The 55,702-nt window shown below is 55.2% G+C and carries 39 protein-coding genes and 1 tRNA gene; all 40 read right to left on the reverse strand.

The genetic code is table 11. From position 1 onward, the window contains the following. Positions 1 to 51: 51 nt before the first annotated feature. A complete protein-coding gene (locus tag JNK54_08515; GenBank protein MBL8024305.1) occupies positions 52 to 1,479 on the reverse strand; it encodes a hypothetical protein in 1,428 nt (475 codons plus the stop codon). A gap of 473 nt (positions 1,480 to 1,952) precedes the next feature. Next, positions 1,953 to 19,352, reverse strand: coding sequence for a hypothetical protein (locus JNK54_08520; protein ID MBL8024306.1), 17,400 nt, complete (start codon positions 19,350 to 19,352; stop codon positions 1,953 to 1,955). 251 nt (positions 19,353 to 19,603) lie between these two features. After that, positions 19,604 to 21,493 carry an AAA family ATPase gene (locus JNK54_08525; GenBank protein ID MBL8024307.1) on the reverse strand — a complete coding sequence of 630 codons (1,890 nt, stop codon included), beginning with the start codon at positions 21,491 to 21,493 and terminating at the stop codon, positions 19,604 to 19,606. Positions 21,494 to 21,524: 31 nt separating this feature from the next. Then, positions 21,525 to 21,836 carry a type II toxin-antitoxin system PemK/MazF family toxin gene (locus JNK54_08530; GenBank protein MBL8024308.1) on the reverse strand — a complete coding sequence of 104 codons (312 nt, stop codon included), beginning with the start codon at positions 21,834 to 21,836 and terminating at the stop codon, positions 21,525 to 21,527. A 13-nt stretch (positions 21,837 to 21,849) separates the two neighbouring features. Beyond that, on the reverse strand, positions 21,850 to 22,104 hold the full coding sequence (locus JNK54_08535; protein ID MBL8024309.1) for a hypothetical protein: 255 nt from the start codon (positions 22,102 to 22,104) through the stop codon (positions 21,850 to 21,852). A gap of 59 nt (positions 22,105 to 22,163) precedes the next feature. Next, on the reverse strand, positions 22,164 to 22,508 hold the full coding sequence (locus JNK54_08540) for a dihydroneopterin aldolase (protein ID MBL8024310.1): 345 nt from the start codon (positions 22,506 to 22,508) through the stop codon (positions 22,164 to 22,166). 14 nt (positions 22,509 to 22,522) lie between these two features. Then, positions 22,523 to 23,401: a hypothetical protein gene (locus JNK54_08545; GenBank protein ID MBL8024311.1), complete on the reverse strand. Its 879-nt coding sequence runs from the start codon at positions 23,399 to 23,401 to the stop codon at positions 22,523 to 22,525. Positions 23,402 to 23,756: 355 nt separating this feature from the next. Then, complete coding sequence (locus JNK54_08550) at positions 23,757 to 24,125, reverse strand: CoA-binding protein (GenBank protein MBL8024312.1); 369 nt, start codon at positions 24,123 to 24,125, stop codon at positions 23,757 to 23,759. A 3-nt stretch (positions 24,126 to 24,128) separates the two neighbouring features. Next, complete coding sequence (locus JNK54_08555) at positions 24,129 to 24,719, reverse strand: arylesterase (protein ID MBL8024313.1); 591 nt, start codon at positions 24,717 to 24,719, stop codon at positions 24,129 to 24,131. Between the two features lie 61 nt (positions 24,720 to 24,780). Then, positions 24,781 to 27,282: an ABC transporter permease gene (locus JNK54_08560; GenBank protein MBL8024314.1), complete on the reverse strand. Its 2,502-nt coding sequence runs from the start codon at positions 27,280 to 27,282 to the stop codon at positions 24,781 to 24,783. Positions 27,283 to 27,368: 86 nt separating this feature from the next. Then, entirely contained in the window at positions 27,369 to 28,067 is a 699-nt protein-coding gene (locus JNK54_08565; protein ID MBL8024315.1) for an ABC transporter ATP-binding protein, read from the reverse strand. Next, the gene (gene ettA, locus JNK54_08570) at positions 28,064 to 29,737 is read right to left on the reverse strand and encodes an energy-dependent translational throttle protein EttA (GenBank protein ID MBL8024316.1); all 1,674 of its coding nucleotides are present in this window, start codon (positions 29,735 to 29,737) and stop codon (positions 28,064 to 28,066) included. Before ettA ends, JNK54_08565 begins: the two co-directional genes overlap by 4 nt. Positions 29,738 to 29,764: 27 nt before the next feature. Next, complete coding sequence (locus JNK54_08575) at positions 29,765 to 30,352, reverse strand: M15 family metallopeptidase (GenBank protein MBL8024317.1); 588 nt, start codon at positions 30,350 to 30,352, stop codon at positions 29,765 to 29,767. 9 nt (positions 30,353 to 30,361) lie between these two features. After that, positions 30,362 to 31,510 (reverse strand): sn-glycerol-3-phosphate ABC transporter ATP-binding protein UgpC, encoded by a 1,149-nt coding sequence (gene ugpC / locus JNK54_08580; GenBank protein ID MBL8024318.1) that lies wholly within the window; start codon positions 31,508 to 31,510, stop codon positions 30,362 to 30,364. A 78-nt stretch (positions 31,511 to 31,588) separates the two neighbouring features. After that, positions 31,589 to 31,662: transfer RNA gene (locus JNK54_08585), tRNA-Glu, on the reverse strand. 111 nt (positions 31,663 to 31,773) lie between these two features. Continuing rightward, complete coding sequence (locus JNK54_08590) at positions 31,774 to 31,965, reverse strand: hypothetical protein (GenBank protein ID MBL8024319.1); 192 nt, start codon at positions 31,963 to 31,965, stop codon at positions 31,774 to 31,776. Next, the gene (locus tag JNK54_08595; protein MBL8024320.1) at positions 31,949 to 32,602 is read right to left on the reverse strand and encodes a 1-acyl-sn-glycerol-3-phosphate acyltransferase; all 654 of its coding nucleotides are present in this window, start codon (positions 32,600 to 32,602) and stop codon (positions 31,949 to 31,951) included. The genes JNK54_08590 and JNK54_08595 overlap by 17 nt, the downstream gene beginning before the upstream one ends. Then, positions 32,592 to 33,275 carry a (d)CMP kinase gene (locus JNK54_08600; GenBank protein ID MBL8024321.1) on the reverse strand — a complete coding sequence of 228 codons (684 nt, stop codon included), beginning with the start codon at positions 33,273 to 33,275 and terminating at the stop codon, positions 32,592 to 32,594. The genes JNK54_08595 and JNK54_08600 overlap by 11 nt, the downstream gene beginning before the upstream one ends. Beyond that, entirely contained in the window at positions 33,272 to 34,585 is a 1,314-nt protein-coding gene (aroA, locus tag JNK54_08605; protein MBL8024322.1) for a 3-phosphoshikimate 1-carboxyvinyltransferase, read from the reverse strand. The genes JNK54_08600 and aroA overlap by 4 nt, the downstream gene beginning before the upstream one ends. After that, positions 34,582 to 35,454: a prephenate dehydrogenase gene (locus JNK54_08610; GenBank protein MBL8024323.1), complete on the reverse strand. Its 873-nt coding sequence runs from the start codon at positions 35,452 to 35,454 to the stop codon at positions 34,582 to 34,584. Before JNK54_08610 ends, aroA begins: the two co-directional genes overlap by 4 nt. A 13-nt stretch (positions 35,455 to 35,467) precedes the next feature. Then, positions 35,468 to 36,487 (reverse strand): 3-deoxy-7-phosphoheptulonate synthase, encoded by a 1,020-nt coding sequence (gene aroF, locus JNK54_08615; GenBank protein ID MBL8024324.1) that lies wholly within the window; start codon positions 36,485 to 36,487, stop codon positions 35,468 to 35,470. After that, entirely contained in the window at positions 36,484 to 37,608 is a 1,125-nt protein-coding gene (locus tag JNK54_08620) for a histidinol-phosphate transaminase (GenBank protein MBL8024325.1), read from the reverse strand. The genes aroF and JNK54_08620 overlap by 4 nt, the downstream gene beginning before the upstream one ends. After that, on the reverse strand, positions 37,608 to 38,687 hold the full coding sequence (gene pheA / locus JNK54_08625; GenBank protein MBL8024326.1) for a prephenate dehydratase: 1,080 nt from the start codon (positions 38,685 to 38,687) through the stop codon (positions 37,608 to 37,610). Before pheA ends, JNK54_08620 begins: the two co-directional genes overlap by 1 nt. Further along, a complete protein-coding gene (locus tag JNK54_08630; protein ID MBL8024327.1) occupies positions 38,684 to 39,421 on the reverse strand; it encodes a laccase domain-containing protein in 738 nt (245 codons plus the stop codon). Before JNK54_08630 ends, pheA begins: the two co-directional genes overlap by 4 nt. Continuing rightward, positions 39,418 to 40,527: a type IV pilus twitching motility protein PilT gene (locus tag JNK54_08635; GenBank protein ID MBL8024328.1), complete on the reverse strand. Its 1,110-nt coding sequence runs from the start codon at positions 40,525 to 40,527 to the stop codon at positions 39,418 to 39,420. The genes JNK54_08630 and JNK54_08635 overlap by 4 nt, the downstream gene beginning before the upstream one ends. 10 nt (positions 40,528 to 40,537) lie before the next feature. Further along, positions 40,538 to 41,680 (reverse strand): cell division protein FtsZ, encoded by a 1,143-nt coding sequence (ftsZ, locus tag JNK54_08640; GenBank protein ID MBL8024329.1) that lies wholly within the window; start codon positions 41,678 to 41,680, stop codon positions 40,538 to 40,540. Continuing rightward, entirely contained in the window at positions 41,680 to 42,921 is a 1,242-nt protein-coding gene (ftsA, locus tag JNK54_08645) for a cell division protein FtsA (GenBank protein ID MBL8024330.1), read from the reverse strand. Before ftsA ends, ftsZ begins: the two co-directional genes overlap by 1 nt. After that, positions 42,914 to 43,642 (reverse strand): FtsQ-type POTRA domain-containing protein, encoded by a 729-nt coding sequence (locus JNK54_08650; GenBank protein MBL8024331.1) that lies wholly within the window; start codon positions 43,640 to 43,642, stop codon positions 42,914 to 42,916. The genes ftsA and JNK54_08650 overlap by 8 nt, the downstream gene beginning before the upstream one ends. 83 nt (positions 43,643 to 43,725) lie before the next feature. Beyond that, positions 43,726 to 44,658 carry a D-alanine--D-alanine ligase gene (locus JNK54_08655; GenBank protein ID MBL8024332.1) on the reverse strand — a complete coding sequence of 311 codons (933 nt, stop codon included), beginning with the start codon at positions 44,656 to 44,658 and terminating at the stop codon, positions 43,726 to 43,728. Further along, a complete protein-coding gene (gene murB / locus JNK54_08660; protein MBL8024333.1) occupies positions 44,648 to 45,556 on the reverse strand; it encodes a UDP-N-acetylmuramate dehydrogenase in 909 nt (302 codons plus the stop codon). Before murB ends, JNK54_08655 begins: the two co-directional genes overlap by 11 nt. Continuing rightward, the gene (locus tag JNK54_08665) at positions 45,553 to 46,932 is read right to left on the reverse strand and encodes a UDP-N-acetylmuramate--L-alanine ligase (protein ID MBL8024334.1); all 1,380 of its coding nucleotides are present in this window, start codon (positions 46,930 to 46,932) and stop codon (positions 45,553 to 45,555) included. The genes murB and JNK54_08665 overlap by 4 nt, the downstream gene beginning before the upstream one ends. Positions 46,933 to 47,197: 265 nt before the next feature. Further along, positions 47,198 to 48,439 carry a class I SAM-dependent rRNA methyltransferase gene (locus JNK54_08670; GenBank protein ID MBL8024335.1) on the reverse strand — a complete coding sequence of 414 codons (1,242 nt, stop codon included), beginning with the start codon at positions 48,437 to 48,439 and terminating at the stop codon, positions 47,198 to 47,200. Further along, a complete protein-coding gene (locus JNK54_08675) occupies positions 48,436 to 49,212 on the reverse strand; it encodes a 7-carboxy-7-deazaguanine synthase QueE (protein MBL8024336.1) in 777 nt (258 codons plus the stop codon). Before JNK54_08675 ends, JNK54_08670 begins: the two co-directional genes overlap by 4 nt. 23 nt (positions 49,213 to 49,235) lie before the next feature. Beyond that, entirely contained in the window at positions 49,236 to 49,931 is a 696-nt protein-coding gene (gene queC, locus JNK54_08680) for a 7-cyano-7-deazaguanine synthase QueC (protein ID MBL8024337.1), read from the reverse strand. After that, positions 49,928 to 50,743: a glutamate racemase gene (locus JNK54_08685; GenBank protein ID MBL8024338.1), complete on the reverse strand. Its 816-nt coding sequence runs from the start codon at positions 50,741 to 50,743 to the stop codon at positions 49,928 to 49,930. Before JNK54_08685 ends, queC begins: the two co-directional genes overlap by 4 nt. Before the next feature lie 107 nt (positions 50,744 to 50,850). After that, positions 50,851 to 51,861 carry a zinc-binding alcohol dehydrogenase family protein gene (locus tag JNK54_08690; protein MBL8024339.1) on the reverse strand — a complete coding sequence of 337 codons (1,011 nt, stop codon included), beginning with the start codon at positions 51,859 to 51,861 and terminating at the stop codon, positions 50,851 to 50,853. A gap of 29 nt (positions 51,862 to 51,890) precedes the next feature. Then, the gene (locus JNK54_08695) at positions 51,891 to 52,181 is read right to left on the reverse strand and encodes an antibiotic biosynthesis monooxygenase (GenBank protein ID MBL8024340.1); all 291 of its coding nucleotides are present in this window, start codon (positions 52,179 to 52,181) and stop codon (positions 51,891 to 51,893) included. Between the two features lie 74 nt (positions 52,182 to 52,255). Continuing rightward, positions 52,256 to 53,269, reverse strand: a complete 1,014-nt coding sequence (locus tag JNK54_08700; protein MBL8024341.1) for a transposase — start codon at positions 53,267 to 53,269, stop codon at positions 52,256 to 52,258. A gap of 161 nt (positions 53,270 to 53,430) precedes the next feature. Further along, positions 53,431 to 54,036 (reverse strand): hypothetical protein, encoded by a 606-nt coding sequence (locus JNK54_08705; protein ID MBL8024342.1) that lies wholly within the window; start codon positions 54,034 to 54,036, stop codon positions 53,431 to 53,433. Between the two features lie 1,350 nt (positions 54,037 to 55,386). Continuing rightward, positions 55,387 to 55,702, reverse strand: a 316-nt coding sequence (locus JNK54_08710) for a hypothetical protein (protein ID MBL8024343.1), incomplete at its 5' end; no start/stop codon positions are given.

The following is a 55,702-nucleotide window of genomic DNA, read 5'->3' on the forward strand; positions in this document are numbered from 1 at the left end:
ACGCTGCGATCCGGTAAAACTGTTACCCATGTACCCGGTCTAAAGTGTTACCTATCCCCCGGGTTGCACAGAGAGGGTGGGGGTGAGGTTCGAGTTTGAATTTAAGCGGGCCGATAGATCTTGGGTTAAGAAACCCAACCGCGTTTCCTGTTCCATCACATATTTTTCAATTTCCACCCAATCCAGAGGCCCCTCTTGCTTGAATGCGGCGTATTGGTCCGGCGTCATTTCCTGTTTCCACAGCAACCGCTCCAACGCCACACGACGGTCGGTGGTGACCAGGCGCCACACGTGATCGTTTCGGGAAAACTTTTCCAGCAGACGGCTCCGCAGTTGTTCCGCCTCCGCCAGGAGCTGGTCGTGCTGAAGCGAATCCGCCAGGTTTAAATAGCCCACATAATTTCGAAGTTCTCGGGTGGGCAAGTCCTGGCCCTGACGTTTCAGTTTGTCCGCCACACCCAATAGCGCCTGATAGAAATCTCCCTGCTTCAATCGACCTTCCCGAACGTCGATCGCTTTGGCGACCAGATCTTTTCCCGCTTCCAGAGAAAGGGTTCCCACCATTTTGCGCACCAGCAGATCCCGCTCCTCGGCCAGTCGCCGCGGGTCCATCTCCGTCTCCCGTTTCGTGAGCAGGAGCAGCGCGTCTAAATTGGGGTAATCCCCCGCCCGAAAACTACCCGGGGCCAACGTGGCCAGATCTTGAACATACTCGACGAAAGAAAGGGTTTGGTTGGTGTAAGCCTGAAAGGGTTTGTCGAGGGACAAAAGGGCGGGAGGGTAAATCTTTGCCTTGATTCGGGCCAATCGATTTTGGATTTTACCGATGTGAACAGCGGCGGCGGCTCGCGCCTGGGCGGTTTCGTGCCGAGCCGCCAGGTTCTTCTTGAAAAGGTCAACGGTTTCCACCCCATAAAGTCGGAAGGTCCCGGACGAGGCAACGATCGTGCGGTACTCCTCCCCCGTCAGGTCCCCCCGGCGAAGATGCGCGTGGGCCACGCGCTCTTTAATATCGTCGAAGGGAAAGGCGGACAGCCAATCGATGTTCGCGGGCCCCGCGCCACCTTCTTGGTATACGGGGACCGCCTCGGTGCCGGACCACCCCGCTTGGAAAAGTCCTTCCAAAACTATGGAGGCGTTGTATTGGGCCCCGTAAACACCGTGGGCGTCTTGAAGATGGAGGAGAACCGGGGCCCCCGGCTGGGCCGTGTGGGTTTCCACAACCGTGCCCAACCTCGACGGAAGGCGATAGGCCCCCAGAACGGGGTTAAGGGATTCCTTGGGCCAAGAAATGGTGGAGAGAAGATGGCGGACATCGTCTGGCCCGGGGGTGGGAAGGGTTTTGACCCGGGCCGCGTGTCGCTCGGCCCAGAAATTGGCCTCCGCAAACGGCGAGCCCACCGTGGAGAAAAAGAAGGCCGCCGTCATGGAACCCGCGACGAGTTTTTTCAGCGTTTGTATCGACAGCCGAATGTGCATTGCTCCCCTTGACTTCGGATCCAACGTATCCTGCCGTTCAAGAGCCCACGCCTACCCTTAAATCTACTATAGAGACCCGGCTTTTTGCCTTAAGAACTTGTAAATCAATTGTAACCTGCATTTTCGAGTCTAATGTTATAGTGCAATGCTCTGGTCAAAATGGGGAAAACAGGATGGGGAAAAAGGCTCGTCAGAAAAACAAGCAGGCCCGATAAGGCTCCGCAATTCCGGGGCCAAAGATTTTTATTCGTTCTATATTTGATTTTCATCGTGATCTTGCCGGGGTGGGTTGGCTAAAGAATGTGTTTGGTCCATGTCGGGAGCGGCACCGGACCAGAACTGCCTGTTTATGCCTTCGGGCACAATATTCCTGACAAATCCCGAGGGCGAGAACAGATAAAAACAGCTGTTTACCCCACATGGGCTCCCCCTTCTAGACATCACCCGCCCTCCCGCGAGGAAAATCTGTCGACTTAGGCCTGTTGGTTGAAGACCTGAATTTTTTGTTTCTCTTCTTCGATCATTTCCAGCGGAGTCGAAAGGGCCCTCAACCGAACCTGCCCCTTTTCCATTTTCAGCTGGCCATTCGACAGCTCCACCGCGGCCTGGGCGGCCGCACCGGTGTACACAATATCCACTTCAACACGGGTTAAGTCGGTTAATAGTTTTGCGGCAAAGACCACCAACGGCATTCCCAAACCCGCCCAAAATTCCACCGCGCTCGCCGGGGCCACCACGTTAATGTGAGAAGAAGAAAGTTCCTTCAACCGTGCCGTAAGAACCGCGGGGGCCGCTCCGACCACGCCCACCGTGATTTGATCGATGGCCACCTGATCAAGATTCGATTGGGCCGCCAGTTCCCGGAACGCCTTTGTGACGCGGGCCACATCCGCCGCGGATGGATTTCCGTTCACCACAAATTCCACGTGGAGGTGCGCTTCCTCCCCGGCCCCAACCCCATGAGAGAGAGAGATCAATCGATCCAATAGAATTTTTCCTTCCGCCAATCCCAATTCTTTCCGCATATCCACCACCAACGCGTTCCCCGTGGCCTGCACCCCAGGCACAGCCAAGAAACCAGATCCCCTCTCGAAAGACGGCAGATAAGGGGGTATGTTATATCGGAAAGGAGTGATTGCCACTCCAGCCCGAATGGGCACAGCGGCCAACGTCATGGCCAACAGCACCGGTACTCCCACAGAGGAGAGGGAACCGCTCGTCCCCACGCCCACGGACCCCACGACCCCGGCCCCTACCACTCCCGCTGCCCCCGCCACTCCCACCACACCAAGCACTATAGCCACCAGGAGCGCTGGTGTTTTCAAAATTTGCTCCGCCGCCCAAGACCCAAAATTGATCCCACTTTGAGTGAGCCTCATAAATCCGGTCTTCATTCCTTGGAGCTCTCTCCCCAGCACAACCCCAGGACGAAAGGGCCCAACGGAGAAAACCCTTATTCCAAAAAACATTGCGGCAAAACTCAACCCATAGAGGACTAAACTTCCAAACGGGAGCCCCACTCCCGCCGCCAGATGCGCAAACAGAAACAACACCAGGGAAGTGCCCAAGATGGATTGGGCCTGGGGAGGAATGTTTCGGGTGGCTTCATAGAGTTTTAACTCATCAGATAATTTTTGTCGCGCCATCTCTAGTTGAGATTCCAAAATACGTTCTTCCGATGTCAACGGTCGATTAAGAGCGGTTTTCCATCCGATTCCCTCATTCCACTGCTCCCCCGCTCTTCCTTTAATAAGGGGAAGGAGTTCCTCGTCCGTCATCGAATCCAGATCTTGGGGGCCCACATCCATGACCACAGGCCCATAGGGCAAATTCAATTTCGTCTTCAGCCCAGCGACCACAGCCCCCACACGCAACCGCATGGGAGCACCCGTCACCACACCCACCCGGGGCGTGCCAATCCCTAACCCGAGGAGGGCAAGTTGACCTGACGTGTTATCAAAATTTTCTTCGAGATTCGACGAGGCCTTGGATTCTTGGCGAATGACGTCATCCGGAATCCCTTCTTTTTGAAGAACGAAACGCAGAAGATCGGCTTCGGTCAAGGATTCAGCGTCGATTGGGTTTGCCTTTCTAACCGAGTCCCTCAACGTTTGTGTGAGCTGAAGGGCAATCTGATTTTCATCAACAGAATAGTGCTTCGTAATGGCGGCCAAGAGTCCCGCCGTCCCCGCTCCCCGCCCCCCCGCGAGGACAATGGGAATTCCTTGAAACTCTTCTTTCCAGCGGGCGGCGAAATCCCGAACAGCCTGGGGGAAGGGATTCCCCAAAACAAGAAATGCCGTTGGCGGCTGACCGGCCATGTCACTCCCCCGATTCAATTGATCAAAAAATGCGGAGGCGGCCTCGTTCAATCGATTTCGATCCTCCACTGATTTCCCATGACCCGGCACCCCAGAACCCCGCCTCTTCGAGGAAAACCCAAACCACTTCAATAACCGTCGAATAAATCCAGGGTCTTTTTTCACAGGCGCCTTGGGCGTCGGAGCGATGGGGCGGTCGGTCTTTATTCCAAGAATTTTAGGACCATCCGGGCCAAACATTTTAATCGGAGTCGCCCCCAGGGTATATTCAAATCGACCAATCACCTGACCCGGCGTGTAGGTTTCCGGCTGAACATTAGCGGAGATCCAAACGTTGGCATTTTTAATTTTGGGGTTCCGAGAGCGCTGAACAAACCCCTGGGGAACAAAATCGTTAGGATTCATATTATTAGACAGAAATATGAACGTGGTGGGATTGTAACGCTTTACTTCGGGTCGATCGATTTCAAGAGACAGAAGGCGCCCAGGCCCCAGAGGTCTGGGATTTTCAAACAACATTCGCTCCTGAACACCCAAGTCACCCTTGATTAAGGTGGATGGGGAGCCTGCATACAAAACCACATCGCCTTGGGAATCGCCTCGGATATTCATCGAAACGAATTGACCCGCTTTAAATGCTTCGTGATTCTTGATCCGAACCGGATCAAATTTGAAGGGTTTGCGAGCGATGGCCGTAAACGCCACGTCCATCAAGGGGGCTCCTTCTCGCGCATAAAACTGAATCCTGAAATCATCCGCCGTCCAATTGCCAACGCCGTCCGTCAACACGCCCGTCAATGTCAACCCCCCTTGCCCGTTCAGCGAAATCTCTTTGATTTCTGAAATGGGGGTTCCATGGTGGTAACGTCCTTCGGACCAATAACCTGGGGTGACCCATTCTGTTCCGGGATCCATTCCGGGAGGGATCGATTGAAGAAAACCATTCCCCCTCACGTTGAACGTATATTCGGCGTTAAGAGAGATGAGCAACTCGGAAAAGGATCCCCAGGGGGTCTGCATGGGGGGAATTTCAGTATGGGAATCGGAAATTCCCCTCACACGCCACCCCTCTTCATTAAGGAGAACAGTTTCCCGAGGAGCCACCTCAGTCGTCTTTGCGGCAACAGAGACCGAATCGCTTCTGGAACTCAGCGCCAGAGCCCCGGGAACATTCCCGAAGGTCAAGAGACCTCCCAGGACAAAACTCAAGAGGAGTCCGGGAAGAATCTTCCCTGGGGTATTGTTTTGCTTATTTTTCCGTTTGAAGATGTTCCACCGCCACGCCATCAACCCCGCCACCCCCAATCCCAAAAGCACCGATTGCCAGAAGAATGAGGTCTGGGGAGCGGACACCGGGGGGGAGACCACGTCCGCTGTTGGTTGTGTTTGAGTAATACCAGGAGGCAGAGGCCCATCGGGAGAAACGGAACTTACAGAATAATTGACGTGGACGCTCGAACCTTTTGGGAGGGCAAAATTTGTTTTGCCATCACTTTCCAGTAACGGCGCGACCGCCACATTGGGGCTTTGGGGGAACAGTAAGGGTTCCAATGTGTAAGTGGCTCCCATACGCGCGGGATAAACCGCTCCTTCGGCGGAAGAGACTTCCACCCCGTTCACCGTGATCGTCACCGCCGGGGAGTTGTGGCGGCGGGATCCACTCAATGTCACCTCCCCTAAGGGGCTTTCAAGGAGGTTGGTCGAGGTCCCAAGAACCCCGGGGGGTAAATCCGAAAGGGAAAGATCGCGAACCACATCCCCCCGGGCGGAGGTGATTTGAAGGGACTCAGAAACATAGGGCCGAATTTCGGCTTCGGCCACACTCCGTGTTGTAGAAATAGAACTGACTTGTCCCATGGGTTTCATGTAATCCAAATCAAGATTTTGGGAGGCAACCCAAGTTCCTCCCACATTTGCCACGGTGCGACCGTCCTCATATGCAAATGTCATCGTGTAATCTTTCATGGTGAGGAGACCCTTAGGATCCTGAACCGTTGCCTGAAGAAGCAATTTACCACTGGCATCGATAGAGTAACGAATGTCGCTCAAGCGCCCCCCATGCACGTATTCGGATGCTTTTCCGGGAACCTCATGAAAATAGCCCCCAAGTAAGATCGGAGGCCCTTCAGAAAGGGGGTATTGCACGCCCGCCCCACCAGGAACCGGTGGAGGGAACAACGTATATGATCCTTTCTCCAAATCCATTTGGGAAATAACATATCCGTTGTAGAGGATCTGATGCACAGGTCTTTCATCCGATCCTTTGACGTAGACCTGATACCCCCCAGCGTCAAAAAGGACATGGGGAGCCGTGAAGGGTTTAAAAGCGTAGGGAACCTCGGACACCACGGAACGCCAATCCGCCAACAACTTGGGGTTCGTCACATCGGCCACCAAGACGTTGGGGTTCACAATATAAAATGCCACTAACCCCGACGCTAACGCCACCGACGCGGGGAACAAGACTTTTCCCTCGCCACGTCGGAAGGCACGCAGACCGAATCCCATACCGAGGAGTGCCGCGAGAAGTAAAATTTCCCGGTAACCATCATTCCTTTCATCGATCCCGGATACGTAAGATTTTTCCAAACTTTTCGCCACAAGCAAGAGGTAATCCTTCTTTTCATTTAAGCTGGCAAGATTTTTTTTAAGCTGATCAATTTGGATCGTATAGCCTTCGACCTGGGTAATCCGCCCCTCCCTGTCGGCCGCCGTGCGCTCTTTTATTAAAAGTGCGATGGCTTCTTCCACCTGTCGAATTTCATCCTTATAGGGGTTGACCTCCCCTCGGATAGTGGGCGCAGCTAACAGATCCTCAACAATTTGGCTAAAAGACATGCTCCGCGCCTTTTTTTCCCACTGATCCAAAACATCTTTATCGGCGGGGACACGCTCATCCAGGTAGATCCCAAAAAGGGACCCATACACCGCTTTGACAATTGTTCGAGACATCCAAGGGGAATTAACACGTTTTTGTTTGACTTCGATGCGGTCACCCAAATCCCCCAGGGGCCGCCCCACCAACCGGGTTTCGGCCATCTCCCGGGCCAAGGCTTCGTAAAGAACAACGGCCGAATCAATCCTAAACTTTAAGGCAGACCCCCCTTCACGGGTCAAATAATCCGAGTAATCCCGCAGAATATTGGGAATGTGTTTTGAGAATCGCTCCATAAATTCCGGACTGATCTTGTCATTTAGCGTAAGCATCATGGCATAGCTGAATTCAACACCTTCGGCCGAATACTCGTTAGCGGTGCGCAGTTCGTCTAAGGCCTTGGACAACTCAGGGATATTGCGAATGAACTGAAGATTTTTATAGAAACGATCGATAAACTGCTCAATGGAATGAACATCATGTTCGGCCAAGAAACGGGCAATCTCCGGATTCCCATCGCTGGAAAAAACGAAGTAGTCAATAATAGCGAACTTGAGGGCGTAGTTATTGATCAGCCCATTGAGCTGGCCAATCTCCATGGCGTCATTCAGGCTCTGCACACGGATGAGAGCGTCCTTGTAATGCTTTGTTTTGAGGTGCGTTTGTGTTTTGGCATAAAGGGACAAGAGTCCCTGCGTGGTCAGTCCTTTGAAAACGGGTTCTCCCCCCTCATCAATCCGCTCAACCATCTGTTTCAGAATATGAGCCGTGATGAACCCCGTGTCTAATATATATTGGCTGGCATCAATTTCCGGTCGGACAAAGATCAGTCGTGCTTCAGGACCTCCATCCCCCTCATCATTTTCCGGATTCACAACGGAATCGGTATTTTTGGGTTTTCGAACGACCAAACGAGACTCAATAATCGACGCATCTTTCCGAAGATTTTCCCGCAGGGTCTTTAAATAATTCCCCAACTCTCCCGCATAGCGGGCCCCATGGGTCAGCTCCTCCGGAGAAAGGAAAGTTCCCTTGAGCTCGTCATACGAGGCTTCGAGCACATCGATATAACCCGAAAACAACTCGTAAAAACGCCCTTCCTCCATGATCCCCAGTTCGTGCATGCGCCCCACCCACTTCTCATTTTCCCCCAAGATTTCGAAAATGGGCCTTAATTTCGGATAAACGTCGACGCCCGCTTCAGTTTTCCGACGGATTTCGGAATGGACATATACCAAAGCCTTCATGGCTTGTTCAATCTGGGGAAGATCCGCCTTCAGGTTCAATGTGGGCTGATTAGAATCCGCCTCCGGGAGCCCGGTCAGCATGGAGTAGGTCTGGGCGATGCCCGCTATTTTCTGAAAGATAAAGAAATTGAGAACTTCGACGGGCACTCCCACAGGGACTACCGATTCTTGTTTAATAATGGTTTCAAGTTGCTCGCGAAGGGGCTTTCCTTGGAATTTCGTTTCGGGGGCTAACAGTTTTGTTCCCATCAAACCATTCACATCCTTTAAACGCATGATGCGGATCTCATCCTTAAACTGCCCTCCCTGGGACCCAAAAACATAGCCCCCGGTCACTAAACTTTCAATAAAACCTTCTTTATCGAAAGGAAGGTTTTGGAATTTCTTTTCAACGTAAAAAAGATGGTGGTAAGCTAGATAACGTTCCGCGATGGTCTTATATTGGACGGGATAGCCGGGAAATTTCTTTAGGGCATCCAACATCATTTCCGAAATCCCCATGACGCCATTAAAGGTGTGAATGGGATGACCCGCCTGAAAAAAGATTCCGGATTTGGACCTGATGTCTTCATTGATGATCTCAAGGAAACGGGGCCCTTCTCCCCCGGGAGACTTAATATAGGATTGAAAATCTTTTTGGTCCATGAGAAATTCCACTTGTCTCAGACGGGGATAGAAATACTCTTTCCAAAATTCGGCATATCCCCACTTTTGCTTAAAGAGCGCCACCATATCCACAAATCCTTCCTCCCGATAGGGAACAAACCGATAGGTTTGGCCGCCATCGGCGCTGTATTTGGCGCCCTGGGCAAAATGGTCCCAGGTGTCCACAAACTGGGCCATCCACCCCTGGGGGGATAACGATCGATCGGCAAGAGGCCCGTCTTTCCGCATGTCGTTGAATTCAGCGTTAACGATAAGGTTGGCCAGGGACCGCAAAGCCAAGAAATCTTTTCCCCGTTCTGTCATGCGTTCCCGCGAACTTTCGCTAAGCAATTCAACTCGGATGGCACGATAATGGGAAAATTCGGGTGTTTTCGTGATACCGGCTTCCGATTGTAAAATCTGTTCGAGTTTTTTAAATACCACACGCGAATGACCCATGTAACTACCCACATCGAATTTGTTCGCCTCGGTCGATTTTTTTTCCAAGAGGAAGATCTGAATCGCTTCATTTTCAAGGATGCCAGACTCTTTCTCGATGTAGTCGCGTACGCCCGGAAGGTCCTCCGCCTGTTGATAAATCGCCGCGATGTGCCCCATTAAGATTTTCCCCGCCTCTCTAATTTGTCTCAGGTGGGAAGGACCGTAGGCCCCCAGGGGCTTGGGGGCCTGGACATTATAAAGAGCCGCATCGGCCAATTCGTAGTAGGCTCGAAGAGATTGAAATTTAAGATCTTCAGGTTTAATGGTCACCCGAGTAGCTCCCGCAGCCCTTTGGCTCGCCGCCATACGGATTCGAAGCGTGTTCACGAAGGCCGGGGGAAGCGTTTCATAGAGGCCCGCATTCCACAAGTCATTAATAGGCTGCAAAACGAACCCCTTCACTTCCCGGGCAAATCCGGATCCCGGATCAAATGTCCCATTCATTCCATTGACTTCATATCCGGCCACCACAAAAAATTCCTTGAATCCCACCGCTGAGGAGGGCAGCTGTGGGAGCGTCGCAAAATAGGTGTCGTAGGCAATGGACCGCTGGGCCATGGCCAGGATCAGTTTGGCGGCGAAAGCAGGATCCTTGGAATATCTCTTTTGGAGATGGGGAAACGCTCGGAGCGTGGCATCCACCAACTGGGCCACACTTTTTATCGCATTGAACTGACGAACGTCGGCATCTCTAATGGTGATCCCCATGGCCTTTTCAATTTCGCCGTTCACTTTATTACTAAACACCGCCCAGGAAGGATCGGCCTGAAGGGTTTTGAGAAGGGCAGGGGAAGCGCTCCATTTTGCCCAATCGGCAAGAATCGGCAGTTGGTTTTCATCCCAATATTGTTTCTCAGTAACTTCCGGATGGTCCGACTTCGTTTTAAGCCAGTGCAGGAGGTGGGACGCCAAGATGCCGGGTTTGTCAGGCAAGCGATAGTCCGCCACCCGTTTTTTTACAAGGAGAAGTTCCCTCATTATTTCTTGGGGTGTGTAGGGCTGGCCGTCAGGTGTCAGCACATGATTGATCCCTAAGTTAAGGGAAAGCATGGCCAAATCCCGCAGGGCATTGTATTCCTTGGCCGCATCGGTCATTCCACGGGTCGTTTCAGCGGGGAACAAGGACATGACATAGTCTATATAGGCCGGTGAAAGCCGTCCCCCGTCCCGATCCAACCCACGCCGTATGGATTCAGCGGTGCGAAGCCCATCCAGAAAGATCCGGTTGTACTCTCTACTTTTGGCCGAATCATTTTCCAAAAGGTACCGGAGGATGCCTTCCACCTCCAGGATTCCCGGCTCGAACTTCATGTAGCGCGCGTATACGACCGGCGCCTCCATTTGAGCAATGGACTGAACGTCGGTCAAGTGGGCCGCCACCTTTAGAGCGGCTTGCCGGATGCGCGCCGGATCCGTGGCCTCCACCCCGTTTCGGTTAAAGAGGGCGATACGGCCTAAGTTGTATTCCGTTTGAAGGTAAGCCAAGCGGATGTCTTTGTCCGAGGGGGTTTTATGAAGTTTGGCCATATCCCGTACCATCCGTTCCCGCACCAACGTTTCCAGGGCTGGGTAGGGTTTCGATTCCAAATGAACCCGGATATAATCGGCCCCCACACGCTTTAAAAATTCCGCAACATAGTTCTCTCCCGAAGAAGCGCGGAGATCGGCCTCATTTTTCTTTAACAACTGCGTAAAGAACTCCCGCATCCCACCGGGCTCTTGGTAAAAAGCCCCAATCATCGGGATCATTTCCAACCGCAGATCAGATAACACTGGAATCTGAATGGGGAGGAAAAAGGTAATATTCCCCACCACCCGCATCAGTTTAGACACGGGGCGAGGAAGGAATTCCATGGGAGTAATATTCGCGTTGGGAACCGCGGCGTTCCAGGCCGTTTCCAATTCATGGGATAGACGGATAAAGTGCCAAACCCGGGCACCATCTATTTCATCCAGAGGAACGCCCATACCGTAATGGAGATTTAACACCGCCGCCGATATAAGCTCATATTTGTCCATCGAACCTGAAACTCGATCCGCCAAGGATCGATAGTCTTCCTCCGATAGAAGAACCGTTCCATTGCGCGGGTCTTTCAGGGTCCGTCCCGCTTCCACAAAGGGGGTGTAGTCCACGTCCCACACATCCTTGACCTTGGTCCAGAGCAAGAGATCGGCGATTTCCTTCATGCTCTTTACCGCCCTCTCCTCCCCCGGTTTTTCCTCAGCGTTTAGGTCCATCAAAAGAGCTGTTTGGGCCCAGTATTTTGCCACCATGGGTTCTTTCATCCAAGGGTAATCCATGGTGGCCAATACGTTGGCGTAGGTGGCCCAATCCGCGGCCTTGAAGATATTTCCCAAACCCGGAACCAGGGTCAAAAGCGCCGTGCTACCGCCGTAAATCCCAAGGTTTTGCTTTTTAACGGCACTGCTGTTCATCCGGTCCAATTGGGAAAGCAGATACGCCAATTTTTCCGTTTGAGATTCCGTGAGTTTTGGTTTTTCAAGCAACGCCAGGGAATTGACGGGGTCAGCCTGGAAGGAGGTGTAGCCCTGGGTTGTCACCATCGGAAGCCGAGGGCGAGGATCAGGTTGCGACGTTAAGGTGAAATGATCTGGCGAAGAAACAATTGTGATAGGAATCCCCGCCCCAATATTTCGGGCCGGCTGATGAACCCGCGGCGCCACGGTCAAGATGGAATTCAGCTTTTCAATTTCCAAAGCTGGAACAACATTTTTAAAAACAGGAATCCCGCTCAGCAAAGGGGGCGGCCGAGTCAAGGGGCTGGCCATCTGCGTGGTCACCAATTCAGCCGGCGGAGGGGGCCGCAAGCTTTCCGTGTCGAAGTAGGTTCGAACATAGTTCACGGGAGACAGGAAGATCAGACTGGCCACAAAGAAAGCCACGCCATAAACCTTGATGGTCTGAATAATCTTGGTCCGACGATTGGTCACGCGGAATGGAACCCCCGACAGATGCCCCAAATACCACCCCACCCCCTGGGAGGCCAGAAGAGGCATGGGGCCCATGGGCCAGAGAACCGCCATGAACGCATTTCCCGCGGCGACAATCGAACTGAAAACGAGAAACGCCATCCCCCCCAGGAAAGGAAGATTCATCTTTTGAGTTTCCTCCTTCCAGACTTCCTTCAACCGGAAACCCAACATTTCCCGGACGGCCCGGGACGTGGACGTTTTCCAAACGGAAGGGAGACTTTTTAATTCTTCGGCCCAGGACCGAGGGACAAAAGAGGACCGCTTGATGGCAATGTCCAAGGACATGAGCGTACTCAATAGAACTTTTGGGATAAACAAAGCGAAGTTCCATACAGTGCGCACAAGCGAATGGCCCCAACGTGCCACGCGACGAAACTTTGGAGTGCTGTGCTGCACCATGGTGACACGGAGAACGTCATAGATGGTGGGGTATAGGAAAAGCCCTTGCCCCGCCACACCGATCATGACAAACCCCAGCAGCCCCGCAGCCAGCATGGCATTAACTAAGAAAGCCTGGTCCATAAAGAACGCAAGACCCACCAAAAACACCACAATGCCTAAAAATCGAGCGTCCCCGAAAAGACGGAAATCGATCCCCATACGGTGAAATTGGTGGGCCGGGGGCAGGGCATCGTGGTCGTAGGGCGTGGTCGTCAGAAACATTTGGATGTCCCCCCGCAACCAACGAAAATCCCGTTCCATGGCACCGGTCCGCGTGAGGAGGTCCCGTTCAGTGATCTCAAAAGCCCCGGACAAATAACGGGACACCCGACGCATGGCGTCCTGGGGGCTTTCTTCGGCAGGGACGGAGAACGTGCGCCACTCATGGAAATTCCCATCGGGGCCCAGGAGGGACACTTTGGCCTCCAAAACATCGGCCGACCATATTCCCAACCGACCGAACTCCATTTGAACAAAATCAGTTCGGGACCCCTGGCGCATGCGGTAGGTGTAGGTGATGGAACGATCCTCCCCGTCTTCTCGGGGGGTTTGATTCACCAGTTCAAACCGGAAAGTCAAGGCCCCATAGACGGATTCCACAAAAGAAAAAATACTTTCCTGCCAATCGTGGGAAAGGGCCCGGGAAACCACGATGAATTCATTCAAGAAAGCCCGTCCATATTCCGCACGTTTGGCCAGTTTGCCATACATGGGGGACATCCCACCAAAAAGATTGGCCATGAAGAGGGCCTGGGACTTGTTGTGGATTCGACGGGCTTCATCCAAGGAATTCAGAAAAACACTGGTGACCGAACCCCCGATCCGTCCCCCCCGGGTGGTCATGGGGGCATCCACGCTGATCATAGGGTTGAACCCAACGACTCCATAATTTTCCGGATGTTCGGCTGTGGATATCACCGCTTCCACGGCACCTTCCACAATGCTGTTTTTGTCATCCAACACCAGGGACAAGTCATTGGGGTAAAGATCCTGCCCATTGTTGTCGAAAAATCGATCCGTATAGGGGTCGGCCATGTGAACAGCCAACATCTTATTCGCATCGGCCAATGACAGTTGTTCCTTATGCCCCCCAACCTCTCGATCCACCACGCCCCAGGCAGAAGGGCGAATCGTGTAGGTGATTTCCCCCCCATCCACCTGGCGAACCCGGACAGCTCCACCGAAATAGCCCAGGAGATCCCCGGCAAAAACGTTCGCTCGGGGGAAAATGGGGGCGTCGGGATTAGTGAAATTTTCGTGGGCCACTGGGTTCGTATAAGCGGGGGGACGAGTGAATCCCATCTTTAACCACTCCAACCCCGCCACGTTACCAAGCTTCTTTCCCCACCCCGCTGTTTTCCAAGGGATGACGAGGTCCGTGGTTTCCCTAAGACGCCGAATCTGTTGAATGGCCTCCCCCCGGGAAAGGGTTTCCACCGAACGCGCTCCTCCCGCGGTAGTGTGCGTATGCACAATGCCTTCTGATGTCAAACGGAAATGGTCGCGCTCTCCCCCCTGGGCAAACAACGTAAAGGTTTTTGAATCGAGACTGGCAATGGGATCCTGATCATTTAATTTCTTCTTCCACCCTTCCCTGTCTATGGCAGATTGGTCCATCCATTCAATCCCTTGACTGAGATAAAGGAATCGGACTCGCCCAGGACCAAACCGCTGGTCCGCCTCAGCCTGAAGGTTTTGAATCAATTCCATCTCATAGGGAATGAGAGGGAGATAATTCGTGTTGGACGGCATGACGAAAGAAACAGAAAAGGCATCTCCTGAATCTCGTAAGGTTTGGGCCAGGGCATCCATGTCTCTCCGGCGGTAGGCGGCCCACACGTCAGCCTCCAAATGGAAAGTGTCCAGGTACCGGGTGGTCATGTCCATGTTTTGCCGAATTTCTCCGGCATAGTCCCTTTCCACCTGAAACCGTAAAGTCAGAGCGGGTACCGCTTCTCCCTCGTCTAAAATTTTCTCCCCCATCCGAATAATTTGGGAATCTTCAATGGCCAGGTTGTAATCGCTCTTTAAAATATCCCCCAGAGCCTCTCGAGCGGAAGAAAGATCTTTTGCACTCGCTCCGAAATCAAGAACATGAATGTCCACATGGGATCCGGCAACAATATCCAAATCGGATAAGGAGTGTATTCCAAGTCTCCGACCAGCCACTTTGTTCAAGCTTCGGCTCAAATTATCCACAACGGGACCATCGTCGGGGAAAACTTTCATATACATCCCCAAAGACTTCCCTTCTCTATCTTTCTTTTCAAAGAATTCCACCCTCACATGAAGGCGAAACCCACTCCAAAATTTCAATTGGACAAACCGTGTTAATGAATCTTTTTGCGAATCGGTAAACTGGGGCGGAAGGGAAACAGCCGACCAGGGATTACCAGAAAAATCATGTTCTGTTTTGAGCGTTTTGAGGTCATTTCCATGCAATGAAAAGAAAGGAACAATAACATCATCTTTTATGAAAGGGTCGAGGGGATTTCCCGACATTTTTGGCACTTCAATGGAAAAAGCGTAGGGACGACCATGGTCAGCATAAAACTGCCTGACAAAAGAGAGAAATTCCACCCGACGATGGCCCTGGGGCGCCAGGGAATCAAAAAAGACGGACAAGAACATGAGGAAGGTCACCAGCATCGGCAAGACCACGGTTTTCGTCACAGAATAAAGCAACGGAAAAAGGACCACCCAGCTCACAACGACGAGAACCGGGGAGGGAAAGAAGAACACACTAAACAAAAAGAGGAAGGCAAATCCCACGCGAAGAATCTTCGCGGAGCTCAAAAAGAAGATGGCGGTGGTGGAAGCGATAACTCCCTGAGGGATAAGTTTGTCCTGGTAAAACTCATAGGTCCTTCGGGCCGCCCGCCACATCACTTCCCGTTGATCTCTTAATTCGTCCTGGCCGCCTAAAACCTCTGGCTCGAACCGATCGAACTCTTCCAAAAACGCATTGAGAATGTTCCGTTGAATCCCAATTCGAAGGTTCAATATGGACCGTTCAATGGCCTCCCTTTCTTCACGAAGATGAGCAAACGCGCTGCGTGAGGAATCTTCCAGAACGGTCTCGTCCCTGTTTCCTAAGGTCTTCAGTTGGGCCTTCACCTCTTTCAATCGGGCCGACAGTTCAGCAAGTTCTGGATTCGCCTTTTCAGCCTGGCGGGTACGCCTTTTTATCTCGAATATTCCAATATACGATATCAACCGACCATGGGACCCGTAGTTGTTATAGCGCGGGAAAATGGAGGCTTTTTTCGCTTCAATTTCTTCCACCAATTCCCTTCGCTTTTTCATCGCGTCAGGATTATTTTGTTTGGCCAAATCACGCCATTCTTTGCGAAGCGCCCGAAAATCCTGCCGGGTCCAATAAAGATATTGTCTCAGGACTGGGGTCCACCAGCGGACGGGGAACGTGCGGGGCCCTTTCTTTAATTCATCGGCAATTTTTTGAGCGAGGGATTGGGGTGTTTTCGAAGCATTTCGTCGACGAACAATGGAAATTAATCCTCCAATCCCTCCAAAAAGGCCCGCGAGCCAAGCCGCCAGAACCACCGGAGGATTGGTGGTGTTCCCGCCCGCTGAAAGGGTAGGAACTTCACTAGCAACAGGTTCTTCGTTCCCGCTCGAAAGGGGCGGAGAGGAAACCCCCTCGGGCTCAGATGTCTTCACCGCGGGAACCGCTGGAGGAAGAGCGGAAGGGGCCGAGTCTGGGCTAATGGTCGGGACAGGGGCAACGGGTTCAACGACGGACACCGACAAGGTAGCGGCCGGGGAAGGCACGGCGGACGGAGCCTCCGCGGGACTGGATGGGGCAGCCACCTGGGGGGACTCGATGGGGGGCGTTTCCGGGGCAGGGGAGAGGACATAGGCTCCGTTTTCAACGGAAACCTTCACGGCCGCCGCACCACCTCCGGCATTGTCCGGACGTTGGAGATGTTGCCCAGGGAATATTTTGGCCAGATCGATTCCAGGATTTTCCGATACATACTGTTCCACACGTTCCGCCACCATTCTGTTGGTGACCTTAGCGGCACCACCACTTTTGAGATCGTCACGCGCGATAGACCAAACCCTGTCTCCATTTTCAACCAACACATAGGCCCCATTGTCGATCAACTGGGCCGCTTCGGCCGTTTGCAAAACCGTTGCGGGTAAGACAATGGAAAAAGCTAATAAAACAGGAAGGATATACTGGCGCCACCCCTTGAGGTTTTGGCGTGCAACGGATCCCTGTCCGCGAACCACCTGGCGCATCTCATAGAAAGGGAGGCTGAGGAAGATGGGAACCACAAATGATTTAAGGCCTTTGAACCAGAACTCCGCCCATTTTTGTTTTTGTATAGTTAACGAAGCTATAAAGGATGAAAGACCAATGGACCCGCTTAAAGCCAACCGTCGCCCCCAACCAAAAACGGCGCCCCGATTTGACACTGCCTCAGAAACCTTTTGGACAAAACGTTGGGTAGCAACGGGAACCACGGTCTCCCCCATTTGGTGGACCATCTCGGCGCCTTGTTGGGAAGCGGGAATAATGGAAGAATTCAGGCTGTCTGGAAGACCTTGAATGGCCTGAATCGCCTCCATTCTCAGCTGAGCAACGGTTTGGGATCCACTAGCTTCCGCAAGAGCTTGAAAAGATTTTAAGAAGGTCGCCCACGCCTGCCCCAACCCCTGAGCCGCCAGTAACCCCGCCAACTTTTTGTTGAGACTAACCGCATCCTTTTGATTCAGGTTATCCTCCCGCATCCATTGGATGGTGGAATCTTTACCCAGGGAACCCGCCACCACAAAAAGTTCTTCGCCGTACCGACCAAAAATGACCACCTGGAGTTCGCCGTTGGCGTCTTTTAATGATAGAACGCGATCGAACTTCAGGGGAACCCCCTGGGCTTCCAAAAGAGCCTTATTCGCTTGCAAAAGCGATAGATGTTTCTCTTGATCAACCTTTGACAATCCGGATAACTTGATGAAAGAGAGGAGGAAATTTTCCGTCATCATCCGGGCCGTCAGTTCCTGTTTAAGAGGGAGAGAACCCGCCGGGTTGAAAACCGCCAGGTTGGCTTCACGGGCAGAGTTTGAAAAAGCGTTAGGCGCCTGAGAAATGGTCAGTTCGTCGGAAGATCGGTGGGACTCTGTGTCAAAGCTGGGCTGGACCACCGCGTAAGAAGTCCCGGATTGACGCAGAAGCCGCGTGAGACCCGGCGTATGAAACCCACCCGCAATCAGAACGCCTCGTTTTGCGCCTGTCCGTTCCATATCCGCCAGTGCGTTGTTGACCAAAGTCATATCCCGGTCCAAGGCCAGTTCATAAAAAGCACGCACTTTCGGGAGATGCCGCGTCCAAGCAAGAGATTCAGGAATCGTCCCATCCACCCCCACCCTCTCCCGTCCTTCGGACACCCTCTCCCGCGAGCGGGAGAGGGATGGGGAGAGGGTGGGGGTGAGGTTCGAGCTTGAATTCAAGCGGGCCGATGAACCTTGGGTTAAGAAACCCAACCGGGATTCCTGTTCCGTCACATATTTTTCAATTTCCACCCAATCCAGGGGCCCCTCTTGTCGAAACGCGGCGTATTGGTCCGGGGTCATCTCCTGTTTCCAGAGCAGTCGTTCCAGCGAAACCCGACGGTCGGTGTTCACCAGGCGCCACACGTGATCGTCTCCGGAAAACTTTTCCAAGAGCCGGCCGCGCCATTGTTCAGCCTCCACTAAAAGCTTGTCGTGTTGAAGGGAATCCGCAAGTTTGAGGTACCCCACATAGTTTTGAAGTTCCCGAGTGGGGAGGTCCTGGCCCTGACGTTTAAGCTGGTCGGCTACGTCCAAAAACGCCTGGTAGAAATCCTTCTGTTTCATCCGACCGTCCCGAACCTCCACGGCCTTAGCCACCAAATTTTTTCCCGCGTCCAGAGAAAGAGAGCCCACCATTTTCTGCACCAGGATGTCCCGCTCCACCGCGAGGCGCCGCGGATCCATTTCGCGCTCTCTTTTCGTTAAGAGGAGAAGCGCGTCCACATTGGGGTATTCCCCGGCACGAAAACTTCCCGGGGCCAGTGCGGCCAACGCTTGGACATAGTCGACGAACGAAAGGGTTTGGTTGGTGTACGCCTGAAACGGTTTGTCCAAAGCCAGGAGAGCTGGGGGGTAAATTTTGGCCTTAAGGAGGCCCAACCGAGACTGAATCCGCCCGATATGCACCGCCGCGGTGGCCCGAGCCTGAGCGGTTTCGTGTCGGGCCGCCAGGTTCTTATTAAACAGGTCCACGTTCTCCACCCCGTGTAGCCGAAAACTTCCGGAGGAAGAAACAATCGCGCGGAACTCCTCGCCGGTCAGATCCCCCTGGCGAAGATGGGCGTGGGCCACACGTTCTTTGATGTCCTCAAAGGGAAATGCCGACAACCAATCGATATTCGCAGGGCCCGTGCCCCCTTCTTGATAAACAGGCACCGCCTCCGTCCCGGACCATCCGGCACGGAAAAGCCCCTCCAAAACTTTGGACGCGTTGTACTGGGCCCCGTAAACCCCGTGGGCGTCCTGGAGGTGAAGAAGAACCGGGGCCGTTGGGTTGGCCGTGTGGGTTTCCACCACCATGCCCAACTTCGACGGAAGACGATAGGCCCCCAGGATGGGGTTAAGGGATTCTTTTGGCCATGAAATAGTGGAGAGAAGTTGGCGGACATCCCCTTGCCCGGGGAGTGGAATTGTTTGTTCGCGCGCCGCGTGGCGTTCCGCCCAAAAATTAGCTTCCGCAAAGGGCGAGCCCACCGTCGAGAAAAAGAAAGCCGCTGTCACCGAGCCCGCGACAAATTTTTTGAGAAAATCTGACGACAGCCGAATGTGCATGTGTCCCCTTGACTACGGATCAAGCTATCCTGCCGTTCAAGAGCCCGCGCCTACGCTCAAATCTACTATAGAGACCCGGCTTTTTGCCTTAAGAACTTGTAAATCTTTTGTAAACTTATTTTTCCCCTACATCCCCCTAAAAACCAATGGCTTTCTACCCGGAACAAGGGACTTTGGCCAAAGGGGTCGCTATTGTACAATTATGCAACGTTTCCGCCATTTGGCTTAAAATGAAATTATTTTTTGGTCGGCTATTGGGATATCCACTCCCAGGCGCTTCGGTGTTCGCCATGGGTTTGGACGTAATCGAGGAAAGCTTCGTAAAACCGATGTCGGCCAATGGTTGCGGAATCCCCCACCACCACGAGCAAGCGGCGCGCCCGGGTCATGGCCACGTTCATTCGGCGGGTATCGGACAGGAACCCCACCTCCCCTTGATCGTTCGATCGGACGAGGGACAGGAGGATCACCTCTTTTTCCCTGCCCTGAAACCCGTCCACGGTGCCCACTTCCAACCCGGGGGGAACCTGGTGGCGCAGGTGGCGGACCTGGGCCGCGTAGGGGCTGATGAGGGCCGCCCAATGGGGTTTGACTCCGGCCTCCGCCAATTCGTTCCACAACTTCAACACCAACCGGGCCTCGCCCTCATTCTCACGACTGTCCATGAGCTCGTTCCATGTTTCATTGAAATTGGTCCCCGCGGTGTCCACAAACACCAAGCGAGCGCCCGTGAGCCCGGTGGGAGAAACGTGGGGGATGTCCAGGAGAGAATGGTCTTGAACCGATTCGTGGGCCACAAGTTTATTCTCGTAAAACTGGGCCGAGGAAAATCCCATGATCTCTTTGTTCATACGATACTGAACACGCAAAAGTGTTTGAAGATTTTCCGGCAAATCCGGTTGGAGTCGTTCCATGAGCGTGGTTTTCAGTCCCCGGTCCGCGGCCTCTTTCGAATGGATGGTGGGCGGCAATTGCAAGGGGTCCCCCGCCATAACCACCTTTTCCGCCAACAGAATCGGAATCCACGAAAGAGGTTCCGTGGCCTGGCTCGCTTCGTCTAAACAAACCACATCGAACCGTTCTGAATTCAACAGAGCCCCAATCCCTCCGTGAGTCGCTAAAACCACGTCGGCTTTTTGAATGATCCGTTTCGAAATGGATTTTTCAATCGCCCGGGCTTCTTTCCACAGCGCTTTAATTTCACGCTTCAACGCTTTATCTTCTTCGATGGGAAGTCGGCCTTGCCCGCGATACCGCTGGACCACCAACCGTTCCCGATCCCGATCCATCAAGCGGATCACCTTCTGGTCCGGATGTTCATCGAGCTGGGCCATCAGCGTGGCGTGACGAAGGTTTTCCAAAATTCGCGCCGGATGACCCAAGCGAACCACGTTCAGTCCCGCGTCCAAAAGTTTTTCCAGCATGTTGTCCACGGCAATGTTGGAGGGGGCGGTGGCCAAAACGGATTTCCCCTTAGCCACGGCCTGACGAATAATCTCCGCCAGCACCGTGGTCTTCCCCGTGCCCGGGGGCCCATGGATGAGGGCAATGTCTTGGGCCGCCAGGGCAGAGCGAACGGCGTCCCGCTGAAAATCGTTCAGTCGGTCATTTAAAAAATGGATTTCGGGGAGAGCACCCATAGAAGCCGATTCATTCCCCAGAAGGATTTCGCGGAGTTCACCCAGACGGCCGCCTTGGCGAAGGACAATGTCCAGCGCGCGGCGCATGCGTTTGTAGGTGGCGTCGGACCCCAAAAGATCGATGCGGCATTTCCCGGAGGGCTCTTCCAACAGTTCTTCATTGAGCGCCACCGTCACCCGGTAATCTTCCACGTGATAGAGGGTTCCCTCTTTAGAAAATTCACCGTTCAGGAACGTGACGCGAACCAAGTCGCCCTGGTCCATGGCGTGAAAAGGCGAAAGGGTTTCCCCTTGAGCCATGCGGGAAAGAACCAACAAAGGAAGCCCCCCCACCCCCACGTCTCGCCGTTCGATCGACAACCGGGCCACGGTTTTCCCCAACTGCTCCCGCATCTCCACAGGCCACCGATCCAGTTCCCGCTTGTTGTCTTCTTTCTCCGCGTCCCGCTCCATTTCAAGCAGGTCCATGAGAGTATTGAAATGGTTGTCGGGATCAATCATCGGGGCGGGAAAGAGGAAAAATATTTCTCGGTTAGATAAAATCCATAGCTTTCCGCAGGTTTCGTTCAACCCGGCGAAAATCTGTTGGGGACAACTTTCCAAAAGATTGGAGAATCATGGAGGATTTAATGGTTCGGACAATTCCCGTCACGATGGATGGGAAGAGGAGTCCCGCGTCTTCCCAATCCTCAACAAAAGTGTCGCCAACGAAAACCCTTTCGGTGTTGCTGGTGATGGCGGCCAAAAGGACTTCCTGCCTACTTTTGTGATACGCCTCCGCGCTAATAACAAGGGCAGGTCTCTTTTTTGATCCTCCCCCTTGAGCAAAGGAAAATTCAACCAAGACGACCTCTCCCCTATGACATTTTGTCATAAGCGGCGTCTTTGTCATTGTCCCAAAGGTCCTTTAGAACGGGGTCATTCGATAGGAAGGAGGAAAGGGAAGAAACGGATTTTTGTTCTGTTTCCCGACTCAGTCGTTCCCGCACACTTTCAAGAACGTATTTCCGAATCGTCATCCCATGAAGGGCGGCGCACACTTTAATGCGCCGATGTTCTTTGGGATCCACATCCACACTGACTCGTTCTCGTCGCGGTTGAGAAATGGGCATAAGCTGTACCTCCACGGAAGACAATATTACCATTACACAAATGTGTCAAGGCACAAAAGTCACGGCCGGTGAATTTGGACTCCAGCCCAGGAGAGGCCTGGGAGAGCCCTTTTTTTTACAAGCACGGTCACCGAAGTGAGTTTGAATTTCCACAACAGAAGATCCGCCGTCTGTTCCGCCACGGCTTCGGCTAATTTAAAAGTTCGGGGCCCCAAGGTGTTCCTGATCAAATCGCAGGCTTCTGCGTAATCGATCGAAGCGGATAAATTGTCCCCCTTCCCCGCGTCCGCCAAGGGCAATTCGAGAGTCACGTCCATCTCGATCCGTTGGGGGAACGCCCGTTCCTCTTCTGTGCAACCCACTTTGAGCCACACCTCCAAACCCGATAAAATCAGTTGGTCCACAAAATTCTCCTTCGTCACGGTTTTAGCCCCACATACTCCAGTTCCAACGGTTCGGTCCCCGTGTTTTCAAAATAGTAGGCCGTGTCCGGGGGAATCGCCAGATAGCCATAATGAAGGGCCGCTTCCGTCTGCCCCGTGTAGGCGATCCCCTTCCCCCGTTTCGGGCGGAAGACGAGACGCGCCCCGTCTTCCCGCAACGTCACCGTTCGAGATCCCGGAGGAATTGAAAATGAACCGGATCGCAACGGTGGAGAACTCGGAACCAGGTCCAAGGAACGGTAAAACACCTGGACGTCCGGTTTCCCAGTGCCCGCGTGTTCCTGAGGCGCGACCACGGACAAATCTCGTCCTCGGGTTTTCTTCGGCGTGGTTTCACACGCTTTTAAGAGAACAACTTCGTCCCGGAGAAAGGCTTCCTTCAGCCCGCGCTCCCCGGGGGGAGTGTTGAACAGGAGTCGGGTTTCTGTTTGGCCACAAAGGTCTTTGAACGTGCGCAGGGTTTCCCAATAGAGTTGACTTTCCACAACCCCTTCGCGTTTCTTATCGTTCACGCCACGAACCAAGGCCTTTATTTGTTCACGGTAGAGGGTCCATTGGCGCGCCACCCGCTCCCGCGCGTCATCGTCCGGATCGGGAGCGCGCCCCAGGGCCACAAGCCGCTGCATTTTCTGGCACGCCCCGCGGAGTGAGCCCAAATCATTTTCCAAATTCGTCGGAGGTGTGGCCCCTTTAACCGCATAGTTTTCATGCAAAGAGCGTAACCGTCCTTCCGCCGCCACAATCACCCGCTCGTAATCCGACGCCACAGACCGGATCCGTTCCACCGCCAACTGATGAATCTCTTCTTTACTGGACAAAAACGCCGCCCGATCCGCCCCCCCCGCGTGAACCATCCCCCCAAAAAACAAGAGTAATCCAAGGAGTAAAAACTTCCCTCGAGAAAAATAAAATGAGGTTTCCCAGTTCTTTTTTGAGAGAAATGTGATTCTCGAATTTTTCTTTTCTATTCCCCATTGAGGCGTTTCGAGCACGATTTTGTGACACAAGCGGGGCCGGACCTGCCCGATCCGGCCCGAAGGCTTTTGAGGGCCGGGAGTTGGTCCGGCCTCTGGCACAAAATCGCGCGCAAGCCGACGGGGCCCGTTTCTTTTGGTTACTTTTCTTTGCGGGTCCAAAGAAAAGTAACCCGGGGTGGGAGGGGGTGGAGCCCCCTTGCTTTGAAATCTAGGGGCCGCCGCAAAATTTCGGTTAAATATCCGCGGCATGATACCCGAGGTCCACGATGCTGCACGCTCGAAGCGGATCCAACCCCAACGCTTTGGCCCGCTCGATCAGTTCCGGACTTTCTGTTCCCGGATTCAAGAAAAGTTCTTTAGGATTTTTCTTGGCGATGTCTTCAATAATTTGGAGACCCGCTCCCGGTGGGATGTACAGCGTGACGCGGTCCAAAGGTTCCGGCACGTCGCGGATGGATTTATAGACCGGGAGCCCCTCAATCTCTGTTTCCCGGGGATGGACAGGAAACACCCGATATCCCGCCTTCAGGTGAGCACGAACAGACTTGTTCCCAAACTTGGTTCGATCCAATGAAGCGCCAATCACCGCCACTGTTTTCATGGGTTAGTCCTTCTTAAGAACTTGTTCTACATACGGCAAAATGTTTCGCGCCACCTGCTCATGCCCCCGCGGATTGGGGTGAATCATATCCGAAAGATTCAGGGCGGGATCCCCCGCCACACCCTCCAACATGAACGGGACCAAAATCGCCCGGTTTTTTTTCGCCACCCGTTTAAATAGTTTAGCGTAGTCGGAGGCGTAAGAGAAACCTAAATTGGGAAACGTTTTCATTCCGCAGAGAACCACCGTCGCCCCCGCCAACTGACATTGGGCCACGATCTCATTCAAATTCTTTTCCATATCCGCCAATCGTTTCCCCTGAAACGTATCGTTCGATCCCAACCCCACGATCACCACCCGGGGTTTTTCCGCCAGACTAAAATTCAATCGCGCTAACGCGTCAAAGGTCGTATCCCCCGAATGGCCAGCGTTCGTTACGTTCACAGTGTAGCCCTTGGCCCGCAGTTCCCGTTCCAAAACCGCGGGATAGGCCTCCCGGTCTGGGTCTTCTAAATCTTTCCCGGCCGTTAGGCTATCCCCAAAAGCCACGATTCGAATCCCGTGAGACACCGGTGTCGTCGGAAGGGAACTCATGGGTTGTTCAGAAGAGCCGCACGCCATGAGAAAGAAAAGACATCCCCACACCCCCAAAAATTTATTCATGCCGCAACACCTCCATGGGCGAGGTAAGGAACGCGCCCCGGGTCACCACCCAGGAGAGTAACACAATCCCCCCCACCGCCGCTCCCAGAAGAAGTCCTGTGACCCCAGGAAATAATTCCAACCGCAACTCGAAGACCCGTTGAAGCAGAAGAGCGCTGGCCGTCACGCCCAAAACCCAGGCCGCCAAGGCTCCGGCCCCCGCAATAACAGTGTATTCGATCAAAGCCACGGTCACCACCTGTTGCCGAGTGGCCCCCAACGCTCGAAACAAAGCCGTCTCCCGCGTTCGAGAAACCAACGACGCCAGTAAACTCGATAAAAGCAAGAGAACCCCCGCGGATAAACTGAAAATCCCCAACGCCCGAACCACTCGACCCAGACGCTGAAACAACCGACCCGTAAGCGCGGCCACGTCCGAAAGATCAACCACTGTCACGTTCGGAAGCGCCTGGGCCAGCCGATTTTGGAGATTAGGCAAATTTTCTTTCGGCAGGGAAAGACCGGACATGAGCGTGTGGGGAACCTCTTCCAACAGACCCGGACGAAAATAAAAGTAAAAAAACGGTTGGCGAACAGATTGGTTGATGGAGCGGAAAGAAGAAATTGTGGCGGTAAAGCGCCGCCCCAAAAGAGAAATCGTCATTCGGTCGCCCCGTTTCAATCCAAACCGTTTTTTATACGTATCAAAAACAGACACCTGGGGCCCTGGAACACGAGGATCCCACAAACCAGGGCCATCCACAACGGTGTCGGTGGGAAGGAGGTCTTCGCCATAGGTAAAACCATACTCCCGCGTCAGTCGGTCGCCGCGCCCCCCCCGGTCGCCCCGTTGGTTCATGGCTTGAACCGGAGTTTCGTTCACCGCCACCACCCGGCCCCGAATTAAAGGAAAAAGACGGGCCCCGGGCCGCTGGACAATTTTTCGAAAGGAGGAGGCCTGGGTCGGTTGAATGTTAATGAAAAACGCGTTCGGCGCGTCAGGAGGAAAGCTCTCAATCATTTGGGAAAAGAGGTTTCGTTCCAAAAGGAAGAGCGTCAATAGAACGGTTAAGGAAATGGCCACAGAAAGAACCACCGCGTCGTTTAAATTTCCCGGCCGAGCCAATCCCCGTGCCGCGAGACGCATTGTCGTGGAATGAAATCGGGAAAGACTCCAACGCAACCCTCCCATGGCCAACGCCACGATCCCCACACCTCCACCCACCAAGAGAGCGAGGGCGCCCACGTATTGGGCGGCCAGGAGAGGCCGACCGATTTGGACCCACGCCAAAACAAAAAAACCCACCAGCCCCAGGACGAGAACCCCCGCCGCACGAAAACGACGGGGAGGAAACGAAGGGACGTCATCGGATAAAATGGTATTGGGGGCCAAGTCCCCAAGTTTAAGGAGAGGCCAAAGGGTGAACAGGAGACCCGCTCCCAACCCCACCGCCCCGGACTGAAGAAGAGCCTGAACCGGGAAAGAGGGCAACAATCCACTGGGAAGGAGATCCCCAAAAAGGGAGAGAAGAAGCGTGGCCAAAGCCCGACTTAAAAGGAGCGCCAGGCCCAGCCCGACCACCGCCAACCCCCCGACCCACGCGAGCCAAGCGCGGTAAACAAACCCCCGGGGTGCCCCCAAGGCAAACACCATCCCTAAACTTTTTGTTCCCGCGTTCAACGCCGCCGAAAGGGCCGTGGCCGCGCCGATTCCCCCCAACGTTAAAGTCAACATCGCCAAGAAATCCAAATAGAGGAGAGTGGTTTGGATGAATTTCAGAATACCTGGGTTGTCCGTTGTCCAGCTGGCCACCTCGGTGGTTTCCGCGGAAGCACGCTCTTTAACCTCCGCTAAGGTTTTGGGCAGGTCCAATCCTGGGGGAAGGTTGATGTAAAGCGTGTTGGACGCCCGGCTGCCCGGCGCCATCAATCGGGAAGAGGTGAGATCTTCGAGCGTCATAAAGACAGTGGGAGAAAGTTCAAAAAAAGATGTGGGCACATCGGTCCGCTCCACCACCGTATCAACGATAGGAAGGCTGATCGCTCCCAATTTCAGTGTATCCCCCACAGCCAATTTCCAGGTCTTTAAAAGCCGATCGCTGGCCACAAGGGCCCCGGGTCGTAACACCTCATGAAAGGGACGACCGGACCCGGTTGTGATTTTCCCGTAAAGGGGATACCCGCGGCTCACGGCCGATAGGGTAACCTGTCCCGTTTTTTGAGCGGCGGGGTGTTGGGCCATGGAGAGAGTATCGATGGATCGCGCCAGGGTCAGCCCCCCCCAACGGTTGGTGGCCCAATTCGCCACATCGTTCAAAACGACCTCACTGCCCTTGACGGTGATGTCCGCAGCCCATAGATCCTTAGCTTGGGCCGTGACCGTTTTTTTCACCACCCCCGACACCCCGGCTAAGGCCATAAGACTCGCCGTCCCCACCGCAATGGAAAGGGCAAAAAGCGCCGCGTAAACCGGACGATAGCGAATTTCTCGAAGGGCAAACGGAAGGGAGGTCAAAGGATAGGTCCTCTCGGAAGACGTTTCATCTTTCTGGGAAATGGGGAAGGATCGAGAACCAAATTAACCATAATTTAAAATAAGATTTAATTTCCCGTTTCCAACCGCCCATCTTTCATATGGAGGCAACGATGGCCCCGTGCGGCGATGGCGGGGTCGTGGGTCACGAGAAGAAGTGTCCTTCCCTCCTTGACCGTGTGTTCCTCCAAAAGGGCCAACACCCGCTCCCCATTTTTGGAGTCGAGGTTCCCCGTGGGCTCATCAGCAAAAACGACAGCGGGGTCATTGATCAGCGCTCGGGCAATGGCAGCCCGCTGTTTTTCCCCACCGGATAATTTCCCAGGAAGGAAATCAGCACGGGCCCAGAGATCGACCCGCTCCAAGAGTTCCCGGGCCTTAGCGGCATGGGAAAAACCATCTCGATGGAACGCCAGGGGTAGCTGAACGTTTTCCAAAACCGTGAGGCTGGGGACCAGGTGGAAGGATTGAAAAACAAATCCGACTTTCTCCCGACGAATACGCGCCAGATCTTTTTCTTCCCGTTGGTCCAAACGTTCCCCATCCAAGAGGATTTCTCCGGAAGTGGGTCGATCCAATCCCGCCAAAAGGGAAAGAAGCGTCGATTTCCCTGATCCCGAAGCCCCCTGGAGGACCAAAAAATCTCCGCGGGGAACGTCCAACGAAATGTCGTTTAAAACAGGGAGAAGCCCCTGATCGGTAGGGAAAGATTTATGGACGCGGCGCGCCGAAAGGATTTGAGATCCGGGGCGCTGGGGTTCGTTCAACGGAGTGATAATTTTTTGTACTTGGACCGCCGGTTTTCTTCGCGGCCCCCATTTTCTTCCAAATGTTTCGCGTGGTATTCCTCAAAGTTCCCATCAAACCAGCGAAGCTTTCCGTCCCCTTCAAACACCAGCAAATGCGTACAAACACGATCCAGGAAAAACCGATCGTGACTGATGACGAGAACGCAACCGGAATAGTCCAACAAAGCGTCTTCCAAGGCGCGGATCGTGTCCACGTCCAAATCGTTGGTGGGTTCGTCCAAGAGAAGAACGTTCCCCCCAGTCAGCATCTGTTTGGCCAGGTGAAGACGGTTCCGTTCACCTCCGGAGAGCGATCCCACCTTCTTTTGCTGGTCGGGACCCCGGAAATTGAACCGGGTCAAATACACCCGGGCCGGAACTTCTTTCCCCCCGATGTTGAGGATGTCCACGCCACCCGATATCTCCTGGAACACATTGTTCGTGGGGGTCAGAGTTTCCCGTTTCTGGTCCACATAAGAGAAAACCACGGACTCCCCGATTTCCAGTTGGCCGGAATCCGGTTTTTCCTGCCCCGTGATCATGCGCAGCAACGTGGTCTTTCCCACCCCGTTTGGACCCACAAGGCCCACGATGGCCCCCCGGGGAACGTCAAAGGTGACGTCTTTCAGCAACAGATTGTCACCGTACGATTTGGAAAGGTCCGTGGCGCGGATCACTTTATTCCCTAACGGCGGGCCAGGGACCACTTCGATATCCAAACTGTCCGCGTGAATTTCGTGTTTCTCCGCCGCTAGGCTCTCATACGCCGTGACGCGGGCCTTGTTTTTCGCTCGCCGACCGGAAGGGCTTTGGCGAAGCCACGCCAGTTCTTTTTCTAAATGTTTTCTCATCCCGGAAGAACGTTTGTCCTCATCCGCGGCCCGTTTCGCCTTCGCTTCCAACCATTTGTTGTAGTTGCCTTCAAAGGGAATCCCTTTCCCATGATCCAATTCCAAAATCCACTGGGTGATGTTGTCCAAAAAGTAACGGTCGTGGGTCACGATAATGACGTTCCCGGGATAATCTTTCAACGTCTGTTCCAACCAGGAAACCGTTTCGGCGTCCAGGTGATTGGTGGGTTCGTCCAATAAAAGCATGTCCGGCTTTTTCAAAAGCAACTTACACAGAGCCACCCGGCGCGCTTCTCCCCCTGACAACACCGCGCAGGAAGTTTCGTCCGGAGGCAACACCAGGGCGTCCATGGCAACGTCCACCTGGCGTTTCAGGTTCCACCCGTCCACGGCTTCGATTTGTTCTTGAAGGCGCCCCATCTTCTCAAGAGCTTTTTCCATGTCTTCCGGGGACAGTTCCCCGGACATGCTGTCGGAAATCTTATCGTAGTCCGCCAACATTTTCTTGATGTCGGCGAAAGCTTCTTCGACTTCTTCCCGCACCGTCTTGGAGGAGTCCAGCCGGGGTTCCTGGGGCAGATACCCCAAGGTCGCTCCTTTCTTGAGCTCGGCTTTCCCCATGAAATCTTTTTCTTCACCCGCCATGACGCGGAGAAGAGTGGATTTCCCGGACCCGTTTTCACCCACGATGCCGATCTTGGCCTTGTGGTAAAAGGAGAGATAAATCCCTTCAAATAATTTTTTAGGTCCATACGATTTGGAAAGGTCTTCAATGGTAAAAATATATTCGCCAGCCATGGGAACGCCTCGCTTATGTGATGTAACCTATCGTTTTTTTGTTGAAAGGGGATGGAACGCGGCGCGGGCCTGTTCGTTCCCGATAAACCGCCAGTGCCAGGGTTCGTGATTCACCCCTTGCGTATTGTTCGGCGGGAAGGAAAGTTCATACCCGAACCGCCCGGCATGAAGCAAAAGCCAGCGGGACGCGGGGGTGGATTGAAATTTCTGATCCACATCCGCGCTTCGAGTGTTTAAATCCCCGATGTCCAACGTCCATCCTGTGGCGTGTTCGGAATGCCCGTGAGGAGCCACCCAACGAGCGGCTTTTCGTTCCGAACCGTACCGTTTCACCGCCCGGTCAAACAATTTTTTTTGGTAGTTCACAGGGCGAAACCCCGAAATAGGGACGATCCCCACCCCATCGGCCCGAGCCGCCTCCACCATCTTTAAAAAAGCTGTGGCCGCCGATGAACGCAACTGGACCATCCGCCCCGTGTCCCGATAACGCCCCACATCGATGAGATCTGCCGCGGGAGCCTCTGGATAAGCCCGGTGACCAAACTTTTCTGCCGCCTGCCCGCGCCCCACCGTTAAGAGGAGCAGAAGCAGACCAAAGAATCGTGCACTAATCACGGCGAAAAATCAGGCAGGAACGCTTTGGACTGGCGGAACCGACCGAGGCGCCGGCTTCAGAAACGCTTGGCCCGTTTGGCTGTCAAACAAATGCATCCGCTCGAGATTGATGACCAGCTCCATTTGTTTACCAGCTTCAGCTTTAACATAGGAGGGAACGCGCACCACCAGATCCACAGTTCCGGACTTTAAGTACAAATAGACTTCCGACCCCATGGGCTCAACCACGTCCACGACCGCGTTCACGCTCGAGTTATGGGGAACCGGGTAATTGTAGAAAAGACGATCATAGAGATCTTCCGGCCGAATTCCGAAAACAACTTCTTTCCCCACGTGGGGTCGAACCGCTTCAATCAGGGATTTCGGTACGACCAATGTGAAGGACGCATGCCGGAGGCGGATGCCCCCTTTGGACGCTTCCACCATCACGGGGAAAAAATTCATGGGTGGGTTCCCGATGAATCCGGCAACAAATTTATTCGCGGGGCGTTCATACAATTCCAAGGGGGGAGCCACCTGCTGAACTTCCCCGTCTTTCATCACACAAATCCGGTCCCCCATGGTCATGGCTTCCACCTGATCATGGGTGACGTAAATAATCGTGGTTTTCAACCGCTCGTGAAGTTTGGAGAGTTCCAATCGCATCTGGACCCGCAGTTTGGCGTCCAAGTTGGATAGCGGCTCGTCAAATAAAAAGACCCGGGGCTTCCGCACGATCGCCCGGCCCACCGCGACCCGTTGCCGCTGGCCCCCGGAAAGGGCCCGGGGTTTCCGTTCCAAGTAAGAACCCAGATTCAGAATCTCAGCGGCCTCGTTCACGCGTTGGCGAATTTCGGATCGCGAATAACCTCGCAGTTTTAAACCGAAGGCCATATTTTCGTAAACCGTCATGTGGGGATAAAGGGCGTAGTTCTGGAACACCATGGCGATATCACGATCTTTGGGTCGCACGTGGTTAATCACACGGCCATCGACGATGATTTCACCACCGGTGACCTCTTCCAGCCCCGCGATCATACGAAGCGTGGTCGATTTCCCGCATCCAGAAGGGCCCACAAGAATAAAAAATTCCTTGTCCGGAATATCGAGGTTAATGTTTTTTACGATCTGGTGATCGCCAATGTTTTTGACAATATTTTTTAGAACAACACGTGCCATGGATGTGCCGCCCTTTTCCGTTGGTTGAATCTTCACACGGTCGAGTCCGCTCGAACCGTCATCAGAGCATCAGCAAAGTGGCCCGTACGGGATTCGAACCCGTGATTTCCGCCTTGAGAGGGCAGCGTCCTGGGCCACTAGACGAACGGGCCGCTTTGCCGACGATCCGCTACGCGGCCGACGGGAGATAGAATAGAGCGTTCATTATACCCCCCCGCCCGGAAGAAAGTAAAGCGATTTTGCCTGAAACCGGGCCCGTTCTATTAAAGGCGTCGAGAAAGTTGGCGGAGACGAATGGCCACCCCGACACCGCCGGCCACCAGAACACCAAACGCGATTTTCCCTGATGTTTGGTCTAATACTCGAAGCAAGTAGGGCAGGACGATTACGAAGAGGAGAAGATAGAGAACCGCAAAGATGAGGGATTGAAGAACAGATCTAACCTGTGCGTCCACGAAAATCCTCCTGAAGACCTCGAATGGAGTCCATGATTCGGACCGAAAACGTTTCCGGTGTTTCACCAGGAAGACCGGTGAGGGGCGCTCCAAAAATGACGGAAACCTGGGGAAAACGCCACAGGCGGTGAGTCCCATGAACGTACACCGGAACCACCGGGACCCCACTTTTCACGGCGAGAAGCCCCAACCCCGCTTTCGGTTTTCCCAGCACACCACCCTTTTGACGTCTCCCTTCGGGAAACATGATCATGGCTCCCCCCGCGGCGAGAATTCGCTGAGCGGTCCGAAAAGCCCCCACATCCCCCTCTTTCCGCCGAATGGGAAAGGCGTTCACCCGACGGATCAACCAACCGAAAATGGGAGCTTTAAATAATTCTTCTTTCGCCATGAAATACAACGGGCGGGAAAGACTGGACCCCACCAGGGGTGGGTCGGCAAACGACGCGTGGTTGGACGCGAACAATAACGCCCCATGCAGTGGAACATGTTCTTGGCCCCGGACCCGTCGCCGCCACAACACTTTGAAAACGATACGAAAGATCGTGTGCCCCCCCCAGTAAAGACACCGGGACAGGAAACCGTAAAAACCGCCAACATCCAAGACGAACCGATCGTCTTTCGGCTCAGCGGTCACGAAATGTTTTGCGGTGTACCCACGCGAGGAGAAGTTTCTTGACGCGAGTTCGGGAATCCCGCGTGGTGTCGAGGACCACCGCGTCCGACGCGGCCCGCAAAGGAGACACCGCCCTGGTCCGGTCCCGGTGGTCCCGTTCCCGAATGGCGGTTTCGATGGCGGCAAGACTCTGTTTTGTTTTACCCGATTTAAGCTCCTTCCAGCGACGACGGGCCCGTTCTTCAACAGAGGCGTCCAGAAAAAATTTGAGGTCCGCTTTTGGCAAAACAACCGTTCCGATATCACGCCCTTCCATCACCACCCCGCCCCCCCGGGCCATCCGCCGTTGCGCGCGCACCAAAAATGTCCGCACCTCCGGAACCGTGGCCAACCGACTGGCGGCTTGGCTCACTTCCGGGGTTCGGATCGCAAGCGAGGCGTCCTCCCCGTTCACCAACAACCGAGGAAGCTTTTCTTCGCTGAAAGAAAGTTTAATTCGAGGAAGCAGTTTTCGAACCTTCGCCCGGTGATCCGGCGGAAGACCCGCCCGGAGCGCCGCCCAGGCAACGCCCCGGTACATGGCCCCGGTGTCGATGTAGCGCAGAGCCAGTGCCTGGGCCAAGTCCCGTGCGGAAGTGGACTTCCCCGCCCCGGCCGGCCCGTCAATGGCGATGGTCAGTGGCCGTGCTTTCATGAGGATTGAACCCGGAGGCGTTCAAGATCTTGCCAAAACGTGGGGTAAGAAATATCCACACAGTCGGCATTGGCGATTTGGGTTTCCCCTCGAGCGATTAGTCCCGCGACAGCAAAAGTCATGGCCAATCGATGGTCACCGGCCGAATCCAAAAGAGCCCCTTTCAACGGTGTCGGTCCCGTGAGGCGCAGCCCGTCCGGAAGTTCCTCCACCTGCGCCCCCATGGCCGAAAGACCCTTGGCGATATGGGCCAATCGATCGGATTCTTTGACTCGAAGTTCCCCCGCTCCTCGGATTTCCGTGACGCCTTCCGCCTGAGTCGCGGCCAAAGCCAAAATGGGAACCTCGTCCACCAACCGGGGCATGATGTCCGCCCCAAAAGTTGTCCCCCGCAATCCCCCATGACGGATCAGGAGATCTGTAATGGGTTCACCGCCCGCCACCAAGGACCGCTCCCGATGAATGGAGGCCCCCATTTTTTCCAACACTTCCAAAACGCCATCCCGGGTCGGGTTGGTGTTCACGTTCCGAAGCATCAGTTCAGATCCAGGCGCGATCAAGGCCGCCACCATAAAAAAAGCCGCGCTCGAAATATCCGATGGCACCACCCAGTCCTGGGGTTTCAAAGTTTGCCCACCGGCCACCGATACACGCCGCTCATCAATGGTCAACCGAATCCCCGCAGCCGAGAGCATGCGCTCCGTGTGGTCACGGGACCGAAAGGGTTCTTCCACTGTGGATGTCCCCTCCGCGTAAAGGCCCGCCAGCAAAACACACGATTTCACCTGCGCACTGGCCACCGGGCTTTTCCATTCAATCGCGCGAAGCGGCCGGCGGCCATGAACGTGCAGAGGGGCTAAACATCCTTTGCGCGCTGTAATTTCAGCGCCCATTTTCACGAGAGGGTCAACCACGCGAGCCATGGGACGATTGGAGAGGCTCTTGTCTCCCATAAGTTTCGTGGCGAAAGGTTGCCCCGCCAACACACCGGCGATCAAACGCAAGGTGGTCCCTGAATTCCCGCAATAGAGATGATCCCCGGCGGGTTCCCTCAACCCGTAAAGACCGCGGCCCACCACAATCCATTCGCCTTTGGGGTTGGATTCGATACTCACGCCCAAGGTTCGGAACGCCTCGGCGGACCGCTCGCAGTCATCGGCCACCAAAGGGTGAACAATCCGCGATGTCCCCTGGGCCAACGCGGCAAGGAAAACGGCACGATGGGTGATGGATTTATCGGGTGGTGGTCGCAGTTCCCCGCGCAACGCCCCACCGGGAACCACCACACGACTGGATGTGGAAAGAGTCATGCCTTCTCCTGAGATCGAAAAGCGACGTTCAACGTTTGAGCCCGACGCAAATCCGCCAAGGGCCACCGCCCGCGGGCCAAGCGATTAATTTCCTTTGAAAAAAGTCGAAGAGCCGCCCGAACCGCCCGATCGTTCATGCGAAATATTTCGTGCCAGAGAGCCGGATCCGCACCCGACACCCGCGTCGCGTCACGGAAACTTCCCGCCGCCAATTCTTTCAACAGCGCAACACCCCCCGCCCCCCCGTTCTCTCGCCCTGCCGAAAGAATCAACGCGTCCGCAATCAAATGGGGGAGATGGCTCACCAACGCCACCGCCCGGTCGTGGGTCTCGGCGTCCACCAGGACAGGGCGAGCCCCCACCGACTTCCAAAATTTCACCGCTTGAATCACACGAGGTCCAGGGGTTTGGGCGGTGGGGGTAATGGCGCACACGGCGTTTTTGTAGAGGTCTGCCCGGGCGTTTTGAACCCCGGTTTTTTCCGATCCAGCCATGGGGTGAGCGCCCACAAAAACGGGCCCGTTCTCCCCAAGGAAAAGAGGATCCAACGCGCGGACCAGGGGCCCCTTCACGCTTCCCACATCCATCAAGAGCGCCTTCCCGGAGGAAAGAAACCGCCGCGACGCCCGAACCAACGGAACAATTTTATCAACGGGCGCGCAAAATACTACGACCGAAGCCCCATCCAACGCGCGTGCCGGGTCCGTAAACCCCTCGTGCAGCACACCCCGCCGACGCGCCTCACGGAGCGTTTCTTCCCGACGGGCCAATCCCACCACACGCGCCCCGCCGCGTTTTCGCAACGCCAATCCCAGGGATCCCCCCATTAAACCCACGCCCACCAGAACGATTCGGTTTGGGGGAGGCAAGACGCGGTCTCCTCTACAGGGATCGTCCGACCGCTTCCGCCACGCGCCGCAACCCTTTCATGACCTCATGAAGTTCCGTTGGGAGGAGAGCCTGATGCCCATCCGAAAGGGCCGTGGCAGGGTTCGGGTGACACTCAATAATGATGCCGTCTGCGCCGGCCGCGATGGCGGCATTGGCCATGGGCACAATGTATTCCCGCACACCCACGCCGTGGGACGGGTCGACCAACACGGGCAAGTGGGAAAGCTTCTTTAAAACCGGCACCGCGTTAAGATCCAGCGTAAAACGGGTCGCGGTTTCAAAAGTCCGAATCCCCCGTTCACACAACATCACATTTTCGTTTCCCCGGGCCACAATGTACTCCGCCGCCATGAGCCATTCCTCAATGGTCATGGCCATACCCCGCTTGAGCATGGCGGGCTTCCGGGTTCGGCCCACTTCCCGGAGAAGGTCATAGTTTTGCGCGTTGCGGGCACCAATCTGAAGAATATCCGCGTAGCGTTCCACCAAATCCACCTGACGGGGATCCATGACCTCTGTAATAACCGGCATCCCCGTAAGTCGGCGGGCTTCCGCCATATATTTCAGGGCTTCCTCGCCTAACCCTTGGAAGGAATAGGGGGAAGTCCGCGGCTTAAACGCGCCGCCACGAAGAACCTGCACCCCCGCTTTTTTAATTTCTTTGGCCGTGATCATTAAGTTCTCTTTCGTGTCCACCGAACAGGGCCCCGCCATGACCACAATGTCCTCTCCCCCGATCTTCACCCCATTGACGTCGATGACCGTGTTGGTTTTCTTAAACACGCGACTGACGACCTTGTAGGGTTTCGAAATCGGCGTGACCATCTCCACCTGGGGCATGGATTGAAAAACGTCTTTGTAGGCGATGGCCTTATTGCCCTCGCCAATCACACCGATCACCACCCGCTCCGCCCCCTGGGACAATTGAGGAACAAACCCAAGTTTTTTGATCCGGGCAACCACAGCTTGAACATCAGACTTTTTGGCGCCGCTTTTTAGCGTAACGATCATAGGAGGCTCCTTGTTTCACGGAAAGCCGCGAGAAACAATCGATTCTCGTCGGGCCGACCGATGGTGACACGAATGTGTTCAGGAAAACCGTATTCGTCCATAACGCGAACGATCACGCCTTTACGGAGCAAGGCTTCAAAAACCTCGTCGCCCCGGTGCGGCGAAACCTGAATGAGCAGGAAATTCCCCGCCGATCGGACCACCGGGATTTCCATTTTTTTAAATTCCCGCTCCATTTTCTCTTTCTCTTTCGCCACAAGGGCCACGCTTCGTTTCAGATGAGCCTTATCGGTCAACGCGGCCACCCCGGCGGCCTGGGCCGGAAGAGAAACGTTAAAAGGAGGGCGCACCCTCTCCAACGTGTCAATCACCGATTCCGGTCCCACAGCGTACCCCAACCGAAGACCAGCCAACCCATAGGCTTTCGAGAAGGTGCGAAGCACCACTAGGTTCCGACCGGTTTTAAAGAAATCGAGGGCGTTCGGGTAATCGCGCCGGGCACGGGCAAACTCAAAATAAGCTTCATCCACCACCGCCACCACCCGGGCCGGAAGGGTGATCAAAAACTCTTCCAGTTCGGTTTTGGTGTTGTAGGTCCCCGTGGGGTTGTTGGGATTGGCAATGAAAACAAATTTCGTGCGGGGCGTCACCGCGGCGGCCATGGCCTCCAAATCGTGGGTCATCACATTCATGGGAACCGTGACCACGGTGGCGCCCATCAAATCTCCCGCCATTTTGTAACGGAGAAACGCGTGCTCACTCACCACAATTTCATCGGAAGGACCCAAATACGCTTTGGCGATAATTTCAATCAGCTCGTCCGAACCCGCTCCCACACACACCTGACTCACTTTCACACCCAGATGAATCGCCAACGCGTGACGGAGAGACGCGCTGAACCCGTCCGGGTACCGATTCAATTTGGGGGGAACCGGGCGAAGAGCGGCCAACGCTTTCGGGGAAGGACCAATGGCGTTTTCATTCGACGCCAGTTTGATCACCCGCTTTAGTTTGTACATCCGCTTAACGTTTTCCATGTCCCGCCCAGGGACGTAGGGCTCAAAGTCGGCCACTTCCCGGCGGGGTTGCACCAACGGATCCAAATCGCCCGCGGCGGCCATTAGTCCGCCCTCGGGTAACAACCGAGCATCTTCACCATAAGGGCCGTACGTTTCAATTCAAGGAACACCTTTTGCACGTGAGGTTCCATAATGTGTCCCAAAAAATCAATAAAAAAAACATACTGCCACGCGCGCCGTTTCGTGGGGCGGGATTCGATCTTGGTCAGGTTCAAACGGGCCTCTTTGAAAAGACCAAGCAGCTCGTGCAGAGCACCCACCTTGTCCCGGAGGGAAACCATGAGAGACGTTTTGTCCCGCCCAGACCCGGACGGAGCCGAAATTTTATTTCCAATTACCAGAAACCGAGTTCGATTCTCTTTGACGTCCTGAATAGAGGGAGCCAAAACTTTCAGGTGGTAAAGTTTCGCCGCCAGGGGGCTGGCAATAGCGGCCACCCCCGGGGATAATGCCGCTTGAGTGGCCGCGTCCGCAGTCGAGGCGGCCACCGTCACCGGGATACCCGCCTTATGGCTTTCCAGCCATTTCCGACATTGCGCCAGCGCCTGGGGGTGCGAGGCGATGCTTTTAATCTTGACGTTCCCGGCCGCCGCCATCAAACTATGGGCAATGGGATCTTCCCGCTCCGCGCAAATCACGAGATCCGATTCCATAAACATGTCGAGGGTGTGATTCACCACCCCTTCCGTAGAGTTTTCGATGGGAACGACGCCGTAATCCGCCCGTCCGTTCTCCACCGCCGCAAAGACATCCCCGATCGACTTCTCAGGGACGAACTCCGCCCGACGGAAATGCTGAACCGCTGCCTGATGGGTGTAGGTGGCCTCCGGCCCGAAATACGCCACCGTGAGTTTTTTTTGAAGAAGGCGAAAATTCGCGATGACCGTGTTGAAAATATCCTCCACGGCCTCCCGAGGAAGCGGTCCCGTGTTGGCCGCGGCCAATCGTTCCAAAATTTGTCGTTCCCGGCCAGCGGCCACCACGTCAGCGCCGCGTTCCGCCTTCACCCGTCCAATTTTGCGAACGATTTCGGCCCGTTCGTTCAGAACGTCAAGAATTTGGTCATCAAGCCGATCAACGTTCTCCCGCAATCGATCCAATTGTTTGTCTGGTTTCGTCATTCCGTCAGTTCATCCTTCGCGCGTAAAAGCGCCACTTGTCTCCGGTCTGTTTGTTCCCGCCGGTAAGAAAAAAAATGAGGGTCGCAAACGGTGCACCAGGGCGCCGTCGTGACTCGGGAGGTAAGCCCTCCCGCCCGAACCACCTGAGCCCGAATCATCCCCGCCAAATTCAACATGGGCCGACCGCGAAAGGTCCCCTTGCCCGGAACCACCGCCCCCGGGATTCCCTTAAACAACCCTGCCACGTCAGACCCCACAGCGCAACAACAGGATTGAATATGGGGCCCCATCGTCACATAAAGATCTTTTGGGCGCGCCCGACAGCGACGCGCAATCCCCGCCATGGCCACACCCACAATTCCGTTCTGAACGCCCCGCCACCCCGCGTGCACCAACCCGAAAACTTTTCGTATGGGGTCCACCAAAAAAACCGGCACACAATCGGCCGTAAACACCCGAAGCGCAAACCCCGTTCTTCCCGTCAGAAGGCCATCCGTTGCGGCCCAGTCCACCGCCCGAGGTCCCGTCACAAATCTCACCCGCCGGCCATGCACCTGCTGCCCTCCCACCCATCCGGGAGACTCAAAACCCAGCGTTCGCACCCGCCGTTCAAAATTGAGGGGGTCTTTCATGTCCCCCAAAGAACGGGTCGAAACCGCCGCAAACACGCCCAACGTTTTTTCCCACCCCCGAGGGACAACCCATCCCTCCCGCCGCAACCAGGCGGATCTCACCCCTGGGTAAAATCGTGCCCCGTGGCGCCCGCCTCAATCCCACGGATAGCCAACATCAATTCTTCTGGATTGGAAGCCGTGGCCATGGCGTCTTCCAGTTTCACTTTCCCGTCATTGTAGAGCCCCATCAACGCTTGGTTAAACGTTTGCATCCCATAAAATTGGCCGTTACGTAACGCGTGGTAAATATCCGAAAAACTATTTTCTTCAATGGCCTTAACGATCAACGGGGTGACGACCATCATCTCCAAAGCGGCCACACGGCCGCTCCCATGAGCCACGGGAAGAAGACGCTGACTGATCGCGCCTTTCAACGTTTCCGCTAACTGCAGTCGCACCTGAACCTGTTGGTACGGCGGGTAAAGGTCAATGATCCGACTGAGAATTTGGATGGTGTTGGTGGTGTGAATGGTGGAGAGAACCAAATGGCCCGTTTGGGCCGCGGTGATGGCGGCCGAAACCGTTTCCAAATCCCGCATTTCTCCCACCAAAATAACGTCGGGGTCCTCACGCATGGCCGAGCGGAGGGCTTCCGCGTAACTCAGCGTATCCAAACCCAACTCCCGCTGATTCACGATGGACTTTTTATTTTTGTGGACAAACTCAATGGGATCTTCAATGGTCAAGATATGGGCCTTCCGCGTGGAATTGATGTGGTCCACCATCGCGGCCAGGGTGGTGGATTTTCCAGACCCGGTGGTCCCACTAATCAAAATAAGTCCCCGCTGGTTTTCAGCCATGGCCTGAACCACGGTCGGCAATCCCAAGCTCTTAAAGGTGGGAATGACCGACGGAATGACACGTAACGCCAGATTCACCAACCCCCGCTGCGTGTAAATGTTCGCTCGAAACCGCGCCCCGTTCGCCACCGAGAACGCCAGGTCCGCCTCGTTTTTTTGTTCAAAACGCACCCGAAGTTTTTCCCCCATGATCAGATAGGCCAACGCCCGCGTGTCTTCCGGGGACAGCACCTGGTCAAAATGGGCGGGCTCCAACTCCCCGTGCAGGCGAAGCATCGGGGAAAATCCGGGCCCAATGTGAATGTCCGAGGCCACCCGATCCGTCACCTCTTTCAAAAGGGACTGTAAAATTTGGCGCGCTTCCATAGAGTCTCCCTTACCCGAGCTTCCGCGCCTTGCGGCGGAGGTAAGCGGGTCGTCGAAGGTCGTCCTCTCCCAAAGGAAGTTCCACCGGCGGCCGGTGCGAGGGCGAGCGAACAGCGGGCGCCGCATCCCCTTCCCGCAACAACCGGCGGGGCGTGCCACCCAAACGAACCGATTCCCGACGTGCGGGGGGGAACCCCGTGGCGATCACGGTCACCATAAACCGTTCTTCCAACCCGTCGTCGAACACCTGCCCGTAAAACACGTGGGCGTCCGAACTGGCGGCGTTCTTGATAAAATCCATAGCGGTCTTCACTTCAAACAAGGTAATGGATTTGTTCCCGCTGATGTTCACCAAAAGCCCCTTGGCCCCGTCGATGGTGACGTTTTCCAGCAGGGGAGATTGAATCGCGGTTTTGGCCGCTTCCAAAGCCCGCCCAGACCCCCGAGCTTCCCCCATCCCCATCAACGCTTCCCCCGCTCCGGCCATGATGCTTCGGACGTCGGCGAAGTCAACATTGATCAAACCGTGGCGAGTGATCACATCGGTAATGGCCTGAACGGCCTGGCGCAACACATTGTCGGCCACACGGAACGCCTCAATGGAAGTGGTGTTTTGATCAATGATCTCAAAAAGACGGTCGTTGGGAATGGCCAAAAGAGTGTCCACATGGGCCCGCAGTTCCTCGATACCTTGATCCGCCTGATTTTTCCGAACCATCCCTTCAAAATCAAAAGGCCGCGTCACCACCCCAACCACGAGGGGCGCGGGGGTCAAACTTTTGGCGATCTGAGCCACCACAGGGGCCGAACCCGTCCCAGTTCCACCGCCCATCCCCGCGGTCACGAACACCATGTCCGCCCCGGTCATAATTTCCGCCAATCGGTCGCGACTCTCCTCCGTGGCCTGACGGCCCAAAACGGGATTTCCACCCACGCCCAACCCTTTCGTGATGCGTTCGCCCAACTGAAGGCGAACCGGGGCCTTGTTGCGCCGAAGCGCCTGGGAATCCGTGTTGGCGGCGATGAACTCCACATGAGAGAGCCCCGCCTCGATCATGCGATTTATGGCGTTCCCGCCCGCCCCCCCTAAACCAATAATTTTTATGGACGCGGGTTGTTCGTTAAAATCTTCGCTAAACTTAATTTGGACCATTAAAAGAAATCCTCCACCAACGATTTCAGACGGTGCCCCAACCCCACCCGACGGGACGCGCGACGACTGCGCGCCCAATCCCCCAAGTGCCGATACGTGATCAACCCCAACGCCGTGGCGTAACCGGGGTTCGACACCACGTCCGGCGCGCCACCCATGTTCTGCGGAAGCCCCATCCGGACCGGCAGATCCAAAATTTGTTCCGCGGCCTGGGCAATCCCTTTCAGCTGCGCGCCCCCGCCGGTCAGAATCACCCCACCCCCCGCCACATGATCGGCGTAGTTGGACCGTTGCAACTCCTCAGAAATCAACGTAAAGATTTCTTCCACCCGCGGAGCGATGTAATCAAAAATCGCCGCGCGCTTAATCCGCCGGGGCGTCCGACCGTCAACGCTGGTGTATTCGATCTCCTCTTCCAAATTTCCTTCCGCCAACGGCCGGCTGGCCGCGCCGTGAAGCTCTTTCACTTTCTGAGCCTGCAGATACGACGTGCGAAGCGCGTGAGACAAATCGTGACTGATGGCGTCAGACCCCACCGCCAATTCTTTGGTGAACCGCACGCTTCCGTCAGCGTACACGGCAAGGCCCGTCGTCTGGCCACCCAAATCCACCAGAAGACAACCCAACCCTTTCTCCTCCTGTGTCACCACCGTGTCGCCCACAGCCAGCAACCCGTAAATGGGCTCCTCCACTTCAAACCCAGCCCGGGCGATGGCTTTCCAAACATTGTTCAAATGGCTTTGGCTGGCCGTCACAATGTGGACGTCAACCTCCAACAACATGGCCTCCATGCCAACGGGGTTCGGCACGCCGCTTTGACGGTCCAAAATAAAATCCTGAGGGATCACGTGCACGATTTCTCGGTCCGGCGAAATGGGGACCGCTTTCGTGCTTTCCACCACCTGATCCCGATCCGCCGCGGTGATTTCCTTGTCCGTTCGGGCGATGTTCATGGCCCCGTGATGGATGAACGTCTGCAAATGACTGCCCCGCACCCCGATCAAAACGTTTTTAGAATGGCCCACCTGGCCCGCCATTTCTTCCGCGGCTTCGACGGCACGAGTGATGGCGCGCGCCGTTTCGTCGATATTGATCACCACACCGCCCTTCAACCCGGCGCAAGGGTAACGAGCGGCGCCGATCACTTCTGCCGTCTCCGCGTCCGGATCCCGTCGAGCGATCACCGCCACCACCTGGGCACTTCCGATATCCAATCCTGTCAAGAATTCTGGTTTAGCCATGACGCTCCTTCTTCTGAACAACGGTCCCGCGCGGCTGAATCACCACACGGTGGTCGTCCACAAAACGCGCGTTATCAATTCCACCGATTGCTTCGGGTTCCAACAGCACCCGCCCAAACCGTCGGGCCTTCTGGGCGACGAGGTGAGGGTCGGTCCGAATTTTTCCCCAATGAAGTGGAACATCCCCCGCCAAATAGAGCACCCCATCCCCGTCGGACGATATTTTAAGTTTGTAGAGGCCATCCGTCCAGGACTCTTTCGCCGCCCGAAGCGCCGCCAGAAAGGGCAAAGCGGTGGCGGTGGTCCCTTCCTCCTTGGGCAAACTCAAGATAGGCAGGTGAGCCCCCGCCCCTTCCAGAGGAAAAAGAACCCCACCCGAATCCACACCGTTCCAGCGGTCCGGGCCCACCGATATTTTGGCAACAGGTGTCCGAAGCTCAAGCTGAATCCGCACGCTCCGGTCCCAAGCGCGCCTCACGCGAACGCTCCTAAGTTGGGGATACCGTTCCCGAATCCGCTGCTCGATCTGGTCCACTGAAAAAGAAAACAACGGCTGACCCTTCTTGACTGGCGGCGCTTCCGCCCAACCCGACAAAAGAGGCCCTTGCACCTCGACCCCGGTCACCGTGAGGAGCACTGCTTTTTCCCAAACCCCATAGGCGCCCCACGCCAACCCCATCGCCGACCCCACAAACACCAACCGTTTGAACCACAAAGCCATTGTTTCCCCAAAAAATCGCCAACGGTATGCGACCCGTGTCCGACGCATCACCACCTTGTGTTTCTTTTTTCGGCGCGGCGGCATTACGAATCGCGAAGGGCAAGGGTGAGGAGCGTGCCCACCAGCGAATCAAAAGAAACCCCCGCGGCTCGGGCCGCGTCGGGCAAGAGGGAGGTGTCCGTCATCCCCGGCAACGTGTTGACCTCCAAAAGGGTGGGACGCCCGTTTTTTCCCACCAACAAATCAACCCGACCCATATGGCGGCACCCCAATAGGTGAAAAGCCGCCACCGCCATTTCCTGGGCGTTCCGCCGGGTCGCTTCCGATACACGGGCGGGAATCAAATGCCGAGACCCGCCCGGCGCGTACTTCGAATGAAAATCGTAAAAGGAATGGCTGGGCACAATCTCGACCACCGGCAAAACGCGGTCCCCCAACAATCCCACAGTAATCTCTGGTCCAGAAACATACTCTTCCACCAACGCTTCGTCTTCCAACCGCCACGAGGCCGCAAGCCCAGCCCGAACCCCCGCCCGAGTCCGCGCGACAGTGACCCCCACCGCCGACCCTTGGCCCGCGGGCTTGATCACGAGGGGAAGCGAAAGACCCGCCGCGGCCAGGGAAGCTTCCTCCCCCTTACGAAACACTGTCCAACGGGGTGTGGCCAACCCGGCACTTTCAAAAAGTCGTTTCGCCGTGGGTTTGTGCATGGCAAGGGCGCTGGCGCGAACGCCACTCCCAGTGTAAGGAATTCCCATAACATCCAGAAGACCCTGAAGCCGCCCGTCCTCTCCGGTGGTCCCGTGTGTGGTAAGAAAAACCAAATTTATTTTTTGGCGACGAAGAGTCTCGGCCACCCGGGGGCTCAAATCAATGGCCCCATGGGGAAGACCCAATCGCCGGAGAGCGCCCCGCACGGCGGCCGAGCTTCGGATGGAAATTTCTCGCTCCGAAGAAGCCCCGCCAAAGAGAACGGCGATCCGCCGACGCTTTAATAGAGACAGATCAAGTTTCATGTGGGTCTCCCACCGTCCAGACTTCAAGTTGCAGTTCAATCCCAAACCGTTGCCGCACCGCGCCGCGAAGCGCGTCAATAATGGCGTAAACATCCGCGGCCGTTGCCCGGTCCACGTTCTCAATAAAATTGGCGTGTTTGAGAGACACCTGGGCCCCCCCGACGCGAAACCCTTTCAGCCCAACCTCTTCGATCAGCCGGGCGGCGTGGTCCCCAGGCGGGTTTTTGAAAACCGAACCGCAGTTTTTGGTCCCTAAAGGTTGCCGTTCGGCGCGGCGTTTCAACTGCCGATCCATCGCGGTCAGAATATCATTTTTGGTCCCCGCTCTCAATTGAAGCTCGACGGAAAGAAGGATCAATCCGGAGAGGCTGGACTCCCGATATGAAAAGCGAATTTCGTCCCGGGTTAAACGGCGTGGGCGCCCCTCCGCGTCCAAAAATTCCGCTTCCCGAACCAATTGCCCGATATCCCCTTCCGGTGTCCCCGCGTTGGTTCGCAAAGCCCCCCCCACGGTTCCGGGAATGCCGCAAAAAGGCTCGGCACCCGTCAGTTCCCTCTCCGCCGCGGCGCGAGCCAATTGGGGCAAAAGGACTCCGGCCCCCGCCACCACACGGTCCCCCGCGAAACGCAACGTTTCAAATTCACCCCGCAGTCGTAAAGTCACCCCGCGCAGACCCCTATCGCTCACCAACAGGTTCGATCCCTGCCCCAAAATCGTGAGGGGGAGCCCCCTGGCCTTCGTCCAAGCGAAAAGGGTTTCCACTTCGTTGCGTGATTTAGCTTCCACGTAAAAATCCGCAGGTCCTCCGATTCCCCAGGAGGTATGGCGTGAAAGCGGTTCATCCGTTTTGAGGGAAGGGAAAAGAAATCGGAGTTCTTCAGCCAGGGGAACGGTCATGGGGCAGACGCAGGAGCGAGGGCGGCCAGTAACTGTTCGCCCCACCGCCACACGTCACCGGCCCCCAAGGTGAGAACAACGTCACCTTTTTTGACCAACCCGCGAAGTGTTGCGGGCCCTGTTTCGGCGGTTAAGCGAGTCACGGAAACGCCTTGGGCCCGAACCCGTTCCGCCAACCAGTCGCTCGTCACCCCGGGAAGAGGGGCCTCGCTGGCCGCGTAAATGTCCAGGAGCCCCACCACGTCCGCTTGGGAAAAACTTGCCGCGAATTCGTCCGCTAAGTTTCGGGTGCGTGAATACCGATGGGGTTGAAACACGACAACCGCTCGCCGTTGGGGAAACCGCTCTTTCAACGCCTGAAGAGTGGCCTTAATTTCTGTGGGATGGTGACCGTAATCGTCCATGACGGCGACGCCGCCCCGCTCTCCCTTCCATTCCAACCGACGGCCCACCCCTTGAAACGACGCCAAGGCTTCCGCAATTTTGAGGAAGGGAACATCCAACTCCAACCCGGCCGCCACCGCGGCCAAAGAATTGATCACGTTGTGCCGTCCGGGAACATTCCAGTGAATGTCCCCCAGAAGTGTCCCGAACCGGTACACCGAAAACGTCGTTCCCTCCGGCCCAGGACAGATGTCCCGCGCCTGGATGTCCGCGTCTGGGGAAATCCCGTAGGTGAGGAGAGGGCGTCGAATCTTGTCCCCAATTTTCCGAGATCCCAGATCATCCACGCCCAAGATCACCCGCCCGTAGAAAGGGACCTTGTTGGCAAATCGTTCAAATCCCGACACTAAATTTGAGAGGGTTCCCCAATAGTCCAAGTGGTCATCATCGATGTTGGTCACAACCGCCAGGGTGGGCGCAAGTTTTAAAAACGATCCATCGGATTCGTCCGCTTCGGCCACCAGATACTCTCCCCGGCCCACCCGGGCTCCCGTCCCCAAATTGTGCATCCGCCCCCCAACGATCACCGTGGGGTCCAAACCGCCCGCCTGAAGAACGAGTGAAATTAACGACGTCGTCGTGGTCTTGCCGTGGGTGCCACCGACAGCAATGGTGTATTTCAGCCGGGCCAATTCGGCCAACATTTCAATCCGAGGGATAACAGGAATTTTTTGCCCATGGGCTTCGATCACTTCAGGGTTGTCCGGCTGAACCGCCGTGGAGGTCACCACCACGTGAGCGCCGCCCACGTGGTCCGCGCGATGCCCCAGAAAGATCTTCGCCCCCATTCCCGCCAACCGGCGCGTCACGTCGGATTCTTTCGCGTCCGACCCCGACACCGAATAGCCCAAGGTGAGAAGAACTTCAGCGATCCCGCTCATGCCGGACCCACCTATTCCCACAAAATGAATATTTTTTATTTTCTTAAACATAGGTTTTATTTTGCCAGATTTTGACCGGCCCCAGAAGACCATTCACATCGCTGAAAACGAACATTTGACGACCGGAAGAATCGATTCTCTTTATCCCTCTGAAAGAGCCTCCCTCTCCCGCGAGCGGGAGAGGGTTGGGGAGAGGGAATGATTCGCTCCTCATTCGACACTCCCCCTTCCTTGTCGATAACAAAGTCTGTTCAACAGAGATTTTAGGGCAGAACACATGTTAGTGATTGCTGTCGTAGGAATGGATCAAATACAATCAAACAACGTGCAGAATCGCGAACTTGAGGTAATCGGTTTCGGGCATGGAAGGACGAACCGGATGATCCGGTCCGGGCCCCCCCTGGTAAACCATTTTCACTTTCCGGTTGGACTCGTGAGCCGCGCGGGCGATAATCTGACGAAAATCGTCTCGACTCACATGTTGAGAACAACTGGCGGTGGCCATAAATCCACCCCCGGTCACACGCTTCAACCCCAAGGTATTCAAACGCACATAAGCCTTGATGGCTTCAGGCAAATTCTTTTTGGTCGACGCGAACCGCGGGGGATCCAACACAACGATATCGTAGGTCTCTTTGGATTGCGTCAAGTGGTCAAAGGCGTCCGCCTTTTCCCAGGAACAGAGCGACGCCCACCCGTTCTTCTCGGCACTGCGCTGGGCCAACTCCAACGAGGGAGCAGACGCGTCGATCCCCAGCACGTGCTTGGCGCCGGCCTTGGCGCACCAAAGGCCAAACCCGCCGGTGTGGCAAAACACATCCAGAACGGTACGTCCGGCGGCCAACGCCGCCAGGGCGGATCGATTGGAACGTTGGTCAAAGAAAAACCCGGTCTTCTGCCCTTGCAACGGATTCGCCGCCAGGGTCATCCCCTCGGTCTCAAACCAGTGAGGCGTTTCCAGAGATCCTTCGATCACGCGAACCTCTTCCGGCACATGTTCCAACCGTCGGGCCGCCGCGTCGTTGCGAAGAACGATCGCCTTCCAAGGTCCAAAGGTTTTCACGGCTTCCACAATCAAGGGAAGAAGTCGATCCATCCCTGCGGCAAAAGATTCAATCACGCAAACGTCGCCGTAACGATCGATGACCAGCCCCGGCAAATCATCCGATTCCCCATGCACCCAGCGGTATGCGTTGTCGTTAAAATAGCGTTTCCGTAAATTCAGCGCGTGCTGAAGACGGCCGGTAAAAAACGGAGCGTCGATGGACGTTTCCCGCCGATCGAGAAGCCGCCCCGCAATCAACGACTGTTTGTTGTAAAAGCCAATCCCCAACCGCTCGTCCCGAGACGTGAGAAATTCCACCGCGGCCCCCGGCTCCACGCCTTCCGCCGCCCGCTCAATTTCGTTAGAGAAAACCCACAAATGTCCGCGGCGAACACGACGGTCTTCTTGGGGTTTCAGCCGCACAAACGGAAGCCCGATCCCTTCGGAAGCCGAGGGCAAGGGACGATCCACAGTTTTTTCGTGTGGGGCCGAGGCCACGCGTCGGTGGTTCAAGGTAAGCCCCAAATGGGATGCATCTGCGGAACCAGTTTAACCACGGGAATCCGTTGCCGAGCCCAATCCCAAAACCCCACCAACCGGGCCGGTGGCGGAGGAAGAATCTGAACAGGCGCCACAGATTCGGCGTCCAGCAGGCGACCTTCCAGGTCCCCGATGAGCGTGACGGGTTGAAGAACCAAAGGAGGCACCGGCGTTAACCGCGACAATAGATTTACAGCCATTTCCAGTTCATCCTCCGTGGTTTGGGCGGTCAAAACAATTTTAACGAACACCCGATCGCCCGCCAAGCGGAGAAATTCTTCGTGTTCCGCCCACAAAGCACGACCGATCGCCGAAGGAAGTTTAATGTCCGCGGCCACCACATCACAGAGCGGAGCCAGGGACCGGAACAGGTGGGGGTGCGTGGCGCTCGTTTCTAAATAAGTTCGCAATCCCATCGATCGGATCGCGGGTAAAAGGGCGGAGAGAAATTCCGATTGCATCAGGGGTTCTCCCCCCGTGACACTCACCGCGGAATGATCTCGGACAGCTTGCAAAGCTTTCACTTTTTCCAAAACGTCCGGAAGCGACAGGGTGGGGTGCCCTTCCGACCCCAAACTGTTCGGCGTATCGCAGTAGCGACAGCGCCAAGGGCACCCAGCAAGACGGACGAAGACCTGCCGCTGACCCACGTGCAACCCTTCGCCTTGGAGGGTGGAAAAAATTTCAGCCACACGCCCCAGGGGGGGTGCGGGGAATTCGGTCAGGGGAGGGGATTCGTCTGTCATAGGAAAGGGTGCGTTTGGCTTCGCTAGGATAGCACATTCCGTCGGGACGCGGGGTCCGGAATACCCGCCAGACGGAACCCCTCCGCCCGCAACCGGCAAGAGTCACAGAGACCACACGGCCGAACCCTTCCCTGATAGCAGGACCAGGTGAGGTGAGTGGCGACGTGAAGCTTCACACCCTTCCGAATAATGTCGGCTTTGGAGAGCTGTAAAAGCGGGGCCCACAGGCGGAGCGGCCGTTTCTTTTCCGCACCCAGACGGGTCCCCTGTCGGCCCGCGGTCTGCATGGCCCGAAGATAGAGGGGCCGGCAGTCCGGGTATCCCGAGTAATCCAACGCGTTGGCGCCAATCACAATGTTCTCGGCATCAATCGTATCGGCCCAAGAGAGGGCGAAAGAAATAAAAATAGTGTTCCGCGCGGGCACATAGGTATTGGGCAATCGGCCATGACCAATGGACGCCAGGGAGTGGGAGGGCACCGACACTTTTTTATCAATAAGGCTGGACCCACCCCAAGGCAATCGAAAGCGAACCTCCCGCACGGGGCACCCCGCCTGATTGGCGATGGCCCGGGCCGCCCGGAGTTCCCGTTGATGCCGTTGACCGTAATTGAATAGGAGACAGCGGCAGTCCCACTTTTTAACTTTTTGAGCCCAGCCCAAGGCGGTCGCGGAATCCAGCCCTCCGGAAAGGAGGACAATGGCCTTCGCCCGCGTCATCGGTCAATGCCGCCCAGTTGAATGCGACGAACCGTCGGAAGGGCTTCCCCCATAAACCGCGACCCCAGCCGTTCAAATTTGAGCGGGTCGTCGGAAGAGAAATAGGAAAGAACACCCTTCTTTCGCCCGTGCAAAAGAAGCCCGTCCTGCTCCAACCGCGAGCGAACGGCCTTCGCCGTTTCTTCGGCCGAATCAATGAGTTCCACACGCCCCACCACGCGGCGCAGAACGGATTTCAAGAGCGGGTAGTGCGTGCACCCCAAAACCAGGGCATCGATCTTATGTTTCAAAAAGGGTTTCAGGTAAAGTGAAGCCACACGCTGGGTGACCTCATGGTTCAACCACCCTTCTTCGACGAGGGGAACAAAGAGAGGGCACGAACGACCAAACACCCGGACCGTTTTGTCCAAACGTTTAATCGCCTCATCGTAAGCCTGACTCCGGATGGTTGCCTCTGTCCCAATAACCCCGACCCGCCCGGTCCGGGTCGAAGCCAAAGCCGCCCGTGCCCCAGGCTCGATCACCCCCAGAACCGGCACCGACATAAACGCCCGCAATTCCGACAACGCCAACGCGCTCGCCGTGTTGCAAGCCGTAACCATCATCTTCACACCTTTGCGACGAAAGAAAAGCGCAATCTCCAGCGAAAACCGCCGCACCGCCTCAGGCGACTTGCTCCCATAAGGCACCCGAGCCGTATCCCCCACATAAATAAAACTCTCCGAAGGAAGAAGCCGAGCCAACGCCCGCAACACCGTCAACCCCCCCACCCCCGAATCAAACACCCCAATCGGATGACCACTTTTTTTCATTTTCCCCTCACGAAGGGGGACGCATTTAGTTAATTAGGTATTGGCCGAGACCGAATTCCTTTTCTCCTAAACAGAACAGCTTTTCACGTCCCCTATTGGTCTATAGTTTAGAACGATTGAACGACGATCTTTCCTTTTGCCCGTCCCGTTTCAACAAGCGCGTGGGCCGCTCGAATGTTTTCGGCGTTGATCGGGGTTAAAACTTTACTAAGTGTGGTGCGTATTCGCCCAGCGTCGATTTCTTCGGCCACATAGTTCAGCAATTTATGCTGTTCGATCATATCCGGTGTTTTAAACATGGCTCGTGCAAACATAAATTCCCAATGGAGACTGGCGGCTTTTATTTTCATTCCTTCCATGGGCATCGGAAGGCTGGTGTCATCAATTGTGACAATTCCCCCCTGGGGCCGGATCAGTTCAACCGCTGCCTCCCAATGGAGCATGTCCTTGAAAATCGCAATGTGATCCACGTGTTTAAACCCAAGGGCACGAACTTGGGGAACCATGGGTTCCCGGTGATTGACCACGTGATCCGCCCCAAGCTCCTTGACCCAATTTGTCGTCTCTGGGCGCGAAGCCGTGGCAATAACCACAAGCCCGGCCGCCTTGGCGAGCTGAATTCCGATCGATCCCACGCCCCCTCCCGCGCCAATAATGAGAATGGACTGTCCTTTGTCGCCCCCGTCACGATCAATGCCCAAACGATCAAAAAACGATTCGTAAGCAGTGATCGTGGTGAGTGGCAGGGCCGCGGCCTCTGCAAAACCAAGACTCTTCGGTTTGAACCCTACAATACGTTCGTCCACCAACTGAAATTCCGCGTTGGATCCGGGTCGTGTGATATCCCCCGCGTAATACACTTCATCCCCCGGTTTAAAAAGCGTGACCTCCGGGCCAATGGCCTCCACCACCCCACTGGCGTCCCAACCCAGAATACGGGGCGGGTCTTCAACCTGTGCTTTTGGCTTGCGAACTTTAGTGTCAACCGGATTAACAGACACCGCCTTAACGGAAACCAAAAGATCGCGCCCCCCTACCGTGGGCATGGGCCGTTCCACGTCAATAAACGCCTTCGGATCATCAACGGGAAGATAATGTGTAAGCGCAACAGCTTTCATAGGGGAAACCTCCAGGTCTCTGGGGTTGGTCAAAGGTTCCGGGTCATCTCATCGAGTCTGAATTCCTCTACAACACTCTCGGTGGCCTGCCGGTATGCGACCAGATGCGGAGCCTTCATATGCGCCTGCCACAATTCGCGCGATTCCCATATTTCATAAAACATAAAATGGGCTGGATCATTGTTGTTCCGGTGTAAATCATACTGAATGCACCCTTTTTCAGCACGTGTAATCGGAACCAGCTTCTCAAGCTCAGCCTTGACCAGCTGAATCCGGTCGGGTTTCGCCCGAATGTTAGCTCCAATAATCAGTTTGGTCATGACATCTTCTCCTTGACAAAAAATTGATCTAAATTCGATTCCGTTCACCGCAAAGACAAGAGGGACGCATTTTGTTAATTAGGTATTAGCCAAGGGCGAATGTCTTTTCCCCTAAATAGGTCCGCCCCCTTTCGCCTGGCGTCACTTGCAGACGGGTCCGACATCCTTGTTAATAGGGCCATTTCACGATTGGTCCGACCAAGATATTCTACCCCAATATGGATCAATCGCGCCTTTGCCCGAGATATGGCCCTCGTCCGCCCTCGACCATACAGATCCGTTTCTTCCACCCCTTCCTCGGTTGCTATCTTCTTTGCAACATCAGTAATCCCCACCCCTTTCCTTTTAAGTTCATACTCCAACTCAGTTTTCTTTTCCGACAGCCTTAAAACGTCGTTGACAAAATCTCCCGACCCCAAAATCCGGGAATCGTAGGCTTCCCGGGCACCGCTCTGCCTATTTGACAGAACCGCTCGAATTCCCCCTTGACTCCGAATCAGACCACCCCCCATCAAATCGGGGCGGGCCCCTTGGTTTTCCCCTTCCATCATGAATCGGATGTAACCTTTGATCCCCGACGAGGAATCCTTAGAGAATAGCGACAAGACCTCTTCCCTATTTTGCCAAGAGCATGGCTTCTTGCCCAACAACACAGAATGACCCGTGTAAGGGAACACTGATAGTTCCTGCATGTTTTTGACTATTTTCGCCCGATAGGGGTTTAAATGAATGTACCGAACAAGCTCAAGGAGATACGAATTTTCCTCACAGACTACCGATTTATATCGATTTTGAAAAAAATGTCCGGCCCGCTTATGTCTGTGATTAAACGAGACGGCGTAACCCGTCATCAGCCGCTTCATAAATGGGAAGATCCCCTGCGCCCCCGAGCGAATCAAGAGATGAAAGTGGTTTGGCATGAGAGCCCATGCGAAGATCTGACAGGGGTATAGCGAATGGTTGATTTCGATGCGGGACAAAAAATCCACGTAATCGGTCAATGAGTAAAAAATCGACCGCCGTTCGATACCCCGAGCGATCACGTGGTGAAGGAGTCCGGGGGAATCAAGGCGTGCTTGGCGCGGCATGAAATGAAAGATACCAAGCAACCCCTGCGAAGTCAATAACCTAATTAACTAAGTACGTCCCCTTTGTCCTTTGTCACTTAGACAAGAGACAAGGGAATGTTCCCAGCGGAAATCCCTAGTTAATCCTATTGATCACAAAAGAGCTCCTAATCCCGTACCCCTCAGCTCGCGTATTTAATGAACCCCGTGTAGGTTCTGGTATCACCAAAAACCTTACCGTTCGTTATCTGCCCCCAGTTGTAATGGACAACATAGGCAATGCCGGTGCTCCAATAAGTGTAGGTTGATTCTTGGTAGGATACATAGCCATCCCCATTGGAACCGATGGAGGTCAACTCTGTTTCGTATTTTAATTTTCCGGTGTCATAATTGGAAAACGTCAGACAGGTCCCATTGTAATGGTTACTAAAGCGAAGCCGCCCACCCGTCGATCGGCTCTGGAAAGAGGTTGTATATTGTACTCCGTTAAACGTATAGGTGCGCGTGCTACCGTAAACGCTGGGCGGGACATCCACCCATTGAAAGGTCGCGGTGCGCGTCCCCGTACTGCAATCAACCATTGCCGTCGCCTTGGCGGCTAAATCCTGACTAATAAGAGCGCCCACTGATTCCGCCACGCCTTTGGTAACAGCTTCCTCTACACTCGTCGGGGCCACAGCCGCCTCGGATCCCGCCCTGCCTTCCGTCAACCGGCTTCCCATATTCCGGTTGCACCCCATCAACCCCACCCCCAGGAACACAACACTCGCATACACCCATAATTTCATTTTGAACCCTCCTAGTTATCCCCAAACCAACGGGGAATTATAACGATTATTTTACTCAGGACCATTTAATTAAAAAATTTCCCATGCCCGAAGGGGGTCCAAGGGACAAGAAATCAAGTAGCCCAAGGGAAATTTCACCCCCCAGAATCTCAAAGATCCAGCGTTAGAGGGACGCATTTAGTTAATTAGGTATTAGCCAAGGGCGAATTCCCTTTTCTTTAAAAAGCTCCCCGGGCAATTAGGAAACGTTGAATATTATATATATTCATGAGTGTTCTCCAGAACAACACAACTTAAACAACATCTCGTCTCAAAATCACTCGAAAATATCTGAAAAATATTCGGCATATCAGAAGCCGCCCAAACTTATCGTGACCATCACCTACCCAAACATCGCACATAAATTTTGGGACAACTATTTGTTGACAGGGCAATATTATCTGCGGCCATCCAAGTTTTCGATTTGAACCGTCGGTGTGATTGCGACCGCGATTGCGGGCCCGCTGGCCTTGGGGCGGCCATGCCGCGTGGCCACACCAAGGCTCGGTGGTGGAGCGGCGAAGGAAGCCGCGACCTTCCCAACGGGTAGGACCCGGATTAAGGGGCCTTGTCTGCCGATTCAGCCGCCACATCCGTCGGCCGCCAGGCCCACCGCATGGGTTCGCGTTTTTTTCATCTTCCGCCTCTTCTTTGAATTTGTGACCGCTATACCCGGGCCGCCCATCGTGACGTATCGCCACCCCACCATCAGCAATGACATCACGAACGCATAACGTCCGCGTCCCGGGATCGATTCGCCTGGTGATCCGAAAAACCAAAACCCGGTGAACATCAAAACCAACAGCACCGGAAAAACCCACTGCGCTTGGTTCGGTTCCGGAAAAAGAAAACCCGGCGGGTCGCTCCGGCGGAAACGCCGGAAGGTCGCTCGCCGCGCGTCGGCACGAAACCCCCGCGCCGCCGCCCGGCTCGCTTGGCGTGTTGGAAAAAGAACCCCAGCGGATCGCTCCGGTTGGTTCGGTGGTTTCCGGGCTAGCGCCCTCCAACCATTTCCTCGGCTCCCCCGCCTCGGTCAAAAACCCCCGCCCTGGAGACGTCCGCCGGTCCGCCACGACACCCACGCGGCGGCCCAGCTCCACAGTCGGGGAAAACCTGGTTGCCGCTGACGCCCTGTCGCCCCGCCACCGCCAGGCCGTTCGGCCTGTCGGTTGTCCCACCCCCCGGCCCCTCTCTCCCTTTTGGGATCCAGCCCTCGCGCGCAAAGCAAAGGCAAGAGGTGGTAAAAGCGGGGCCGGGCGGTGGGCCAGGGCTTCGCCCTGGCGGGGCTTTAATTAAGTGCCCCCAGGGACACTAATAGTCGGCCGAGCTTGCGAGGCAAGCACATATACCCAGGGGGGGTATATGTCGGGCTTCCGCCCGTCGGCCTCCCACCGACAAAAGCCGCGGTGGCAACCCCGGGCCAGTTTCGGCCCAACAACGCCACCGCCCCGCCTGTTGAACGGTCGTCCCATCCGTCGTCATGGGTTCAAAGATGCCGTGCAAGGCGGTGGCCTCCGCAAGCGCCGCCCCATTGCGCCGCCGGGCACGCCACACTTCGGCCCGCCCGGCACCGCTGGCGGCGCTCCAGGCAAACCGCCCCCCCTCCCCCCACGGCCAGCCACAAACC

The sequence above is a fragment of the Elusimicrobiota bacterium genome, assembly GCA_016788905.1.
In the GTDB taxonomy this organism is placed as follows: Bacteria; Elusimicrobiota; Elusimicrobia; order FEN-1173; family FEN-1173; genus JADKHR01.

Bases quoted from the DNA above. Each gene is read 5' to 3' on its own strand.
- JNK54_08685 (MBL8024338.1), bottom strand. From the start codon at position 50,743: ATGAAAAAAAGTGGTCATCCGATTGGGGTGTTTGATTCGGGGGTGGGG.
- JNK54_08600 (MBL8024321.1), bottom strand. From the start codon at position 33,275: ATGAAAGCACGGCCACTGACCATCGCCATTGACGGGCCGGCCGGGGCG.
- JNK54_08690 (MBL8024339.1), bottom strand. From the start codon at position 51,861: ATGAAAGCTGTTGCGCTTACACATTATCTTCCCGTTGATGATCCGAAG.
- JNK54_08525 (MBL8024307.1), bottom strand. From the start codon at position 21,493: ATGATTGATCCCGACAACCATTTCAATACTCTCATGGACCTGCTTGAA.
- JNK54_08545 (MBL8024311.1), bottom strand. From the start codon at position 23,401: ATGGTTCACGCGGGGGGGGCGGATCGGGCGGCGTTTTTGTCCAGTAAA.
- ettA (MBL8024316.1), bottom strand. From the start codon at position 29,737: ATGGCTGGCGAATATATTTTTACCATTGAAGACCTTTCCAAATCGTAT.
- pheA (MBL8024326.1), bottom strand. From the start codon at position 38,687: ATGACGAAACCAGACAAACAATTGGATCGATTGCGGGAGAACGTTGAT.
- JNK54_08535 (MBL8024309.1), bottom strand. From the start codon at position 22,104: ATGCCCATTTCTCAACCGCGACGAGAACGAGTCAGTGTGGATGTGGAT.
- JNK54_08550 (MBL8024312.1), bottom strand. From the start codon at position 24,125: ATGAAAACAGTGGCGGTGATTGGCGCTTCATTGGATCGAACCAAGTTT.
- murB (MBL8024333.1), bottom strand. From the start codon at position 45,556: ATGACCGTTCCCCTGGCTGAAGAACTCCGATTTCTTTTCCCTTCCCTC.
- aroF (MBL8024324.1), bottom strand. From the start codon at position 36,487: ATGATCGTTACGCTAAAAAGCGGCGCCAAAAAGTCTGATGTTCAAGCT.
- JNK54_08520 (MBL8024306.1), bottom strand. From the start codon at position 19,352: ATGCACATTCGGCTGTCGTCAGATTTTCTCAAAAAATTTGTCGCGGGC.
- JNK54_08555 (MBL8024313.1), bottom strand. From the start codon at position 24,719: ATGAGTTCCCTTCCGACGACACCGGTGTCTCACGGGATTCGAATCGTG.
- JNK54_08650 (MBL8024331.1), bottom strand. From the start codon at position 43,642: ATGGCTTTGTGGTTCAAACGGTTGGTGTTTGTGGGGTCGGCGATGGGG.
- ftsZ (MBL8024329.1), bottom strand. From the start codon at position 41,680: ATGGTCCAAATTAAGTTTAGCGAAGATTTTAACGAACAACCCGCGTCC.
- ftsA (MBL8024330.1), bottom strand. From the start codon at position 42,921: ATGGCTAAACCAGAATTCTTGACAGGATTGGATATCGGAAGTGCCCAG.
- aroA (MBL8024322.1), bottom strand. From the start codon at position 34,585: ATGACTCTTTCCACATCCAGTCGTGTGGTGGTTCCCGGTGGGGCGTTG.
- JNK54_08705 (MBL8024342.1), bottom strand. From the start codon at position 54,036: ATGAAATTATGGGTGTATGCGAGTGTTGTGTTCCTGGGGGTGGGGTTG.
- JNK54_08700 (MBL8024341.1), bottom strand. From the start codon at position 53,269: ATGCCGCGCCAAGCACGCCTTGATTCCCCCGGACTCCTTCACCACGTG.
- JNK54_08695 (MBL8024340.1), bottom strand. From the start codon at position 52,181: ATGACCAAACTGATTATTGGAGCTAACATTCGGGCGAAACCCGACCGG.
- JNK54_08665 (MBL8024334.1), bottom strand. From the start codon at position 46,932: ATGTTTAAGAAAATAAAAAATATTCATTTTGTGGGAATAGGTGGGTCC.
- queC (MBL8024337.1), bottom strand. From the start codon at position 49,931: ATGACGCGGGCGAAGGCCATTGTCCTCCTTTCCGGAGGGCTGGATTCC.
- JNK54_08675 (MBL8024336.1), bottom strand. From the start codon at position 49,212: ATGACAGACGAATCCCCTCCCCTGACCGAATTCCCCGCACCCCCCCTG.
- JNK54_08515 (MBL8024305.1), bottom strand. From the start codon at position 1,479: ATGCACATTCGGCTGTCGATACAAACGCTGAAAAAACTCGTCGCGGGT.
- ugpC (MBL8024318.1), bottom strand. From the start codon at position 31,510: ATGGCACGTGTTGTTCTAAAAAATATTGTCAAAAACATTGGCGATCAC.
- JNK54_08635 (MBL8024328.1), bottom strand. From the start codon at position 40,527: ATGGAAGCGCGCCAAATTTTACAGTCCCTTTTGAAAGAGGTGACGGAT.
- JNK54_08655 (MBL8024332.1), bottom strand. From the start codon at position 44,658: ATGAAACTTGATCTGTCTCTATTAAAGCGTCGGCGGATCGCCGTTCTC.
- JNK54_08620 (MBL8024325.1), bottom strand. From the start codon at position 37,608: ATGGCCGCCGCGGGCGATTTGGATCCGTTGGTGCAACCCCGCCGGGAA.